The sequence below is a fragment of the Brevibacterium sp. SMBL_HHYL_HB1 genome, from assembly GCF_018208375.1.
Classification (GTDB): Bacteria; Actinomycetota; Actinomycetes; order Actinomycetales; family Brevibacteriaceae; genus Brevibacterium; species Brevibacterium intestinavium.
The window spans coordinates 1207994-1265664 of record NZ_CP062936.1; the positions used below are offsets into that span (position 1 = coordinate 1207994).

At 66.8% G+C, this 57671-nt stretch carries 48 protein-coding genes (2 of these 48 running past the window's edge); 30 read left to right on the forward strand and 18 right to left on the reverse strand.

Features of this window, described 5'->3' with window-relative positions; genetic code table 11:
* Window positions 1–510 carry the 3' portion of a protoporphyrinogen oxidase gene (gene hemG / locus IG171_RS05580; protein WP_212130470.1) on the forward strand. 975 nt of this gene lie to the left of the window's left edge, so 510 of the gene's 1485 nt are visible here — the last part of the coding sequence; the start codon falls outside the window, past its left edge; its stop codon occupies window positions 508–510.
* A gap of 72 nt (window positions 511–582) precedes the next feature.
* Window positions 583–1293 carry a hydrogen peroxide-dependent heme synthase gene (gene hemQ / locus IG171_RS05585; protein ID WP_212130472.1) on the forward strand — a complete coding sequence of 237 codons (711 nt, stop codon included), beginning with the start codon at window positions 583–585 and terminating at the stop codon, window positions 1291–1293.
* A gap of 145 nt (window positions 1294–1438) precedes the next feature.
* On the opposite strand, the gene IG171_RS05590 is transcribed toward hemQ, so the two are convergent.
* Window positions 1439–1690, reverse strand: a complete 252-nt coding sequence (locus IG171_RS05590) for a hypothetical protein (RefSeq protein ID WP_212130474.1) — start codon at window positions 1688–1690, stop codon at window positions 1439–1441.
* 158 nt (window positions 1691–1848) lie between these two features.
* On the opposite strand from IG171_RS05590, the gene IG171_RS05595 reads away from it, so the two are divergent.
* Window positions 1849–2352, forward strand: coding sequence for a MarR family transcriptional regulator (locus IG171_RS05595; protein WP_249204102.1), 504 nt, complete (start codon window positions 1849–1851; stop codon window positions 2350–2352).
* A 56-nt stretch (window positions 2353–2408) separates the two neighbouring features.
* Here IG171_RS05595 and IG171_RS05600 read toward each other — a convergent pair whose 3' ends face one another.
* Window positions 2409–2936 carry a GNAT family N-acetyltransferase gene (locus IG171_RS05600; RefSeq protein ID WP_212130476.1) on the reverse strand — a complete coding sequence of 176 codons (528 nt, stop codon included), beginning with the start codon at window positions 2934–2936 and terminating at the stop codon, window positions 2409–2411.
* Entirely contained in the window at window positions 2923–3375 is a 453-nt protein-coding gene (gene msrB, locus IG171_RS05605) for a peptide-methionine (R)-S-oxide reductase MsrB (RefSeq protein ID WP_212130478.1), read from the reverse strand. The genes IG171_RS05600 and msrB overlap by 14 nt, the downstream gene beginning before the upstream one ends.
* Before the next feature lie 197 nt (window positions 3376–3572).
* Between msrB and IG171_RS05610 the strand changes: the two genes are divergently transcribed.
* Window positions 3573–4772: an alpha/beta fold hydrolase gene (locus IG171_RS05610; protein WP_212130480.1), complete on the forward strand. Its 1200-nt coding sequence runs from the start codon at window positions 3573–3575 to the stop codon at window positions 4770–4772.
* A gap of 49 nt (window positions 4773–4821) precedes the next feature.
* Here the strand turns inward: IG171_RS05610 and IG171_RS05615 are convergent, their stop codons facing one another.
* Complete coding sequence (locus IG171_RS05615) at window positions 4822–7581, reverse strand: penicillin acylase family protein (RefSeq protein WP_212130482.1); 2760 nt, start codon at window positions 7579–7581, stop codon at window positions 4822–4824.
* A 183-nt stretch (window positions 7582–7764) separates the two neighbouring features.
* Here IG171_RS05615 and IG171_RS05620 point away from each other — a divergent pair, with 183 nt between their 5' ends.
* A complete protein-coding gene (locus IG171_RS05620; protein ID WP_212130484.1) occupies window positions 7765–8448 on the forward strand; it encodes an NAD(P)-dependent oxidoreductase in 684 nt (227 codons plus the stop codon).
* Between the two features lie 13 nt (window positions 8449–8461).
* Here the strand turns inward: IG171_RS05620 and IG171_RS05625 are convergent, their stop codons facing one another.
* Window positions 8462–9028: a hypothetical protein gene (locus IG171_RS05625; protein ID WP_212130486.1), complete on the reverse strand. Its 567-nt coding sequence runs from the start codon at window positions 9026–9028 to the stop codon at window positions 8462–8464.
* A 5-nt stretch (window positions 9029–9033) separates the two neighbouring features.
* Window positions 9034–9900, reverse strand: a complete 867-nt coding sequence (locus IG171_RS05630) for a L,D-transpeptidase family protein (protein ID WP_212130488.1) — start codon at window positions 9898–9900, stop codon at window positions 9034–9036.
* 60 nt (window positions 9901–9960) lie between these two features.
* Here IG171_RS05630 and IG171_RS05635 point away from each other — a divergent pair, with 60 nt between their 5' ends.
* The 4 genes from IG171_RS05635 (at window position 9961) to IG171_RS05650 (ending at window position 14815) form a co-directional block, all read left to right on the forward strand.
* Window positions 9961–11214, forward strand: coding sequence for a DUF6636 domain-containing protein (locus IG171_RS05635; protein WP_212130490.1), 1254 nt, complete (start codon window positions 9961–9963; stop codon window positions 11212–11214).
* A gap of 239 nt (window positions 11215–11453) precedes the next feature.
* On the forward strand, window positions 11454–13223 hold the full coding sequence (leuA, locus tag IG171_RS05640) for a 2-isopropylmalate synthase (RefSeq protein ID WP_212130492.1): 1770 nt from the start codon (window positions 11454–11456) through the stop codon (window positions 13221–13223).
* Between the two features lie 90 nt (window positions 13224–13313).
* Window positions 13314–14042, forward strand: coding sequence for a DNA repair protein RecO (gene recO, locus IG171_RS05645; protein WP_212130494.1), 729 nt, complete (start codon window positions 13314–13316; stop codon window positions 14040–14042).
* Window positions 14039–14815, forward strand: coding sequence for an isoprenyl transferase (locus tag IG171_RS05650; RefSeq protein ID WP_212130496.1), 777 nt, complete (start codon window positions 14039–14041; stop codon window positions 14813–14815). The genes recO and IG171_RS05650 overlap by 4 nt, the downstream gene beginning before the upstream one ends.
* 97 nt (window positions 14816–14912) lie before the next feature.
* On the opposite strand, the gene IG171_RS05655 is transcribed toward IG171_RS05650, so the two are convergent.
* Entirely contained in the window at window positions 14913–16700 is a 1788-nt protein-coding gene (locus tag IG171_RS05655) for a DEAD/DEAH box helicase (RefSeq protein ID WP_212130499.1), read from the reverse strand.
* A 359-nt stretch (window positions 16701–17059) separates the two neighbouring features.
* On the opposite strand from IG171_RS05655, the gene IG171_RS05660 reads away from it, so the two are divergent.
* Window positions 17060–18445: a glycine--tRNA ligase gene (locus IG171_RS05660; protein ID WP_212131550.1), complete on the forward strand. Its 1386-nt coding sequence runs from the start codon at window positions 17060–17062 to the stop codon at window positions 18443–18445.
* A gap of 86 nt (window positions 18446–18531) precedes the next feature.
* Window positions 18532–19836 carry a YibE/F family protein gene (locus IG171_RS05665; RefSeq protein WP_212130501.1) on the forward strand — a complete coding sequence of 435 codons (1305 nt, stop codon included), beginning with the start codon at window positions 18532–18534 and terminating at the stop codon, window positions 19834–19836.
* 62 nt (window positions 19837–19898) lie between these two features.
* Here IG171_RS05665 and IG171_RS05670 read toward each other — a convergent pair whose 3' ends face one another.
* Both IG171_RS05670 and IG171_RS05675 read right to left on the reverse strand, forming a co-directional pair.
* Complete coding sequence (locus IG171_RS05670) at window positions 19899–21290, reverse strand: aspartate aminotransferase family protein (protein WP_212130503.1); 1392 nt, start codon at window positions 21288–21290, stop codon at window positions 19899–19901.
* Entirely contained in the window at window positions 21287–21772 is a 486-nt protein-coding gene (locus tag IG171_RS05675) for an Lrp/AsnC family transcriptional regulator (RefSeq protein WP_212130505.1), read from the reverse strand. Before IG171_RS05675 ends, IG171_RS05670 begins: the two co-directional genes overlap by 4 nt.
* Window positions 21773–21965: 193 nt before the next feature.
* On the opposite strand from IG171_RS05675, the gene IG171_RS05680 reads away from it, so the two are divergent.
* Window positions 21966–23294, forward strand: coding sequence for a M24 family metallopeptidase (locus IG171_RS05680; protein ID WP_212130507.1), 1329 nt, complete (start codon window positions 21966–21968; stop codon window positions 23292–23294).
* Between the two features lie 6 nt (window positions 23295–23300).
* Here IG171_RS05680 and IG171_RS05685 read toward each other — a convergent pair whose 3' ends face one another.
* Complete coding sequence (locus tag IG171_RS05685) at window positions 23301–24689, reverse strand: L-lactate permease (RefSeq protein WP_212130508.1); 1389 nt, start codon at window positions 24687–24689, stop codon at window positions 23301–23303.
* 55 nt (window positions 24690–24744) lie between these two features.
* On the opposite strand from IG171_RS05685, the gene IG171_RS05690 reads away from it, so the two are divergent.
* The 9 genes from IG171_RS05690 to IG171_RS05730 all read left to right on the forward strand — a co-directional run bounded on the left by IG171_RS05690 (window position 24745) and on the right by IG171_RS05730 (window position 35758).
* Window positions 24745–25293, forward strand: coding sequence for an XRE family transcriptional regulator (locus IG171_RS05690; protein ID WP_212130510.1), 549 nt, complete (start codon window positions 24745–24747; stop codon window positions 25291–25293).
* Between the two features lie 169 nt (window positions 25294–25462).
* The gene (locus IG171_RS05695) at window positions 25463–27091 is read left to right on the forward strand and encodes an ATP-binding cassette domain-containing protein (RefSeq protein WP_212130512.1); all 1629 of its coding nucleotides are present in this window, start codon (window positions 25463–25465) and stop codon (window positions 27089–27091) included.
* A 79-nt stretch (window positions 27092–27170) separates the two neighbouring features.
* Entirely contained in the window at window positions 27171–28358 is a 1188-nt protein-coding gene (dusB, locus tag IG171_RS05700; RefSeq protein ID WP_212130514.1) for a tRNA dihydrouridine synthase DusB, read from the forward strand.
* 2 nt (window positions 28359–28360) lie between these two features.
* Window positions 28361–29668, forward strand: coding sequence for a deoxyguanosinetriphosphate triphosphohydrolase (locus IG171_RS05705; RefSeq protein ID WP_212130516.1), 1308 nt, complete (start codon window positions 28361–28363; stop codon window positions 29666–29668).
* Window positions 29669–29671: 3 nt separating this feature from the next.
* Window positions 29672–31630 (forward strand): DNA primase, encoded by a 1959-nt coding sequence (gene dnaG / locus IG171_RS05710; RefSeq protein WP_212130518.1) that lies wholly within the window; start codon window positions 29672–29674, stop codon window positions 31628–31630.
* 109 nt (window positions 31631–31739) lie between these two features.
* The gene (locus IG171_RS05715; RefSeq protein WP_212130520.1) at window positions 31740–32384 is read left to right on the forward strand and encodes a TetR/AcrR family transcriptional regulator; all 645 of its coding nucleotides are present in this window, start codon (window positions 31740–31742) and stop codon (window positions 32382–32384) included.
* Between the two features lie 110 nt (window positions 32385–32494).
* Complete coding sequence (locus tag IG171_RS05720) at window positions 32495–34264, forward strand: MDR family MFS transporter (protein ID WP_212130522.1); 1770 nt, start codon at window positions 32495–32497, stop codon at window positions 34262–34264.
* Window positions 34206–35171: a D-2-hydroxyacid dehydrogenase gene (locus IG171_RS05725; protein ID WP_212130524.1), complete on the forward strand. Its 966-nt coding sequence runs from the start codon at window positions 34206–34208 to the stop codon at window positions 35169–35171. Before IG171_RS05720 ends, IG171_RS05725 begins: the two co-directional genes overlap by 59 nt.
* A complete protein-coding gene (locus IG171_RS05730) occupies window positions 35168–35758 on the forward strand; it encodes a hypothetical protein (protein ID WP_212130525.1) in 591 nt (196 codons plus the stop codon). Before IG171_RS05725 ends, IG171_RS05730 begins: the two co-directional genes overlap by 4 nt.
* Before the next feature lie 188 nt (window positions 35759–35946).
* Here IG171_RS05730 and IG171_RS05735 read toward each other — a convergent pair whose 3' ends face one another.
* A complete protein-coding gene (locus tag IG171_RS05735) occupies window positions 35947–37374 on the reverse strand; it encodes a glyceraldehyde-3-phosphate dehydrogenase (RefSeq protein ID WP_249204105.1) in 1428 nt (475 codons plus the stop codon).
* Between the two features lie 44 nt (window positions 37375–37418).
* Window positions 37419–38465 carry a YhjD/YihY/BrkB family envelope integrity protein gene (locus tag IG171_RS05740; protein WP_212130527.1) on the reverse strand — a complete coding sequence of 349 codons (1047 nt, stop codon included), beginning with the start codon at window positions 38463–38465 and terminating at the stop codon, window positions 37419–37421.
* 125 nt (window positions 38466–38590) lie between these two features.
* Here IG171_RS05740 and IG171_RS05745 point away from each other — a divergent pair, with 125 nt between their 5' ends.
* Complete coding sequence (locus IG171_RS05745) at window positions 38591–39376, forward strand: DedA family protein (protein WP_349252142.1); 786 nt, start codon at window positions 38591–38593, stop codon at window positions 39374–39376.
* Here IG171_RS05745 and IG171_RS05750 read toward each other — a convergent pair.
* Together IG171_RS05750 and IG171_RS05755 are read right to left on the reverse strand one after the other, a co-directional pair.
* The gene (locus IG171_RS05750; RefSeq protein ID WP_212130528.1) at window positions 39321–40364 is read right to left on the reverse strand and encodes a glutathione S-transferase C-terminal domain-containing protein; all 1044 of its coding nucleotides are present in this window, start codon (window positions 40362–40364) and stop codon (window positions 39321–39323) included. The genes IG171_RS05745 and IG171_RS05750 overlap by 56 nt on opposite strands.
* Before the next feature lie 200 nt (window positions 40365–40564).
* On the reverse strand, window positions 40565–42373 hold the full coding sequence (locus tag IG171_RS05755; RefSeq protein ID WP_212130529.1) for an AMP-dependent synthetase/ligase: 1809 nt from the start codon (window positions 42371–42373) through the stop codon (window positions 40565–40567).
* A gap of 190 nt (window positions 42374–42563) precedes the next feature.
* Between IG171_RS05755 and leuS the strand changes: the two genes are divergently transcribed.
* Together leuS and nadE are read left to right on the forward strand one after the other, a co-directional pair.
* Window positions 42564–45479 carry a leucine--tRNA ligase gene (gene leuS / locus IG171_RS05760; protein ID WP_212130530.1) on the forward strand — a complete coding sequence of 972 codons (2916 nt, stop codon included), beginning with the start codon at window positions 42564–42566 and terminating at the stop codon, window positions 45477–45479.
* A 119-nt stretch (window positions 45480–45598) separates the two neighbouring features.
* A complete protein-coding gene (gene nadE / locus IG171_RS05765; protein WP_212130531.1) occupies window positions 45599–46432 on the forward strand; it encodes an ammonia-dependent NAD(+) synthetase in 834 nt (277 codons plus the stop codon).
* A gap of 89 nt (window positions 46433–46521) precedes the next feature.
* Here nadE and IG171_RS05770 read toward each other — a convergent pair whose 3' ends face one another.
* A complete protein-coding gene (locus IG171_RS05770; RefSeq protein WP_249204107.1) occupies window positions 46522–47238 on the reverse strand; it encodes a hypothetical protein in 717 nt (238 codons plus the stop codon).
* Window positions 47239–47335: 97 nt separating this feature from the next.
* On the opposite strand from IG171_RS05770, the gene IG171_RS05775 reads away from it, so the two are divergent.
* From IG171_RS05775 to holA, 5 genes are all read left to right on the forward strand, one after another.
* The gene (locus IG171_RS05775; protein WP_212130533.1) at window positions 47336–48643 is read left to right on the forward strand and encodes a UDP-glucose/GDP-mannose dehydrogenase family protein; all 1308 of its coding nucleotides are present in this window, start codon (window positions 47336–47338) and stop codon (window positions 48641–48643) included.
* On the forward strand, window positions 48640–49515 hold the full coding sequence (locus IG171_RS05780) for a DegV family protein (RefSeq protein WP_212130535.1): 876 nt from the start codon (window positions 48640–48642) through the stop codon (window positions 49513–49515). Before IG171_RS05775 ends, IG171_RS05780 begins: the two co-directional genes overlap by 4 nt.
* Window positions 49516–49648: 133 nt before the next feature.
* Window positions 49649–50533 (forward strand): ComEA family DNA-binding protein, encoded by an 885-nt coding sequence (locus IG171_RS05785; protein WP_212130536.1) that lies wholly within the window; start codon window positions 49649–49651, stop codon window positions 50531–50533.
* Window positions 50517–52823 (forward strand): ComEC/Rec2 family competence protein, encoded by a 2307-nt coding sequence (locus IG171_RS05790; RefSeq protein WP_249204109.1) that lies wholly within the window; start codon window positions 50517–50519, stop codon window positions 52821–52823. Before IG171_RS05785 ends, IG171_RS05790 begins: the two co-directional genes overlap by 17 nt.
* Window positions 52824–52879: 56 nt before the next feature.
* The gene (gene holA / locus IG171_RS05795) at window positions 52880–53863 is read left to right on the forward strand and encodes a DNA polymerase III subunit delta (protein WP_212130538.1); all 984 of its coding nucleotides are present in this window, start codon (window positions 52880–52882) and stop codon (window positions 53861–53863) included.
* A 101-nt stretch (window positions 53864–53964) separates the two neighbouring features.
* Here holA and rpsT read toward each other — a convergent pair whose 3' ends face one another.
* From rpsT to IG171_RS05810, 3 genes are all read right to left on the reverse strand, one after another.
* Window positions 53965–54225: a 30S ribosomal protein S20 gene (gene rpsT / locus IG171_RS05800; protein WP_212130540.1), complete on the reverse strand. Its 261-nt coding sequence runs from the start codon at window positions 54223–54225 to the stop codon at window positions 53965–53967.
* Window positions 54226–54438: 213 nt separating this feature from the next.
* Window positions 54439–54993: a type II toxin-antitoxin system PemK/MazF family toxin gene (locus tag IG171_RS05805; RefSeq protein ID WP_212130542.1), complete on the reverse strand. Its 555-nt coding sequence runs from the start codon at window positions 54991–54993 to the stop codon at window positions 54439–54441.
* 48 nt (window positions 54994–55041) lie between these two features.
* Complete coding sequence (locus IG171_RS05810; protein ID WP_212130543.1) at window positions 55042–55806, reverse strand: endonuclease/exonuclease/phosphatase family protein; 765 nt, start codon at window positions 55804–55806, stop codon at window positions 55042–55044.
* A gap of 130 nt (window positions 55807–55936) precedes the next feature.
* Between IG171_RS05810 and lepA the strand changes: the two genes are divergently transcribed.
* Window positions 55937–57671, forward strand: partial view of a translation elongation factor 4 gene (gene lepA / locus IG171_RS05815; RefSeq protein WP_249204111.1) — the 5' portion only. It continues 134 nt past the right edge of the window; 1735 of the gene's 1869 nt are visible here — the first part of the coding sequence; its start codon is at window positions 55937–55939; its stop codon lies beyond the right edge, outside the window.

A 57671-nucleotide genomic window follows, 5' to 3' on the forward strand; every position in this document is an offset into this window, starting at 1 on the left:
CTGGTCGCCGCTCTCGTCGACCAGGGCGGGACCGAGCTGCAGGGTTCGGGTTTCCTCGTCCCCGCGAGCGAGGGCACCTTCATCAAGGCCTCGACGTTCGTGTCGAACAAGTGGCCGTGGACGAGGGCGCACATCCGACCGGGCACCGCGCTGGTGAGGATGAGCATCGGACGCTTCGGCGACGATCCCGCCGGCTGGCCGGCCGCCTCGGACGAGGAGATCATCGACCGGGCCTTCGCCGACTGGCGCGCGATCACGTCCCGGCCGAGCGCACGGATCCTCGCCGCCGACGTCCAGCGCTGGGACTCCGCGCTGCCGCAGTACACGCCCGGCCACGGCTCACGGATCGCCGCGGTCGATGCGTCCATCGCCGCAGTCGACGGACTCGAACTGGCAGGATCGGCCTTCGACGGGGTCGGGATCCCGGCCTGCATCTCCCGTGCCGAAGCGGTCGCGACGAGGCTGCGAGCGCTTGGGGACGGGCCCTGCGCGTCCGGCGCAGGCGACTGACCCCTGACGGCCGAGACGAACGCAGTGCGCCAACAGACCGACACAGAAGAAGAGAACACAGAAGGAGTTCGAATGAGCGATCACACTCAGCCCACCGAAGCCCAGATCGAGGAAGCGAACAAACAGACGCGGTACATCGCCTATTCCGTCTATGCCACGGCCGGTGAACTCGGCGATGCCGACCGCACCGAACTCGCCGATGAGCTGCTGTCGGCCCTGGAGCCGTTGAAGGAACAGGGACTCGTCGTCCGCGGCATCTACGATGTCTCCGCCCTGCGCGCCGACGCCGATGTCCTGTTCTGGTACCACGCGCCCACGGTCGAGGTCGTGCAGGCGGCCTATTCGGTCATCCGCCGCAGCCTGCTCGGCGGACTCCTCGAGCCCGTCTGGTCCGTCGTTGGCATCCACCGGCCGGCCGAGTTCAACAAGGCCCATCTGCCGGCGCTGCTGGTCGACGACGTTCCCGGCGACTACATCTGCGTCTACCCGTTCGTGCGCTCCTACGATTGGTATCTGCTCGATTCGGCCGATCGTGCCAAGATGCTGCGTGACCACGGCATGGCCGCCGCCGACTACAAGGATGTCAAGGCGAACACGATCGCCTCCTTCGCCCTCGGCGACTACGAATGGCTGCTGGCCTTCGAAGCTCCGGCCCTGCACCGCATCGTCGACCTCATGCGCGATCTGCGCGCTGTCGAGGCACGGCTGCATGTGCGTGAGGAGATTCCGTTCTACACCGGTCCGCGCCGGGAGCTCGTCGATATCATCTCCGACTGGAGGTGACCGGCCGCGCCGGGAAGTGAACTTCCCGGCGCAGGGTCGTCCGCCGGCGGTGGCAGGACATCGCCTCCTGCCGCCGTCCGGGCGGAGACACAGATCAGCCGCCGCACCGGGCAGGTGCGGCGGCTGATCCGTGTGCAGAAGGAGCTCAGTCGGTCTTCTTCACCACATAGGAATGGCCGTTGGCGTCGGTGCGCATCTCCAGGCCCATGGCGGCCAGCTGCTCGTGGCGGAGGCTCTCGTCTTCGTAATAGCCTCCCGGGCGGGTGTTGTCGACCTGGGCGGGACCGACGATCTTGCGGAAGAAGTTGTTGAGCCAGCCGACTCCGCGCTGGGAGTCAGGCTGTCGGCGCGGCTGGTGCTCGGAGCCGTGGGAGGGCGTCTGCGAGGAGGAGGTCATCAGTGGAACCTATCGAACTGGCACCGCTTGTGCGGGCGGACGGACAAGGTGACAATGTATAAACAGTGTACCCTAATCATTAGGGCACGAATGAGTTGCCGACGAAGGTCCCGATCATGTGCCATCGCGAGCACAGGCCCAGTGACGAAGAGGGACGGATGACGAAGAGGGACGAAGGGGAGACGATGCCCGAGACCGATGGTTCGACGCAGCAGCTGAGCGATCCCTTGGCGCTGGAGAGCCAGATCTGCTTCGCTCTGGCCGTGGCCTCACGCGGGGTGATCGGCGCCTACCGGTCGGTGCTCGAACCGATCCACCTGACTCATCCGCAGTATCTGGTCATGCTCACACTCTGGCAGCACGAGAAGCTCACGGTGCGGGAGATCGCACGGCTGCTGCGGCTCGAACCCGCGACCGTCTCGCCGCTGGTCAAACGCCTCGAGACGCTGGACTATGTGACGAAGACGCGCAGTGAACGCGATGAGCGGATCGTCGAGGTCACGCTCACGAACACCGGGGTGCAGCTGCGCAGGGCCGCCGAAAAGATTCCCGGGCAGATGATAGACAAGCTCGGTATGGACGTGGACGGGGTCAGGCAGCTGCACGCGGTGATGCAGCAGATCATCGCCAACGTCGACGCCGCCGAGGCCGAGGCGAGCTGAGGGGAGCGCCCAGCCGGCGCCCGGGCGGAAGCTGCGGCGGGAGCCCATCCGGGCGCTCAGCTCCCGGCCGGGCGGTGCATCGGGGTGTGTTCGATCCCGTCCTCGAAGAAGCGCGGGCCGTTGGCAGCGAACCCGAACACGGTGTAGAGACCCTCGAGATGTGACTGCGCGTTGAGCGTCAGGGGCTGATCGGAGAAGCGCTCGACGATGTCCGCCAGCAGTCTGCGGCCCCACCCCTGGCCACGGGCCTCGGGGTGGGTGACGACTCGGCTGATGCTGCGGGCTCCCGGTCGTGCGGCCGGGCCGTCGGGGACGTCGGCGGGCAGGATGCGGGCGTAGGCCCAGGGGCCGAGATCGCGACCGAACTCGGCTCCGTGGGTGTCGGCTATCGCCTGCGGCGGCCGCGGATGGAACACATGCAGTGTCTCGGGCAGGGTGTCGATGCCGTCGGGATCGAGGAACAGGCAGTCCTGCTCGACGACGAAGACCTGCGAACGCAGCTGCATGATGCCGTAGAGCTCTTCCGGCCGAAGTGCGCAGAAGGTCCGCACGATCGGTTCGGCGGGCGCCTCAGCCCTGAGCATCTGCGGTGTTGAGCTTCAGCGAGATCGAGTTGATGCAGTAGCGCTGATCGGTGGGAGTGTCGTATCCCTCACCTTCGAAGACATGGCCCATATGGGAATCGCAGTTGGCGCACCGGACCTCGATGCGCTCCATGCCCATCGTCGTGTCACGGATGTAGCGGACGCGGTCCTCGGCCAGGGGCGCGTAGAACGACGGCCATCCGCAGTGCGAGGCGAACTTCGTGTCCGAGGGGAAGAGGTCGGCGCCGCAGGCTCGGCACTGGTACATCCCGGCCGCGGTCTCGGTGTTGTACTCACCGCTGAACGGCCGTTCGGTCGCGCCCTGCCGCAGCACCGCGTACTCCTCGGGGCTGAGCACGTCCTGCCAGCAGATCTCCTCACCGTCTGCCTTCGTGCGGCCCGCCTCGGCAGGGGCGGCTGCGTTCGTGTTCTGTGTCATCGTGACCTCCGGTGTGCGTCGATGTCTGTCAGGTCTCGGGTGCGAGCCCACGCGTGGAGTCCATCATCCCACTGATCTTCGAGCCGGCGGAAGCGCTTCCGCCGGCGACGTCGGGTCGCGTGTGCGCGCCTTCAGAGGAGACAACAGCGTTTGGTTCCTGCACATTCCTTAGGCAACAATGAACGCAGGAGGTTTTCATGGTCCGCGAGACGAAATTCCCCGCCCGCTTGCTGGTGGCCGCTGTGGGCATCGGTGCCGGGCTCGGTGCATTGATCTCTGTGGCGTCCTCGGGACTGGCCGCCTACTTCGCCCGTCGGATAGTGGTCCCGGAGAATGCGCCCGAAGAACTCGACATTCTGCACATCGACGGGTTCCCGCCGAATATGCGCATCCACCTGCCTGCCGATGAGGAAACGACGGTTCCCGGAACCTACGGCCTCTACTTCAACCAGGGTGCCGGTCATGCGGTGATCGGAGACATCGTCGAATACGATCCCCGGTCGCGCACGGTCTCTCGCGAGATCCGCTCCGTGACCCGCGGCGACATCCGTCGTGCCTGGCGCGGACGCTGGACCGGAATCGTCTTCCCCGACCCTCTGGCCGCCGGAGTGAATTGCGAGGAGATCGAGATCCGCTCCGACGCCGGCGCCCTGCCCGCCTGGCTGCTTCCCAGCGACCATCCCGAACCGCATGAGACGTGGGCGATCCTCATCCACGGTCGGGCGAGCACACGGGCCGAAGGCCTGCGTGCGGCTCCCGTCCTCAACACCCTCGGCGTGCCCGCCATCGCCATGTCCTATCGCAACGACGCCGAGGTCCGCGTCGAGCCCACCTCCCGCTACGGACTCGGCGACACCGAATGGATCGACGTCGACGCCGCCATCGACTACGCCGTGTCGAAGGGTGCGAAGAACGTCGTCCTCTTCGGCTGGTCCATGGGCGGAGCGATCGCCCTGCAGGCGGCCTCGCGGGGCCGCAACCGTCGCCGCGTCACCGCCCTGGTCCTCGACGGACCCGTCGTCGACTGGGTCAACGTGCTCGACGGGCAGGCGAAGAAGAACCTGCTGCCGACTCCGATCGCCAAGCTGACGCTGGAGATGATCACCCAGCCCTGGGCGCGGCCGATCACCGGTCTGCAGACCCCGCTCGACCTCGACCGCATGGACTGGGTGACACGGGCGGCCGAGCTCGACGTGCCCGTGCTGCTCATCCACTCCGATGACGACGAGTTCGTGCCCTCCGGGCCCTCGCACGCCCTGGCCTCGGTTCGGCGGGACCTCGTGACGATGCCCGACTACAGCAGGGCACACCACACGAAGGAGTGGAACATCGACCCGGTGCGCTGGGAAGACGATGTCGCGAACTTCCTCGAGGCGAAGATCCTGCCGAAGTCCTGAACCGGCTGAGGGCTCGACAAGCGCCTGGGACGGGGTTCGCGAAGCCCCCTCAGGGTTCGAGCGTGAGCGTGTCCTCGGCCGCCGCTTGCACCGCCTGCGGCGAGTACGGCCAGGGACGGTTGACGTTCGAGGCCCAATCATTCGTCTGATCGTCGTAGTGCTCATGGTAGGCGTGGCCCGAGGCGCCGGTGAGATTGATCCAGCTCGAGGCGTCGAAATTCGACAGGTCGACGATCTGACGCATCGACGGCACCCAGTTCGTCTCATAGCCGACCGAGGCGTCCCAGCCGGTGGCGTGGACGACTCCCGATCCTCCCGAGACCTCGTAGGGGCCGCGGTTGAACAGCTTCTCGACCGGGGTGATCCCGGACTCGCCGAAGCTGGCGTTGCGGATCGTCAGCCTGTGCAGGATTCCCCACCGCCACGTCACCGGTTCCGGACCCAGCAGGTCCTCGGTCGTCGTCCAGGCCGTCTTCATGGCCGTGCGCAGCGCTTCGTCGCGGTTGTCCGCACCCTGGCCGGACCACCACTGCGAGTCCTCGTCCTCGAGCAGGTTCGACAGCACGAGGTACCAGCGCGAACCGCCGGTCGGGGCCACGGCATCGGGCACCTTCGAAGCGATGGTCTGGTCGAGCAGCGTCTTCGTGAGCACATTGAAGTAGGCCGCGGCGGCGCTGCTGGCGGCGTCGTGGCCGTTCCATTCGGAGAGCATCTTCTGCGCCCTGGCGATATCGGGGTCGTCCCCGTCATCGATCTCGATCGCCGCGGGCACGAGCTTCGAAGCGAACGGGTTGAGGTCATCTCCCTGGATCGCCGACATGTCCGCGGCGGTGAGCTCTCTGCCCTCGCCGACGGCGTCCTTGATGCGTTTGGTGATGCGCCTGGCCCGGTCCCCGTAGTCGAAGTCCTTGCTCAGGGCCACCGATTCTCCGGGGGCGGCGACGGGATTGTTCGCCGTGACGATCCAACCGCGGTCGGGGTTGTACAGGCTCGGCAGGTCATCGAAGTCGATCCAGCCCTGCCAGTCCTCATCGGACTTCCAACCGCGGCGCGGCAGGGATCCGTCGGCGTCGCCCCGGCGGGGGATCATCCCCGGTGCCTGGTAGCCGATATTGCCCGCCACGTCGGCATAGATGAGGTTCTGGGAGGGAACGTCGAACCGGGAGGCCGCATCACGGAACTCCTCCCAGTTCGACGCGCGGTTGATCGCGAACACCGCCGAGGCGGTGCTGCCCGGTCGCAGTGCGGTCCAGTCGAGAGCGAGACCGTACTGCTCATCGGCCGGTCCGGACTTCGGGTCAGCCGTGTCCGCACCGGTGGAGGCGTCGAGGACTCGACGGTAGTCCTCGCCGAGTTTGGACACCAGCGGCCCGTGGCGGGTGGACCGGATGGTGATCTCCCGGGGTTCGCCGCCGGCGACCTCGACCGTCTCCTTGCGTTCCCGGACGGGTTCGTCGCCGTCGTCGTGGACGACCTGCCCGTCGCGGATCCTTTCGACCACGAGGTCGGTGACATCGGCACCGAGGTTCGTCAGCCCCCAGGCGATCGACTGGTTGTGGCCGATGACGATGCCCGGCAGCCCGGAGAAGGAGAAGCCGGTGACATCGAACGGGCACTCGTCGGTGACCTTCTTGCAGCGCAGCCCGACCTGGTACCAGACCGAGGGCATCGTCGGCGACAGATGCGGGTCGTTGGCCAGAAGCGGTGAACCCGTCTTCGTGTGCTCACCGGAGATGACCCACGAGTTCGAGCCGATATCATCGCTGCTCATCCCCAGCAGGTCCGGCAGCGAGGCCACCTTGGTCTTGAGATCGATGAGGTCATCGGCCTGGCTCGACGCTTCGGTGACCTCCACGCCGACCCGGGCCTCCCCGCCGGCCCGAGCCTCGTCGTCGGTCTGCTGACCGGTCCGGCCGGGCTGACCGGTCCGGCCGGGCTGACCGGTCCGGCCGGGCTGTCCGGGCTGTCCGCCCGGGCCTTCTCCTGCTCCGGGATCTTCGGCGGCATCGCCGCGGCTCTTCGCGGCCTCGTGTCCGGCGATTCCGCCGAGGATCGTCGGGCGGGTGTCATAGGGGTAGTCGGGGAAGAGATCGGCGACCTGCTCCTCGTCGAGTTCCGAGGTCAGGATGGCGCGGTCGATCTCGTCCTCGAGGTTCGATCGCAGGTCCCAGGCCATGGCCTTGAGCCAGGACACGCTGTCGACGGGAGTCCACTTCTCGATCTCGGTCTCCCCCGATTGGAGACCGAGCACGGCGTACTCGAGGGACACCTCGGTGGGGGACTTGTCGTCGAGGTAGGCGTTGACCCCGTCCGCATAGGCTCGGTAATAGCCGAGGGTCGTCTCGTCCAGCTGCTCGACCTCCTGCTCGGCGACCTTCCTCCACCCCAGTGTGCGGATGAAGGTGTCGGTGCCCAGCTGGGACTCGCCGAACAGTTCGGACAGGCGCCCGGAGGTCACATGGCGTCGGAAGTCCATCTCCCAGAACCGGTCCTGAGCGTGGACGAAACCCTGAGCGAGGAAGAGATCATGGGCGGTCTCGGCCTCGATGGTGGGAACACCGGACTCGTCGCGGTGGACGGTGACTGGGGCATCGAGGTCCGGCAGCGAGATCTCACCGTCGGTGGTGGGAAATGACCTGCGGACGAGGAAGACGCCGATGAGTGCGAGGACGAGGACGAGGGCGAGGACTCCGGCGAGGACTCGCAGGAGCACGCGTGCGCTCACGGACAGGTGAGAGCCGCTCGAAGGGCGGAACACCCTGAGCAATGCGCTCGATTCCTTCTCATCCTGCGCATCGGGTGCCGCCATGAGTCTCCTTCGGCCGTCCAAAATCCTTCAGCTCACAGTATCAGTGTCGGCCCATGTCATCGGGGGTCCGGTCCTGCGGGTCGGCCTCGGTGATGCGGGAGATTCGCTCGGAGACCGCAAGCGTGGGCTCGAGGGCCGGTGCTGTCGATGACTCCGATCTGCCATCGGACTTAGACTCGCATCATGCACATCCTCCTCTTCGGTGCCTCCGGTCATGTCGGGACCGGGCTGGCCGGACGGCTGAGCCCGAACCACCGCATCACCGGCGTCGTGCGCCGACGACCCGAATCAGCGACTCCTTTCACACCGCTGGTGGTCCCCGACTGGGTGGACGATCCGGACCAGGTGCTCGCGGCGCTCACCGGCCACGACGGATCCGCCGTCGATGCCGAGCCCGTCGACGCTGTCATCGCCGCGATCGGCGGATGGTTCATCGACCGGCGGCTGCTCGACCGCGGTCTGGACAAGTTCGACGAGGACTTCGACAGCTATCTGCGCGGACACTTCACCGCCTGCACGATCTCCCAACGACTGGCCGAGTCCCGCTCCCGGGCTGCGGCGGTCACCGGCAATGTGGCCCATCTGGCTCTCAACGGCGTCGCCAGCCGTCAGGCGCTGCCCGGGTCCGGAGCGATCAGCGTGTTCGGGGCGGGACAGTCGATGCTCATCCGCGTCGCGGCCGCCGAAGCGACGACGGTCGACTTCCGGGAGATGCGGATCATGGCGCCCGTCGCCGGCGATGGGCGAAATGATCTCACCGGGGGAGTGGAGACGATCGCCCTCGCCGAGGTGGCCGAAGCGGTGGAATCGATCCTGCTCTCGCCCGAACGCTTCGACGTGTGCACCGAGATCGGCCCGCAGGCCTGAGAGGGCGGGACCGTCAGGCCCTGCGGTAGCGGAGGAAGACCTGATCGTCCTCGGCCCGCGTCTCGATCAGGCGCAGCTCGATCTCGGTGCGCAGCTGACAGAAATGGCTCGTGGCCGTGTGGATGTAGCGCGGGCTGACGCTCAGCTGCAGTTCGGCACCCGGATAGGACTCGAGCAGCCGGAACCCGAGATGAGGCCCCGACTCGCAGACGATGAGCTCCTCACCGGCAGAGGTGTCCGCGCGCGTGTCCAGCGATGCGATCACCTCGGCGACGGATTCGGGGGTGAACCGCGTGGCCCGGTAGTCGACCCCGAGCTCGGACAGCTGCGCGGCCAGTGGGGCAGGATCCGATTCGGTGAGCACATGCACGGGTGTGTGCTCGAGCGCCTTGCCGGGGGCGTTGATGACGGGCAGCTGGCGGTTGAGGGCGGTGGGACGGTCGATGACGAGGGCGGAGGCGCGGCGGCGCAGGGCCAGGAAGTGGCGGAAGTCCGTGTCCGTCGAGACCCCGGTCGACCACCCGTCCTGGGCGAAGGAGCCGTTGATCGACTGGACGAGGGAGATGATGAGGGGACGCATCCTGCTCACTTCTTCAGTTCGTCTTCCGGACCCATGGCGATGCGCGGGTGGGCATCGGGGTCGATGGTGCGCAGGAGCCACTTGAGATCGGATTCCTCCAGGGTCACACAGCCGTTGGTGCCCGAATCGTGGTCGAGGTGGAGCCAGATGCCGCCGCCCTTGTCCCACCCCAATGGTCGGGTCGTGTCCGTGGGCGGATTCCCGGGGACGCGGTTGTAGTCGATGGCGATGATGTAGTCGAACACCGAGGCATAGTCCGGTCCGTAGGCCACCGTCGCCGAGGAGGGCAGATGGTCGTCCTGGGTGTAGGGCAGCTCGGTGCCGGGATCGGGTCTGTACCCGCCGGCGTCGCTGAGTGTGAACACCCCGATGGGGGTCGTCCTGTCGCCCTCGTGCCGGTCCTTGAGCCACCCGTTGCTGCCGTTGTGGGTCGAGAAGGTCTTGAGCTTCGTCCACTCCTCGTCCTCGAACCGGTAGAAGCTCAGCGTCGACTCCTCGGACTTCGCATCGGGGGAGGTGGCGACGAGGACCTGTGAGGTCTCCTGCGGGATCTGATCGGCATACTCCTGCTTCAGTCCCGGCACCGGGACCGAATGAGCCGGTCCGGCGGTCTCGGACTCGGAGGCGGTCGGCCCTGTGTCCGAGGCGGCATCGTCGTCGGGCCCGGCTGGTGACGACCCTGCCGGGGCGGACTGTGCCGGCGCGGCCAGATCGCCGATGCTCGTCTGCTGCGCGGGGGCGGCCAGGGTCGTGGAATCGGCCTGTGCGGAGTCAGCGTCGCCGCCGTCGGCATCGGCGCCGCAGGCGGTCAGCGTCAGAGCGAGGACGACGAGCACGGGCAGGCCGAGGCGCCGATGAACTCCACTGGACATGAGCCCATCCTCTCACGAAGCTTGAGAATCGCCGGGCAATGACTGTGCGAAAATGACTCCATGAGCATTCCACCCGTGCCGAACCATCCTCCGCGCCCAGGGCGTCGGAAACCGGCCGAGGAGTCTCCGGAGTCGATTACAACCCAGTTGTTCATCGGCCAGGACGGGTCCGCGGCCGCAGACGGCTCCACCCAAGCACTGACTCCCGAGGAGCTGCAGCGGCTGCAGTCGATGGTCGACTCCGACGGCACCCAGGCCACCGAGGTGCTCAGCCTCGAGGAACTGCGCCGGCTGGCGGCCGCCGATGGATACGAGACCGGCGGTCTGCCGGCGGCACCCCGGAAAGCGAACTCCGACGACATCGCCGCTGCCGAGGCCGCTTCGGCCCCCAAGCAGTGGAATCCGCAGGGAGCCTCCCCAGCGCGGCCGGACACGGATGAACCCGGGCCCGCCCACCCGAATCCGACCCCATGGGGGCCCGAGTTCGGAGCCGCGGGAGAAACGGAGGCCCACCCCGAGCCGATGCGCTCGGCCGGCGCGCCCGCACCCGCCGGCGCTCTCCACTCCCAGGGCGGCCATTCCCTGGGCCACCCCGGAGCCGGCCCGGTCCAGCCCGAGACCGGCTCGGGCGGTCAGCCGCCGGCCTTCGGACCCGCTTATGCGGCCGCCCCGGCCGCCGGGCCCGCCTACGGAGCGTCAGGCCCCGGCGGTCCGGGTGGGCCGGCCGGGCCCGGTGGGCCGACAGGACCGGGCGGCCCGTACGGTCGGCAGCCCGAGACGAAGAAGGTCCCCGCCTGGCTGTGGGTGCTCGCGTCCATCGCGCTCGTGCTGGCCCTCGGCATCGTCGGCTACATCGTCTGGGACTCGACCCAGGGCACCGATGAGGTGATCGCTCCGCCGAGCGATCAGCCCACGACCGGTCAGACCGATCCGCAGCCATCGGCGTCTGACAGCTCCTCACCGCCCGTGGCCGAGGAGGTCTTCACCTCTCCTTCGGGCAACATCTCGTGCACGATCGACTCCGAACGCGCCCGCTGCGTGATCAACGACTACGACTACTCGCCGCCGGAGAAGCCCGACGACTGCCGCCTCGACGACTGGGGCTCCATCGTCGTGGCCAATGACGAGGGAGCTGGATTCTCCTGCCTCGAGGCCCCCGAGTCCGAGGGGCCGGCCCGTGTGCTCGGCTACGGGGATTCGATCTCCGCGGCGGGAATGACCTGCACCTCGTCGGAAGAGGGCATGGAGTGCAAGTCCGATGAGTCCGGGATCGGCTTCAACGTCCGGCGGGCCTCGGTCGACTTCCTCAAGTGAGGCGGCGCCGCCGAGCGGGGCGGCGCCGCTGACACACGGGCGCACGGACGGGCCGCGGCCGCCTCGGCGGTCTTATGATGTGGACGGATGTGGGACGGGCGGAGGCAACCGGTCTACGGTGAAAGCGTGGCACACAGGTTCCTCCTCCTTCCTTGCCGCGACGAGTCCTGATCGGACAGCACACTCGTCGCGGAGTCTTCCTATGCTGGTCAAGCGTACGAACTCGAGATAGAGGAACAATGAAACTGCAGAAGCCCACCCCGATGCCGTTCAGCAAGTACAAGTCCTTCCAGGAGCGCATCGCCCTCGACATGCGCGACCGCACCTGGCCCGATCAGATCATCCGCCAGGCCCCTCGGTGGCTGAGCACCGATCTGCGAGACGGCAACCAGGCCCTGATCGATCCGATGACCCCCGACCGCAAGCGGAAGATGTTCGATCTGCTCGTGCGTCTCGGGTTCAAGGAGATCGAGGTCGGTTTCCCCGCCGCCAGCCAGGTCGACTTCGACTTCGTCCGCGAGATCATCGAACAGGACGCGATTCCCGACGATGTGCGCATCTCCGTGCTCACCCAGGCGCGTGAGGACCTCATCGAACGCACGGTCGAATCCCTCGTCGGTGCGAAGATGCCGACCGTCCACCTCTACAACGCGACCGCGCCCGTGTTCCGCAAGATCGTCTTCGGCTTCGACGGCGACGGCTTCGACCAGACCCGCGATATCGCTCTGCAGGGAACGCAGGCGGTGATGAAGCATGCGGAGACGCTGCTGTCCGACTCGGACTTCGGCTATCAGTACTCGCCGGAGATCTTCGTCGACACCGAGCCGGAGTTCGCCCTCGACATCGTCGGATCCGTCCTCGACATGTGGCAGCCGGCAGCCGGGCGCGAGACCGTGGTCAACCTGCCCGCCACCGTCGAACGCGGCACCCCGAACACGTATGCGGACCAGATCGAATGGTTCTGCCGCAATATGCCCTACCGCGACGAGGTGGCCGTATCCCTGCACCCGCACAATGACCGGGGCACCGGAGTCGCGGCCGCGGAGTTGGGCATGATGGCCGGCGCCGACCGGATCGAAGGGTGCCTGTTCGGCAACGGAGAGCGCACCGGCAACCTCGACCTGGTCACGGTCGCGCTCAACCTCTACACGCAGGGCGTCGACCCCGAACTCGACTTCTCCGATATCGACGACGTCATCCACACCGTGACCGAATGCAACCAGATCGGCGTCCACGAACGTCACCCCTACGGCGGCGACCTCGTGTTCACCTCGTTCTCCGGTTCGCACCAGGACGCGATCAACAAGGCCTTCGCCGACCGTGAGAAGAAGGCGAACGCGCAGGGCACGCCCGTGGATCTGATGGAATGGGACATGCCCTACCTGCCCGTGGATCCGAAGGACCTCGGACGCTCCTACGAGGCGATCATCCGCGTCAACTCCCAGTCCGGCAAGGGCGGTGTGACCTACCTGCTCAAGAGCGAGTACGGCCTCGAGCTGCCGCGCCGGATGCAGGTCGAGTTCTCCCGCGCCGTCCAGCAGCACACCGAGGGCGGCGGCGAGGTCAACGCCGAGGAGATCCGCCGCATCTTCAACCACGAGTACCTGCCCAGCGATGACCCCGACAAGGCCTGGGGCCGGTTCCAGATCGTGGGGCTGCGCACGGACTCCGGGTCGGCGGAGGGCCGTCCGTCCGAACGCGTCGAGGTCGACCTCATCGTCGACGGTCAGGAACGCAGCTACGAAGGCCACGGCAATGGTCCGATCGACGCACTCGTGAAGATCCTCATCGAGAACTTCGACGTCGACGTCCGCCTCCAGGACTACACCGAGCACGCCATCGGCTCGGGCGCCGACACGACGGCGGCCGCCTATGTCGAACTCGCCGTGGCCGACCGTGTCGTCTGGGGCGCCGGACTGCACCCGAACATCACGAAGGCCTCGCTCAAGGCCGTGGTCTCGGCCGTCAACCGCGCCGCCCGCGATCGCGAGGCGCAGCGGCAGGCCTGAGGCGCCGCCGGGCTCATCAGGGGCCGAGCTCACAGCAGTTTCAGGCGCGGCGGGGATGATTCCCCGCCGCGCGTGAGCGATAATGGGCGGGTGCACAACTATCGGGATGAAGGCATCGTGCTCTCAGGGCACAAGCTCGGCGAAGCCGACCGCATCGTCTCCGTGCTCACTCGCAGCCACGGGCTCATCCGTGCGGTCGCCAAGGGGGTGCGCCGAACGAAATCGCGTTTCGGCTCCCGTCTCGAACCGTTCATGCTCATCGACCTGCAGTGCCATGTCGGTCGCAGCCTCGACATCGTCACCCAGGTCGAGCTGATCGAACCCTTCGCCCGCGGGATCGCCAGCGACTACGATGTCTACTCGGCCGCCTCGGTGATGGCCGAGACCGCCTCGCGCATCACCGAGGCCGAACCGGTCTCGCGCACCCACTTCCTCCTCCTCGTCTCCGCCATCCGCTCCCTGTGCAACCGCGAACACCCGCCGAGGCTGGCCTTGGACGCCTACCTGCTGCGGGCGATGTCCGTGGCCGGGTGGGCACCGAGCCTGCTCGACTGCGCCCAGTGCGGTCGGCCCGGACCGCACCGGGCCTTCTCGGCCGGACTCGGCGGAGCCGTGTGCACGCAGTGCCGCACCTCGGGAGCGGCCCTGCCGGACACCGACGCGCTCGAACACATGGCCGCGCTGCTGACCGGAGACTGGGAGACCGCCGAGTCCGCGGATCTGCACGACCAGATGGATGCCTCGAAGCTCGTGACCGACTGGGTCTCCTGGCACCTCGAGCGCAATATCCGATCACTGAGAGTTCTGGAGAGCACATGAACTACCCCGCCCCACCCGTCCACCCCAGCGGAGCACGGCCTCCGCGCATCGATGCGAAGTTCGTGCCCCGGCACGTCGCCATCGTCATGGACGGCAACGGTCGGTGGGCCAATCAGCGGGGTCTGCCGCGCACCGAGGGGCACAGGGCCGGCGAGGCGTCCCTGCTCGACGTCATCCACGGGGCCATCGAGGCGGGCGTGGACTATCTGTCCGCGTACGCGTTCTCGACGGAGAACTGGAAGCGCTCACCCGACGAGGTGCGCTTCCTCATGGGGTTCAACCGCGATGTCATCCGCCGTCGCCGGGACGAGCTCAATGCGCTCGGCGTGCGCATCGTGTGGTCCGGCCGCCGGGGCCGTCTGTGGCGGTCGGTCATCGATGAGCTCGAGACCGCGGCCGAGATGACCAAGGGCAACACGGGCCTGACGCTTCAGTTCTGCGTCAACTACGGAGGCCGGTCCGAGATCATCGACGCGGTCAATGAGATCACCACCGAGGTCGCCGCGGGCAGGCTCAAACCCGGCAAGGTCACGGAGAAGACGCTGCGATCGCGCCTCTACGCCCCCGGTGTGCCCGACGTCGACCTGTTCATGCGCTCGTCCGGCGAGCAGCGGACCTCGAACTTCCTGCTCTGGCAGTCCGCCTATGCCGAGATGGTCTTCCAGGACGTGCTGTGGCCCGATGTCGACCGCCGCACCCTGTGGGCGGCCATCGAAGAGTACGCCCGCCGCGACCGGCGCTTCGGCGGTGCCGTCGACACGCCCTCGGCCTGAACCGCCGACGCCCCCCCCGCAGCAAGACGCTGCGGGGGGGGGGGCGTGTCCGTCCTGAATCGTTCGGTCGGAACAGCGGCTGAACCGACCGAACCGATCAGTAGCGGTCGCGGGAGCGGTTGCCGCCGAACTTCTTCCCACCTCGGCGATCGGACCGGAAGTTGCGGCCGTCGCCGGGCTGCTTGTCGAAGTTGCGCTTCTTGAACGGACGTCCCGGACGGCCCGAGTCCGGGCGGATGTCGATGGGCCGTCCCTGGATCTCGGTGTGGGCGAGCTTCTTGAGCACCGCCGGGTCGAGGTCCTTGGGCAGGTCGACGAGGGTGTGGTTCGAGCGGATGTCGATATGGCCGATCTGCTTGGAGGTGATTCCGCCCTCGTTCGCGATCGCACCGACGACGGCGCCGGGCTGCAGACGCTCATTGCGCCCCACGGCCAGACGGTAGGTCGTCATGTTCTCATCGCGGCGGCCGCCGCGTCCCGGACGGCCACCGTCGCGGCCGCCATCGCGGTCCCGACCGGGCCGGCGAGTGGGCTCGGGCATCGGTTCGGCCTTGAGCGTGTTCGATTCGAGCACGAGCGAGGCCAGGGCCGCGGCGATGGTCGTGGCCGGCACATCGCGGGAGAGCTCGTACTGTTCGATGACGGAGGTGAGTTCGGACAGCTCGGTGGTCGCGAGCACATCGTCGATGCGTGTGGTGAACTTCTCCACCCGTGTGTTCGTCAGCTCTTCGACGCTGGGCAGGGTCAGCGGTTCGACCTTCTGCTTCGTGGCGCGTTCGATGGAGCCGAGCATGCGCTGCTCGCGCGGGGTGACGAAGAGGATCGCCTCACCCGAGCGGCCGGCGCGGCCGGTCCGGCCGATGCGGTGGACATAGGACTCGGTGTCGTGCGGGATGTCGTAGTTGACCACGAGCGTGATGCGTTCGACATCGAGGCCGCGGGCGGCGACATCGGTGGCGACGAGGATGTCGACCTTGCCGTCGCGGAGCATGTCGATCGTGCGTTCACGCGCCTGCTGCGGGATGTCGCCGTTGATCGCTGCGGTCTTGAACCCGCGGGCCCGCAGCTTCTCCGCCAGTTCCTCGGTGGCCTGCTTCGTGCGCACGAACATGATGATGCCCTCGTATTCCTCGACCTCGAGGATGCGGGTCAGGGCGTCGAGCTTGTGCGAGTGCTGGACCATGAAGTAGCGCTGGCGGATGTTCGCCCCGGTCTGCGACTTCGCCGCGATCCGGACTTCCTTCGGATCGTCGAGGTACTTGCCGGTGATCCGGTGGATCGACGTCGGCATCGTGGCCGAGAACAGGGCCACCTGCCGGTTGTCGCCGACCTGGCTGAAGATCTCCTCGATGTCCTCGGCGAAGCCCATCTTGAGCATCTCGTCGGCCTCATCGAGGATGAGGTGCTGGAGGCTGCCGAGCTTGAGCGAACCCCGCTTGAGGTGGTCGATGACACGTCCGGGAGTGCCGACGACGACCTGGGCGCCGCGGCGCAGACCGGCCAGCTGCGGACCATAGGCCTGCCCGCCGTAGATCGGCAGCACGGAGAAGTCGGGCAGCTCGGTGGCATAGGAGGTGAAGGCCTCGGCGACCTGGATCGCGAGTTCGCGGGTCGGGGTCAGAACGAGGGCGAAGGGACCGTTCTCGGCACGACCGGCCTCGGCGAGGTCGGACAGGGCCGGCAGCGCGAACGCGGCGGTCTTGCCGGTTCCGGTCTGCGCCAGTCCGATGACATCGCGTCCCGACAGCAGGGTCGGGATCGTCTCGGCCTGGATCGGGGTCGGCGTCTCATAGCCCTGAGCCTGGACGGCCTTGAGCACGAGCGGATGGAGTCCCAGTTCGGAGAATTTCGGGGTCGTCTGTTCGGTTGCGGACACATCGGTCATGAGTGATCTCTCTCACGTCGGCACACACTTGATCGCAGATGACTGAAATGGCGATCTACCCTGCGGCCGCTTGTGCAATCATCTCGAGCAATCCGGGCCGAACCCGCAGAGGTCCAAGAACTCGCTTGGACGGACGCGAAAACGTCGGTGCGGAGAAAGGTTTGGGTGTGGAAACAAGTCTACACGCCGTGGGCCGCCTCCGGCGGTTGCGCAGAGGGTCAGAGGGTGTGAGATCAGTCGCCTCCGAATCCGCCCGCGTCCGTCGGGGCAGTCGTTGTCGGCCCGCCTCACCGACCCGTTAGGCTTGTACCTGGCAGCCACGGCAGCCGGCCGTGGGCGAACTGAATCAAGGAGAGAACATAGTGGCACAGTCGAAGTTGGATGCCGTCATCGCCCTGGCCAAGCGCAGAGGATTCGTCTTCCAAGCCGGAGAGATCTATGGCGGTTCCCGCTCGGCATGGGACTACGGGCCATTGGGCGTCGAGCTCAAGGACAACATCAAGTCCCAGTGGTGGCAGACCTTCGTGCGCGGTCGTGAGGACGTCGTCGGCCTCGACTCCTCGATCATCCTGCCCAAGCGCGTCTGGGAGGCCTCCGGCCACGTCGAGACCTTCGTCGACCCGCTCGTCGAATGCCTCAACTGCCACAAGCGCCACCGCGAGGACCACCTGCTCGAGGCCTATGAGACCAAGCACAAGAAGGCCCCGGACAACGGCATGGCCGATATCGCCTGCCCTGACTGCGGCACCCGCGGCCAGTGGACCGAGCCCCAGGAGTTCTCCGGCCTGGTCAAGACCTTCCTCGGCCCCGTCGACTCGGAGACCGGGCTGCACTACCTGCGTCCGGAGACCGCACAGGGCATCTTCGTCAACTTCAACAACGTGCTCACCGCGGCTCGGAAGAAGCCGCCGTTCGGCATCGGCCAGATCGGCAAGGCCTTCCGCAACGAGATCACCCCGGGCAACTTCATCTTCCGCACCCGTGAGTTCGAGCAGATGGAGATCGAGTACTTCGTCAGCCCCGACGAAGCCGATGACCACTACAAGCAGTGGGTCGAGGACTGCTGGGACTGGTTCCTCGATCTCGGCATCTCGGCCGACAACGTCCGCCGTCTCGACGTGCCCGCCGAGGAACGGGCCCACTACTCCTCGGGCACCATCGACATCGAATACCGCTTCGGCTTCCAAGGCTCCGAATGGGGCGAACTCATGGGCGTGGCCAACCGCACCGACTACGACCTGGGCACCCACACCGAGCTCTCCGGAGCGAAGCTGCAGTACTTCGACCAGGCCAGCGGAGAGCGCTACACCCCGTACGTCATCGAACCCTCCTTCGGGCTGACCCGTTCGATGATGGCCTTCCTCGTCGAGGCCTACACCGAGGACGAGGCCCCGAATACGAAGGGCGGCACGGACAAGCGCGTTCTGCTCAAGCTCGATCCGCGCCTGGCCCCGGTCAAGGCCGCCGTGCTGCCGCTGAGTCGCAACGAGAAGCTCTCGCCTGCCGCCAAGGACCTCGCTGCGCGTCTGCGCAAGCGCTGGAACATCGACTTCGACGACGCCGGTGCCATCGGCCGCCGCTACCGCCGTCAGGACGAGATCGGCACCCCGCTGTGCATCACGGTCGACTTCGACACCCTCGACGACCAAGCGGTCACGATCCGCAAGCGCGACGACATGAGCCAGGAGCGGGTGAGCATCGACCAGGTCGAGAACTACCTCGCCGAGCATCTCGCCGGAGCCTGAGCCGCCGGGCCCGGACAGCGGAGGCGGCTCCACTGTCCGGGCCCATCCCATCGGTCAGCCCAGCCGCACGAAGGTCCGCCATGCATATGACGCTCCACACCGAGCCGAAGGCCTCGCCGAGGGTTCGCCGGATCATGATCGCCTGCCTCATCCCGCTGGTGCTGGCAACGATCTCCGGACTGCTCCTGCTCTGGCCGGACGGGGCCGAGACCGAACTGCCCGGCGGCGGGCCGACGACCAACGCGGCCGCAGGGACCACGGACACCGAGGCCGAAATCACGGCCGTCGACGCCACGGAGTGCGAGGCGGGGGAGTCGGACCCGGTGGTCCGAGCCGACTGCATCTCCTTCACTGCCGAGGCCGATGGCGAAGAGGGCAGCCTGTATGTGACGCCCGATGCCATCAAGGCCGGCATCGGCGTCGGGGACACGGTCAAGGTCCTCGACTTCACCGACTCACCGGATCGGACCGAGATGGGCACCGACTTCGTCTTCATCGACTTCGATCGGGACGCGCCGATGCTGGCTCTGGCGATCATCTACGTGATCGTCGTCCTCCTCGTCGCCGGCTTCCGCGGTCTGCGGGCGCTTCTGGGCCTGGGCTTCGCCAGCGCCGTTCTCTTCGTCTTCATGCTTCCGGCCATGCTCGACGGCAAGCCGCCGCTGCTGGTGGCCATGGTCTCGGCGAGTCTGATCATGGTCGTCGCGCTCTATCTCGCCCATGGGGTGTCGACCCGGACATCGACGGCGCTGTTCGGCACCGTCCTCGGCATCGTCATCACAGGTGTCCTCGCGGCCTGGATGACCTCCTGGGCGAATCTGGGCATCGCCTATTCGGAGGACGGCTACCTCCTCGTCGACACGACCGATCTGGCGATGACCGACATCATCGTCTGTGCAATCCTCATCACCGGCCTCGGCGTGCTCAACGACGTCACCATCACGCAGGCCTCGGCCGTGTGGGAGCTGGCAGCGGCGGCGCCGCGGATGAAGCCGGGCCAGCTGTTCTCCCGGGCGATGCGCATCGGCCGCGACCACATCGCCTCGACCGTCTACACGATCACATTCGCGTATGTCGGTTCGGCGCTGATGACGCTGATCATCGTCTCCGCACACGATCAGTCCCTGTTCGACACGCTCACCCTCGGGGACATGTCCGTCGAGGTGGTCAGCATCCTCGTGTGCTCCATCGGCCTGGTCGTGGCGATCCCGCTGACGACCGGCCTCGGCGTGCTCGTGGTCAGGTCGGGACTGCGCCCGACGCGACAGAGCGGGAGCGGAAACGGCTCGGGCAGTGCTTCGGCACCGGACCCCGGTGGGGACGGTGTTCGGCGTGGGGAGGGTGGTCGGCCCTCGACCCGTCGGGAGGCGCTGCTGCGCGAACGAATGTGAGGCGGCCCGGACACCTCGTGTGGGGGTGTCCGGGCCGCCGTGTCCGTCGGTCGCGGAAGGGCTCAGAGCTTCGTCCAGGCCTCCGTGAGGACGCCGCGGATGATCTGCTCCATCTCGTCGAATTCGCTCTGGCCCACCGTCAGCGGCGGCGAGAGCTGGATGACCGGGTCTCCGCGATCATCGGCACGGCAGTACAGGCCGCCTTCGTACATCTTCGCGGACACGAAGTCCTTGAGGATCCGCTCGGACTCCTCCTCGGTGAACGACTCCTTGGTGTCCTTGTCCTTGACGAGTTCGATTCCGTAGAAGAAACCCTCACCACGGACGTCACCGACGATCGGCAGGTCCTTGAGCTTCTCGAGCGTGTACTTGAACGCCGCAGCGTTCTCATGCACGTGGTCGTTGAGCTTCTCGGCCTCGAAGACGTCGAAGTTCGCCATCGCCGCGGCACAGGAGACAGGGTGTCCGCCGAAGGTGTAGCCGTGGTAGAACGTCTCGTCGCCGCCGGGTCCGAACGGCTCGAAGAGGCGATCGGAGGCGATCATCGCACCCAGGGGCGCATACCCGGAGGTGATGCCCTTGGCGCTGGTGATGATGTCGGGCACATAGCCGAAGTCGTTGCACGCGAACATGTCGCCGACGCGGCCATAGGCGCAGATCGTCTCGTCGGAGACCAGCAGCACATCGTGCTCGTCGCAGATCTCGCGGACCCGATCGAAGTAGCCGGGAGGCGGCGGGAAGCAGCCGCCGGAGTTCTGCACGGGTTCGAGGAACACGGCCGCCACCGAATCGGCGCCCTCGAACTCGATGGCCTCGCCGATGCGGTCGGCGGCCCAGCGGCCGAAGGCCTTCTCATCATGGGCAAGGTGGTCCGGCGCCCGGTAGAAGTTCGTGTTCGGCACCTTGTGGGCACCGGGGACCAGGGGAGCGAACTGCTCGCGCAGCCCCGGCAGCGAGGTCACCGACAGCGCGCCGTGCGGCGTGCCGTGGTAAGCCGTGGCCCGCGAGATGATCTTGTGCTTGCCGGGCTTGCCGACGAGCTTGAAGTAGTTCTTCGCCAGCTTCATCGCCGATTCGACCGAGTCCCCGCCTCCGGAGGTGAGGAAGACCCTGTTGAGGTCGCCCGGCGCATAGTCGGCCAACCGCTCAGAGACCTCGATCGCCTGCGGGTGGGTGTAGGACCACAGCGGCATGAACGGAAGCTTGAGGGTCTGGTCGTACATCGCCTTCGCGATCTCCTCGCGACCGTGCCCGACCTGAACGGTGAACAGGCCGGCGAGGCCGTCGATGTACTTCCTGCCCTTGTCATCGAAGATGTGGTGGCCCTGGCCGCGTACGATGACCGGCGCCTCACCACCGTCGAACAGTGCCTGGTGTGGTGACATGTGCATCCACACGTTGTTGCGGATGGCCTCCTGATAAGGAGTGCCAGCCCTGGTGACATTTTCAGTCATCGCGTCCCCCAATTGTATTTCTGCTTTTCCAGTGAGAGGTACATGAAGAGCTCCGTGTCCACGACGGCGTCGATCGAGCGAAGCTCTTCATTGACGAACTCGATCAGATGCCGATCCGATTCGCAGACGATCTCGACGAGGAGGTCGAACGAGCCAGCGGTGACGACGAGGTAGTCGATCTCGTCGTAGTCGTGGAGTCGATCGGCGACGGCCGAGATGTCGCCTCGGACCTTCAGCCCCACCATCGCCTGCCGGGCGAAGCCCAGACTCAGGGGATCGGTCACGGCGACGATCTCCATCACGCCGGAATCGATGAGCCTCGAGACTCGCTGACGCACAGCGGCCTCGGACAGGCCCACGGACTTGCCGATGGCCGAATACGACTTCCGCCCGTCGTGCTGCAGCTCGACGATGATCGCCTTGGACTTCTCGTCGAGGTTGCCCAGGCGGGTGCCGCTGCCATTGGGCAGGAACTGGTCCATTCTTCACCTCCGTGGTGTGCGTCTCAGCCCAATCTACCATCGATTCTATCGATTTGCGTAGTCGTGCATGCGGAATCAGTCGAAAGTGGAAAAGGTTCATTCTGGATTCGTAAGTTTGGGCCGAATCGACGCCCGACAACACGCGTCTCATCAGTCGTTGACAGGCTGTGAGGGCGATCACCAGACTGTAGTCATGAATGAGGGTGAGCTTTTCTACACTGGCGAGGACAATCGGCCGGATGTGCACGGGATGCGGCCCGGGGCCGAACAGGGTCGTGCGAGCCAGGAGGTCAAAGCTCGCCCGCAGCCGATACCCGGTGAGGTCGACACGATCGGTGCGAGCGCGCTGTCGTTCAGCGCAGAGGAGTACCTGGGTCGCATCGCCTCGGTGCGCAATCGCATGGTCGACCAGGGCCTCGCCGCGCTCATCGTCACGGACCCGGCGAACATCTACTATCTGACCGGGTACAACGCCTGGTCCTTCTACACCCCGCAGCTGCTCTTCGTGCCCTCGTCGGGGCCGATGACGCTGTTCATGCGCGATATGGACGCGCGCGGGGCCTCCCATACCTCCTGGCTGCCGCCCGAGGACATCGTCGGCTATCCCGAGCGCTATGTGCAGCGTCCCCATATCCACCCCTTCGACTGGGTCGCCTTCGCCCTGCGCCAGCGCTGGGAGGTCGCCCGGGCCTCGATCTCGCCGGTCGGGGTCGAGATGGACTCGCACTTCTTCTCCCCGCGCGCCTTCCGCGCCCTCGTCAACGGTGTGCCCGAATGGCGGTTGGTCGACTCCTTCGAACTCGTCAACTGGATCCGGGCGGTCAAGTCCCCGGCCGAGATCTCACTCATGCGCAAGGCCGCCGAGGTGACGACCGCGGCCATGGACGCGGCCCTGGGAGCCATCGGGGTGGGCGTCGGTCAGCACGAGGTGGCGGCGGCGATCTCCGAGGCTCAGATCCGCGGAGGACAGGGAGTGTGGGGCGACTACCCGGCGATCGTGCCGATGATGCCCACCGGAGAGAGCGCGGACACTCCGCATCTGACCTGGACCGATCGGAAGTTCGTCGACGACGAGTCCGTGAGCATCGAACTCGCCGGTGTCCACAGTCGGTACCACGTGCCCTTGGCCCGAACCGCGGTGACGGGCAAGCCGAAGCAGGAGCTCGTCCGCCTCGAGGGGGTCGTCGCCGAGGCGCTGTCGGCGGTCCTCGACACCGCCGCCCCCGGTGTGCCCACGGCCGAACTCGCCCGGACCTGGAACCGGGTGCTGGCGCTGTCGGGACTGGAGAAGCCGAGCCGACTGGGCTACTCGATCGGAATCGGCTACCCGCCGGACTGGGGCGAGCGCACGATCTCGATCCGCACCGAGGACGATCAGATCCTCGAGGCCGGCATGACCTTCCACCTCATCGGCGGTATGTGGATGAACGGCTACGGAATCGAGCTGTCCGAACCGATCCTCATCACCGACACCGGGTGCGACACCTTCACGGACTTCCCGCGCGAGATCATCCGGGTCTGACCGGAGTCAGACGAAGAACTGGATCCACAGGCCCATGATCAGCGCGTTGATCCCGGACACGGCCAGCGCCTGACCCTGGACCCGGGCGATGTCCGTCTTCGAGGCGGGGGCACTGGCATCGGCCATCTGCACGGCCATGGCCACCCGCGGGGGAGCGGCCAGAGCCGCCAGCGATCCGGCCGCGTTCGCGGCCGCGACGACCGGCAGCGCGGCCACGTGGGACGAGGCGGCGACCGCGGTCAGCGTGCCGGTGAACATCGAGTTCGCGCCGGTGTTCGAGCCGGTCAGGACGGCGCCGACGGCATTGAGCCAGGGTGTCAGCAGCACGAGGCCTGCCGGCAGCATCGCTCCGATGGCCTCGCTCATGCCCGTCGTGGTCATGATCCAGCCCATGAGCATGAATGCGGACGTGCCCACGCCGATGGGAATCCAGGATCCGGCCGCCGAGGCCGATACGCGGCGCCGATCGTCGACGGTGACCGCGGCGATGAGGCAGGCGGCGGCCAGCCAGAACGGGGGAGAGGCGATGATCTCGGTCGCCGCCGACGGCAGGGCTGAGTGCAGGGCCCGTGCCAGCAGCAGGCCGACGGTCAGCACGCCATAGGGCAGAACGGCCGATCCCAGCCGCCGGGTGAATCCGGTGCGGCGCTTGCCGATGACGAAGCCGGTGCCTACGACGACGATGACGACGAGTGAGCCGATCACTCCCGCTGGAGCCATGCCGACGGTCAGGCTGGCGCCGAGGATGCCCAGCCACATCAGCCCGGCGGAGCCGAGGATGCCCAGCGCCGAGGTGGGACCGGGGCGCATGATCGCGATGACGAAGATCGTGACGATGACGACCGGGATCGCGTTGAGCCAGGCGGTGGACAGGCCGAGTTCGTCGACGTCGAGTCCGGCCAGCGCCGCCGCCACCGTGGTGCCCGGGCCCAGGGCGCCCCAGGGCACGGCGATGAGCCCGAGGAGCCCGAAGAGCGCCGACTGCCGCAGCGTGCAGCCGAGGTGCCGCAGGATCGGCACGCCGATGGTCACGCCGATGCCGAATCCCGTGACCGATTCGGCGAAGGGCACGATGCCGAAGACGACGAGGGCGACGCCGAGGGGACGGTTGGGTGAGAGCGATTCGACCCAGGCGGAGACCTGCGACATCGAGCCGGCGGCCTCGAGCAGTCGGGCGAGGACCATGCCGAAGAGCAGGATGAGTGCGACTTCGAGGATGAGGGGGAAGTACTCGACACCGGAGTCGACCAGCACCGAGGCGGGGGTGGGGAAGGCGAGGGCCACGATGACGGCCGCGGCGACCGCGCCGGCCAGGGCCGCGATCCACGAACTCTGCTTGAGCAGAAGCAATACAATGGCGACGAGGATCGGGGTGAGAGCCAGCACAGCCGCCATTGAGTTCCTTTGAGAGATTTTATTCTACTATTCAAGAATAGTCTATGATGCTCCAATGGCGAAGGAAGAAGATCTCGGGGCCCGCGTCTTCGGTGCCCGCATCCGTGCGCGCCGCAAGTCCAACGCCCTCACCCTCAACGAGCTCGCCGTCCGGGCGGGCCTGTCGCGTGCCGCGCTGTCGAAGATCGAACGCGGAGAGCAGGACACCTCGGTCTCCAATGCCATGGGCCTCTCCCGCGCTCTCGGAGTCGAGGTCGGTGAGCTGCTGGCCGCCCCTGAGGTGACCATCACCCGCTCCGAGGCGATCCCCACCTCCTCCGACTACGGTCACGGGGTGCGACGGCGCGACCTGCCCTCGGCGATCGAGAACATGGACGTCGTCCACTACCGCCTCGATCCGCACAGTGAGACCTCGGCCTTCGCCGCGCATCGCAGCGGTTCCCGAGAGAGCTTCTTCGTGCTGTCCGGCAGCATCGAGATCGTCACCATCGACCGTCGCACCACGCTGCACGCCGGTGACTGCGCGCAGGCGCCCGGCGATGTGCCGCACCAGCTGGCCAACCCCCACGACCGTCCGGCCGAACTCATGCTCATCATCGTCTGAGGCTCGAAGCCCTCGGCCCGGCACCATTGACTCTTCGCGCCGAATCGGCCATTCTGATCGGGTCCCATCTCCGACGAAGGGCCTGCCGACCGTGAAGTGAGTCCTCATGCCGTGACTTGCGGGTGCCACGGACCCGCAGCGCTTCTGCGTGCACGAAATGAGGACCCCCATGCCCACTGCCATCACTGTGTCGGGACTGGACTGCCGCCTCGGCGACGACACCGAGATCTTCTCCCAGCTGACCGCCACCATCCCCACCGGCCTCATCGGCCTGGTCGGAGACAACGGGATCGGCAAATCCACACTCGCGAAGATCCTCGCCGGACTCTTGCCCGCCGCTGCCGGAACCGCCACCGGCACCGACGGTGCCGTCTACATCGATCAGCTCCTGCCGCATTCGCCGCAGCGCGTCGATGCGGCCCTCGGCATCGCCGATGTCCGTCACGCCCTGCAGCGCGCGCTGCACGGTGACGCCGATGACACCGACTTCGACCGCATCGGCGATGACTGGGACATCGAAGAACGCGCACTGGCCGCCACCGCCGATCTCGGACTGCACCTCGAACTCGATGACCTCGACAGACGGCTGAGCAGCTTCTCCGGAGGACAGGCCACCCGGATCGGACTCGCCAGAGCGGCCCTGGCGGGCGAGGCCTGGCTCATCCTCGACGAACCGAGCAACAACCTCGACGAGGACGGACACGCACTGCTGACCTCCCTGCTGAGCTCGCGCCGCGGACCCACTCTGGTCATCTCCCACGACCGCACCCTGCTGTCCCACGTCGACGCGATCATCGAGATGACCGACCGCCTGCGGGTCTACGGCGGCGACTTCGACGACTATGAGGCCATGGTCGCCGCCGAGGAGGCGGCGAAGCGCCAACGGATCGTCGACGCGAAGAAGAGCCTCGAGATCGAGAGGCGTCAGCGCATCGACCTGGAGACGAAGCTCGCTCGAGCCGACCGGAAGGCGGCCAAGGACAAGGCGAACAATCGCCGACCAAAGATCGTGATGAATGGGCTGGCGAACTTCGCCGAGAAGTCCGCGGCGAAACGTCGCGGGGACAAGGCTGCCGACGAAGCCTCCGCCCTGGCCGATCTCGACGCGGCCAAGGACTCGCTGCGGTCGTCGTCGAGCGTGCGCCTGGATCTGCCCGAGACGACAGTCCACCTCAGCAAGCGCGTTCTCTCACTCGACTCCGACAGCCTGGACCGCCCGGTCGAGATCGTCGGTCCGGAGAGGATCCGGCTGACCGGACCGAACGGGGCGGGAAAATCCACACTGCTGGCGGCGATCATGGCCGCATCCGGCGTGCCGATGCGGCCGGGCCCGCCGATCGACGAGCTCTTCGGCCGACTGGCGATCAGGGTGTCCGTTCCGCTTGCCCACCTCGACCAGCAGTACCGTCTGCCGGAGGCGCTGACGGTCATGGAAGCGATCCGATCCGGCAACCCGCATCTGGGCCCGCACCGCGTCCACGAGGTGCTCGCGGCCATGGGGCTGCGTGCGGGACGGACCGAACAGCGCTGCGGGACGCTGTCCGGCGGCGAACGCTTCCGCGTGGCACTGGCCGCCGGACTGCTGTCCGAACCGGCCCCGCAGCTGCTCATCCTCGACGAACCGGGCAACAATCTCGACCTGTCCTCGCTCGAAGCGCTGGCGACCGGACTCGAGGGATTCGGCGGAGCGATGATCGTCATCACCCACGATGACCGCCTCGCCGCCGAGCTCGCCGCGGAAACGGAATGGGATGTGCGGGAATTTCTGCGCGCGAAAGCGGTTGGACTCAGTACTTGAGCGTTGAGGTCCCCGGCTGCGCACGGGGAGGGGAAGGGGTGCGGATGTGCGATTTTGACTGCTTTGGGATAATGAACCCGTGAGTGTCATCAGCCCCAGCCCAGAAACCGTGTCCCCGGCCGTCGGTGCGCCCCTGCGCATCGGCCCGATCGAGCTGTCCTCCCCGGTCGTGCTCGCCCCCATGGCCGGGATCACGAACACCGCGTTCCGTCGCCTGTGCCGCGAATACGGAGCCGGGCTCTACGTGACCGAGATGGTCACCACTCGCGCCCTGGTCGAACGCAGCCCGAAGACCATGCGCATCATCCACCACGAGCCCTATGAGACCCCGCGCTCCGTTCAGCTCTACGGCGTCGACCCGATCACCATGGGCCAGGCCGTGCGGATGCTCGTCGAGGAGGACCGGGCCGACCACATCGACCTCAACTTCGGCTGCCCCGTGCCCAAGGTCACCCGCAAGGGCGGCGGCTCGGCCCTGCCGTGGAAACAGGACCTGTTCGACGCCATCGTCACCACCGCCGTGACCGAGGCCTCCCGCGGTGGGATCCCGGTGACCGTGAAGATGCGCAAGGGCATCGACGCCGACCACACCACCTTCCTCGACGCCGCCGAGACGGCCCGCAACGCCGGTGTCTCCGCCGTCGCCCTGCACGGGCGCACGGCCGCGGACCTGTACTCGGGCAAGGCCGACTGGGACGCGATCGCCCGGCTCAAGGACCACCTCGGCGACACTGTGCCCGTACTGGGCAACGGCGATATCTTCGCCGCCGAGGACGCTCTGGAGATGATGGCCGTGACCGGCTGCGACGGAGTCGTCATCGGCCGCGGCTGCCAGGGACGGCCCTGGCTCTTCGGCGACCTCGCGAACGCCCTGAACGGCAGCGAGGAACGCCACCGTCCGGGACTGGCCGAGGTGGGCCGGGCCGTGTACAAGCACGGTCAGTACCTCGTCGACCACTTCGAGGACGAGTTCTACGGAGTGCGCGACCTGCGCAAGCACATCGCCTGGTACTTCAAGGGCTACCCGGTCGGGGGAGAGCTGCGCAGCCAGCTGGCCATGGTCTCCTCCCTCGACGAGCTCGCCGGGCTGCTGTCCCAGCTCGACCAGGACGCCCCCTATCCCGGTGCGGCCGCCGAAGGCTCCCGTGGACGCACGACCAGGCCGAAGCGGCCGCACCTGCCCGAGGGCTGGTTGGACTCCCGCGTCTTCGACCCCAGCGGGAAATCGCTGCTGTCGGAGGCCGAACTCGATATCTCTGGAGGATGAGAATGCCCTTCGACACTCACCCGCGCACCTCGGTGCGGACGGGGACCGTGGCGGTCTATTCGCCATGGGACGAAGAGCGGTGGGTGAGCGAACCGGCGAAGAATCCACGTCGCTCGGCCTTCCAGCGCGACCGTGCCCGCGTCCTCCATTCCTCCGGACTGCGCCGCCTCGGCGCGAAGACCCAGGTGGTGGCCCCGGGCACGGACGATTTCGTGCGGACCCGGCTCACCCACTCCCTCGAGGTCGCTCAAGTGGGCCGCGAACTGGCCCGCTACCTCGGCTGCGATCCGGACATCGTCGACACCGCCTGCCTGTCCCACGACCTCGGCCACCCGCCGTTCGGCCACCACGGGGAGACGATCCTCGACGCCCTGTGCAAGGACATCGGCGGTTTCGAAGGCAATGCACAGACGCTGCGCCTGGTCACCCGGATCGAACCGAAGGTCATCGCCGACGACGGGCGTCCGGCCGGACTCAACCTGACCCGGGCCAGCCTCGACGCCTTGACGAAGTACCCCTGGCCGCGCAGCGAGGCCACGATCGGCCGACGTGATTCCGGGGTGCGGAAATTCGGCGTCTACGATGACGACACCGCGGTCTTCGACTTCTACCGCGACGGCATCGACAACGGCAAGAGATGTATCGAAGCCCAGGTCATGGACTTAGCAGATGACATCTCCTATTCCGTCCACGACGTCGAGGACGCCATCGTCGCAGGCCACCTCGACCTCGCCGACTTCGCCTGTGACAACCGCCGGGCAGAGCTGTTCGACATCACCCGGCAGTGGTACCTGCCGGAGGTCACGGACACGGAGATGGACAAGGCGCTGAGCCGTTTGGAGGCCGCCGCCTACTGGCCCAGCGAATCCTTCGACGGGTCCCGCCGGGCCCAGGCGAGCCTCAAGCACATGACGAGTCAGCTGATCGGACGGTTCGTCGGGGCCGCGGAGGCCGCGACTCGCGAGGAGTTCGGCTGGGAACCGCTGGCCCGCTACTCGGCCTCGCTCGTCGTCCCCGAGAGCAGCGCGGTCGAGATCGCCGTGCTCAAGGGCATGGCGACGCTGACGGTGATGGTCGCCGAGGACCGTCTGCGGCTGCACGACATCCAGGCCGCGGTCATCGGCGAACTCGCCGAATGGTTCTCCGCAGCCCCGGACAGACTCGACCCGATGTTCCGCGCCGACCACGCCGAGGCAGCCGATGACGCCGCGCGCCTGCGGGTCGTCGTCGACCAGATCGCCTCCCTGACCGACCATTCGGCGTGGGCTCTGTACCACCGCCTCAACGCCGGGGCGGAGGATCGGCTCTAGACCATGGCCGGACTCATCAAGCGCGAGGACATCGACGAACTGCGCAGCCGCACCCGCATCGACGAGGTGATCGGGGAGTTCGTCACCCTCAAGACCGCGGGCATCGGCTCGCTCAAGGGGCTGTGCCCCTTCCACGACGAGAAGACCCCGTCGTTCACCGTGCGTCCCCAGGTGGGCATGTATCACTGCTTCGGCTGCGGAGAGTCCGGGGACGTGTTCACCTTCCTGCAGAAGATCGAACAGCTCAGCTTCGTCGAAGCCGTCGAGACCTTGGCGGGCAAGGCCGGGATGCATCTGCGCTATGAGGACGGCAAGGGACCGGACAGGGAACAGGCCAGCCGCCGACAGCGCCTGCTCGAGATGCACGAGGTCGCTCAGCGCTTCTTCACCCAGGCACTCGAATCACCGGCCGGGCAGATCGCTCGCGAGTTCCTCATCGGGCGCGGGTTCCCCGCGGAGTCGAGCCGGGAATTCGGCATCGGCTTCGCCCCGAAGTCCTGGGATGCGCTGACCTCTCACCTGGGCCGCGCCGGATTCACCGATGAGGAGATCCTCGCCGCAGGCCTGGCCAGTGAAGGCGGACGCGGCATCTACGACCGATTCCGCGGCCGTGTGATCTGGCCGATCAAGGACATGACCGCCCGGACCATCGGATTCGGGGCCCGGCGTCTGTACGACGACGACAAGGGCCCGAAGTACCTCAACACCCCGGAGACCGCGCTCTATCGCAAGAATCAGGTCCTCTACGGCCTCGACCTGGCGAAGAGGTCGATCGCGAAGTCCAAGCGCGTCGTCGTCGTCGAAGGCTACACCGATGTCATGGCCGCCCACCTCGCCGGGGTCGACCAGGCCGTGGCCACCTGCGGCACGGCCTTCGGCGCCGAACACGTCAAGATCATCCGCCGACTCCTCGGCGATGACCCCACCGGACAAGTGGTCTTCACCTTCGACGGCGACGCAGCCGGACAGAAGGCGGCGTTGAAGGCCTTCGAATTCGAGAGCCTCTTCACCGCCCAGACCTTCGTCGCCGTCGAACCCGAGGGCCTCGACCCCTGCGACCTGCGGATGCAGAAGGGCGATGCGGCCGTGCGCGAACTCATCGACGACTGCAAGCCCCTGTTCGAATTCGTCATCACCACCGCCATCGCCCGATTCGACCTGGACACCGTCGAAGGCCGGATCTCCGCGGTCAGGGCCGCCGCCGAGGTGCTCACCGACATCCGCGACCAGGGCAGTCTCAGCCACTACTATCGATTCGTCGCCGGCCGCATCGGCGTCGACATCGACGAGGTGGAATCCGCCGTTCGCACGGCACGCCGGGCACCGAAGCAGAACCGCCAGGCGGCGCCGGCCCGGCAGGGCGCCGAGCCGGCCCGGGCCGAGAGCTACCGTCAGGAGCAGCGGCTCGGGGCCGCCTCGGCGGGGGAGGCCGACAGTGACCGAATCGAATACGTCTACGACGAACGACCCGATGTCTCCAACCTCTCGGCCCCGATCAGCCCGGCCCGGCTGAAGACGGAGAAGGGTGCGCTCATGGTGGCCCTGCAGCACCCGGAGATGGTCAACGCCAAACTCTTCGACTCGCTGTCGGCCAAGGCCTTCGAACACCCCGGCTACCGCCGGATCCAGGAGGCCATCGGACAGGCCGGGGGGCTGGGAGCGGCCGGGCCCGAGCAGTCGAAATGGGCCGAACGGGTCCTCGCCGCCAGCGATGAGGACCTCAAGCCCTATATCGCACAGCTGCTCGTGACACCGCTGCCGGTCATCGAAGGCACTGACATCGAACGCTTCGCCCGCGGCATCGTCGCCCGTCTGTTCGACTACGACCTCGAACGCATCGCGAAGGAGCTGCACTCGCGGCTGCAGCGACAGGACACGAGCGACGGGGACGGACAGGCCGCTCTGCTCGGCCAGCTGCAGACCCTCGAACAGCATCGAGCCAGGCTGAAGATGCTCATGTGAGCTGTCAGGCAGCGGGATCTCGGCTGACCGGAATCCTGCACACAGTGAAATAGTGCACAATTGCATATTTGCAGTTGATGAAAACTTGCATCGAGTGCAGAATAGTCTCATGCCAGTTGACGAATCCCTGCGCTCGAAGAAGGCCCGGCACACCCGCAACGCCCTCCACGAGTCCGCGATCACCCGCGTGCTCGAAGACGGGCTGGACTGCACCACGGTGGCGGCCATCGCCGCCGACGCCGGGGTGTCCACGCGCACCTTCTTCAACTACTACGAGACGAAGGAGGACGCGATCGTCGGCCTCGGCGTCGGTGCCGTCGTCGACGAGACGCTCGCCGACGACTACGTCCATTCGGACGCCGGACTCGACACGCTGGCAGAGGACACCGCCCGCTTCATCCGAGAGACGCTGCTCATCGGCTCGGCCGACCCGGAGCTGCCGGCCCGTCGCCGACGCCTCTTCTCCCTCTACCCCGAGCTGGTCAGCAAGAGCTTCGACCGGGCTCAGGAGCTCGAGGAGGTCATCACCGGGCACGTGCTGGCCAGGCTGCGGCATCTCGGGCAGGAGTTCTCCTCCGAGGACTCGGCCCGGCGCAGCGCCCGCATGCTCACCCAGCTCTGCCGGGTCCCGCTCACCCATGCGGGACGCACGATCAAGGAGACACCGGTCGCGGCCGAGGACAAGGGCGGGACGAAGGCGATCTTCGAAGACTCGCTCGACCTCTTTCTCAAGGTCCTCGACCGGCTGCAGTGACCGGGCTGAGCAGACGAGGCAGCATCCACGATCGGCAGTCCGCCGCCGGCACCGACACCACCTATTCACCACTTCTCGACGACGAAGGCTGTATGCGAACGAATCACGAAATGACTGCCGAGGCGATGACGGCACGCACCGGTTCGGCTCCGGCCGGCGATGAGACCGGCCCCGCCCCGATGACCACCTCGGCGATCATCCTGCTCTTCGTGGGGCTGATGATCGCGATGTTCATGTTCTCGCTCAATCAGACGGTGCTCGCCACCGCCCTGCCGACCATCGTCGGCGAACTCGACGGCGTCGACCAGATGCTGTGGGTCTCGATGGCGTTCATGCTCGCCTCGACGATCATGATGCCCGTCTACGGCAAGATCGGCGACCTGTTCGGCCGCAAACCCCTGTTCATGTTCGCGATCTGCTGCTTCCTGGCCGGATCGGTCTTCGCGCTCATCGCCGATGAGATGTCCACGCTCATCCTCGGCCGCGTGCTCCAGGGCATCGGCGGCGGAGGGATGATGACCCTCTCCCAATCGATCATCGCCTCGGTCGTGCCGGCCCGCGAACGCGGCAAGTACATGGGCATCATGGGTTCGGCCTTCGCCGTGTCGTCCGTGGCCGGACCGCTCATCGGCGGCTGGCTGACCGAAGGACCCGGCTGGCGCTGGGCCTTCGCCATCAACTTCCCGCTGGGCATCATCGCCCTCATCGCCGCAGCGATCTTCCTCAAGGTCCCCAAGCGGGCCGAGGGGACGGGCCCGCGGCCGAAGATCGACGTCTTCGGCATGGCTCTGATCTCGGTCGTGACCTCCTGCATCGTGCTCGTCTCCGCGTGGGGCGGCCACGACTTCGAGTGGGGATCCTGGCAGATCAGCGGACTCATCATCGCCGGCATCATCGCCGCGGTCGCGTTCGTCTTCGTCGAACTCAAGGTCAGCGAGCCGGTGATCCCGATGAGTCTGTTCACCAACCGCGACTTCCTCCTGGCCACGACTGCCGGGCTCTTCATCGGCGTGGGCATGTTCGGAGTGCTGTCGTACATGCCCACCTACCTGCAGATGGTCCACGGCATCGACGCGACGGTGGCAGGGCTGATGATGGTCCCGATGATGGGCACCATGCTCGTGTCCTCGACCCTCGTGGGCTTCATCGTCTCCCGCACCGGCAAGTACAGGAAGTATCCCCTGACCGGCATCCTGCTTATGGCGGCGGCGCTGGTGCTGCTGTCGACGCTCAAGGCCGACGACTCGGCCTGGGGGACCATCGGCTGCCTGGCCCTGCTGGGGCTGGGGCTGGGACTGAGCATGCAGACCCTCGTCCTCGTCGTCCAGAACGCCTTCCCGGTGTCCATGGTCGGCACGGCGACAGCGGCGAACAACTACTTCCGCCAGGTCGGTGCCACCCTGGGCATGGCCTTCATCGGATCTGTGTTCACCCAGCGGCTGATGGACAACATCAAGGACGGGATCTCCGAAATCGCGAAGGAGGCTCCGCAGACTCCGCTGCCGAAGATCTCCTCGACGGGGCTGACTCCGGAGATCGTGGCCCAGCTGCCGCAGCCTCTGCATTCGCTGATCATCGATTCCTGCAATGACGCCCTCGTGCCGCTGTTCCTCTGGGTGGCCCCGCTGGCCGTGCTCGGATTCGTCTTCCTCGCGTTCCTGCCCAACACCCCGCTGGCCCAGACGCTGAAGGCCGAACCGGCCCGGCGTGAGAACCTCGTGCTCGGTCAGGCGCCGGTGAGCGACGGTTCGACGACTTCGGCCCCCGGCCCGTCGTCATCGGCTAGTCTGGCAGAAAGCCCACTGCTGGAGGAGACGAGGAATGACGGTACTGACCATACTCAACGCACCCGGGACCGAGATTCCCGACCTGCTCACTGACCTCGGTGACAGAGACGGCATCGAGCTGAGGATCGCCGAAGCCGAGACGCTGAGCCGGGCGCTGCCCGGAACCGATGTGCTGCTGATGTGGGACTTCTTCTCCACCGCCCTGCGGGACGCCTACGCCAGCGCTGACCGTCTCACGTGGGTGCACGCGGCGGCCGCCGGAGTCGACTCCCTGCTGTTCGACGAACTCGTCGACTCGCCGGTGACGGTGACGAATGCCCGAGGGACCTTCGACCGGCCGATCGCCGAGTTCGTGCTCAACTACATCCTCATGCACGCGAAGAGCTCGATCGGCTCGCTGGCCGATCAGCGTGAGCAGAAGTGGAATCGGCGCTCGACACGCGATGTGGCAGGGTCGAAGGCGATGATCGTGGGCACCGGGGCGATCGGGCGTGAGGTCGCACGACTGCTGAAAGCCGTCGACATCGAGGTCACCGGGGCCGGCTCCCATGCCCGCGGCGGAGACGCCGACTTCGGCGATGTCATCGATTCGTCGACGTTGGCCGACCACGTCGGCGGATACGACTGGGTCATCGACATCGCACCGCTGACCGAGCGGACGGACAGGCTCATCGGCTCCGAGGTGTTCGCGGCCATGGACGACACCGCCGTGTTCATCAACGTCGGACGCGGAGACACCGTCGACACCGATGCCCTCGTCGCGGCCCTGCGCGGAAAGGAGATCGCCGGCGCCGGTCTCGACGTGTTCGACGAGGAGCCGCTGCCGGCCGACCATCCGCTGTGGGGCTTCGACGATGTCATCATCACCCCGCATATGAGCGGTGACACCCAGGGGTGGCGAATGCGCCTGGCCGAACAGTTCCACCGCCTGTTCGAGCGGTACCTGGCCGGTGAGGAGTTCCCGCATACCGTCGACAAGAAGCTCGGGTACGTGCGGTGAGCGACGCGACCGACCAGCGGGCGCTTCTGGCCCGGGTCATTGCCGAGCTCATCGCGGTTCGCCGGGCCCGACTGCTCAGCATGCTGGTGCTGGCCGCGGCGATGCTGGTCGCCGGCCTCGGTGCGGCCATGCAGGCCCAGGGCGAGCACATCGATGCCGTGCTGCTGTTCTCCGCGTTCAGCCTGATCATGATCGGCATCGTCTGCGCACTGGGGGCGATCATCGCGTGGACGCGCCTCAACCGCGACGTCCTCGACTCGGTCGCCGCGGCCCAACCGGCCAGAGCCAGAGCACCGCGGACCCGCACCGCCGGAATGGTCGTGGCCATCGGCTTCGTCGTCCTCGGAGCACTGTTCGCAGTTCTGCTGTGGGACCGGACTCCGATCCTGGCCGCCGCTGTCATCATCGCCTGCGCCCTGCTGGCGTGCCTGGGTCCGATCTGGGCCGGCGAGCTCGCCTCAGCCGACGACCGTCTGGCCGTCATCCTCGACAGCGACGACGAGCTGTCCGAGCGACTGGCGACCTTCACCCCGATCTGGCTCCACGAGGCGACGGAGGCCGAGGACACTCGCCGCGACCGCTCCTGAACAGTCTGATCGGCCGGTGCGCCCGATCGCGAGGTTCGTTGCGCTCGGACGCAGGCGGGTGCAGACGACGAGGGCGCCCGGAGTCCGAAGACTCCGGGCGCCCTCCTCAGCTGCTGACCGAGCGCTCACGCCTCCGCAGCCTCCCGCGAGCCGTTGACGACCGGTCGGGATGAGCAGCCTCGGCGCGATCAGGGATAAGCGGGAACGTCCACATCCGCCATCTCCGCCACGCAGCGGATGACCTGGCAGCTGTAGCCGAACTCGTTGTCGTACCAGACGTAGACGACGACACGATCCTCATCGACGATCGTGGCCAGGCCGTCGACGACGCCGGCACGCTTGGATCCGACGAGGTCGGTGGACACGAGCTCGGGGGAGGTGACGTAGTCGACCTGGTTGCGCAGCGAAGAATTCATCGACACCTCCCGCAGGAAGGTGTTGAGCTCGTCGACGCTGGTGGACTGCTCGAGGTTGAGGTTGAGGATCGCCATCGACACGTTCGGGGTGGGAACGCGGATCGCATTGCCCGAGAGCTTCCCGGACAGCTCCGGCAGGGCCTTGGCCACGGCCTTGGCGGCACCGGTCTCGGTGAGCACCATGTTCAGCCCGGCCGCACGACCGCGACGCGAACCCTTGTGGAAGTTGTCGATGAGGTTCTGGTCGTTGGTGAACGAGTGCACCGTCTCGACATGACCGTTGCGGACGCCGAAGCGGTCGTTGATCGCCTTGAGCACGGGAGTGATCGCGTTCGTCGTGCACGAAGCGGCCGAGAGGACCTGGTCCGAGTCATCGATCGCGTCATCGTTGACTCCGAAGACGATGTTCTTCACACCGCCCTTGCCCGGAGCCGTGAGCAGGACCTTCGAGGCGCCGGGGCAGGCGAGGTGCTTGGACAGCCCCTCCTCGTCGCGCCATTTGCCGGTGTTGTCGACGATGATCGCATCGTCGATGCCGTAGGAGGTGTAGTCGACCTGCGACGGGTCATCGGAGTAGATGACCTGGATCAGCGTGCCGTTGGCCTGAATGGTGTTGGCTTCCTCATCGACGACGATGCTGCCGTCGAAGGGGCCGTGGACCGAGTCGCGGCGCAGCAGGGAAGCGCGCTTGACGATGTCGTTCTCCCCGTTGCGGCGGACGACGATCGCGCGCAGACGCATTCCGGTCCCGCCGGCACGATCGATGAGGATGCGTGCCAGGAGACGGCCGATGCGGCCGAATCCGTAGAGGACGATGTCGCGGACTTCGCCCTTGCCGGCCTGGGAATCGACGACCTCGGCGAGTTCCTCAGCGAGGAATGCCTCGATGTCGGCATTCGGGCCCTCGAGCTTCTCGACGAGGCGGCCCAGGTCGATCCGTGCCGGCGCCAGGTCGAGTTCGGCCAGTGCCTTCACGATGCGGTGGGTGATCTCGATGTCGAGGTCCTCGCCGAGGAAGTGGCGAGCATAGCGGTGGGCCTTGATCATGCCGGTCACCGACTTGTTCAGCAACGACCGACCGAACAGGGTTAGCAGCACATCGTTCTCGCGGTACAGGCGTCCCACTAGCGGAATCAGTTCTTCGGCGGCGGTCTGCTTCTTCGCCCACTCGTCCAGACGAGCCGTCGTTGCGTCAGTCAAAGGTCGTATCCCCTCGGTCAGTTGAAACGGATGCGCCATCCAGTCTAGCGGTTCGTCTGCCCGCGATCGGACTGGCGTTCGTCGAAGCGTTTGAAGCCGAGGAGGGTGAGTGCGACGATCCCGGCTCCGGCGAGCAGAGCACCGAGGCTCTGGGCCTGCACCTTGGGCTCGACGAAGCGGTACTCCGGTGTCTCCTCCCTCAGCCTCGGAGGGTTCGCGGTGCCGATCCACGCCGCGATGAACAGAATGATGCGAGCGAAGACGTTGAGCGTGAGCATGATCGCGATGATCGATCCGAACACGCCTGCGGCCTTGTTCCCGGAGAACAGATTGACGAGCACGGTGGCGAAGTTGATGAGGATGAGGAATGCCACCGCGCCGATGAATGAGCCGCGGATCTTCGCGCGTCTGTCCACGGGCCGCTCCGGCAGCATCGTGAAAAGGAACATGAAGATCAGCCATGCGGCGGCCAGCGTGATGATGATCGGGACGATGAAGAGCAGACTCTGCGCGAACCCCGACAGGCCGAGCCAGTCGGCGATCACCGACCGCAGTCCGGTGCCGACGACCGTGAGCGCGACGGTGAGCAGGAGTCCGACGATGAGACCGATGAGGGTGACGATATTGCCGAGGATCTTCTTGACGAAGGACTTCTCGACGACATCGTCGAAGTCCTCGTGCAGCTGGGCACGGACAGCGGCGCCGAGGTTGCCGATGAATCCCTGCCCCGTGTAGAGACCGGTGAGGATACCGATGATGCCGACTGCCTGCCAATCGAGGAGGTAGCTCTCGAGCTGCGTCGTCAGTGAGGAGTTGCCGGCCGTGAATGCCTTGATCTGCTCGGTGGCCATCGGCAGCAGGTCCGGGCGGGCGACATCGAGGACGAAGCCGAGGCAGGCGAGGCTGACCATGGCGATGGGCATGACCGCCAACACGAGGAAGTAGGTGATCGCAGCGCCGAACTGATTGCCCAGCCGCTGACCGAAGCGCGTAACGGCGCGCATGAGATGGGCAGGGCCAGGCCTGTTGACGGCGTTGTGGCCGACCTCCGCGACCGTGTTGCGCGAGGCCAGTACTTTGGCTGGTGCCACGTGTTTGCTCCTTCGATGTCGACCCGGAGGTGCCTTCGTTTCCCACCCGGAGGTGTCCGTTTCCAGACTAGCCGCTGTGAGTGCACTGTGAGTGGCCAGCCGCGCCCTTATCTACACTTTTGACCATGCCGACAACTCCGCTGACCGGTCCCGGACCCGATTTCATGCTGGCCGCCGGCGACGGCGCAGCGGAGCATCTCAGCGGCTCCTCCGCTTGGACGGTGACCATCATGGACGCACTCGGGCCGCTCGGCGTCGGGTTGATGGTCTTCCTCGACAGCGTCTTTCCGCCCATCCCCAGCGAACTCGTCCTGCCCTTGGCCGGCTTCACCTCGAGCCAGGGGCAGATGAGCATCGCCGCGGCGATCGTCCTCGCCACGGTGGGCTCCCTCGTCGGTGCCGTCCTGCTGTGGGCCCTGGGCAAATGGATCGGCATCGAGCGCATCGCCCGCATCGCGGTGAAGATGCCGCTGGTCGACGTCGACGACGTGCACACGACCGTGGCCTGGTTCGACCGGCACGGCGAGAAGGCCGTGTTCTTCGGCCGGATGATTCCGAACTTCCGATCGCTGATCTCCATCCCGGCCGGGATGCGGGACATGCGTCTGCCCACGTTCGTGCTCCTGACGACCGCGGGCAGCGCGATCTGGAACACGATCCTCATCGTCGCCGGCTTCGTCCTCGGCGAGAACTGGTCGATCGTCGAGATCTATGCCGGGTACTTCCAGATGCTCGTCATCATCGCCGTCATCGCCTTCGTCCTGGTCTGGATCGTGCTCAAGGTGCGCAAGCACCGGCGCAAGCGCGCTGCAGGCATCGATGATCCGGGCGCCGAGGTCATCACGCCCGGCGAGTTCACTGCACCCACGCGGCCGCGGTATGCGCGGTCGGAACCTCCTCCCCGGGCCTGATCGGTCCCGGGGCGGTCCCGTCACCGAAGGGGGAGCCGCCGAACCTCGTGTCCCGGCCGTGATCGCTCAGCCATCCGGACAGATCCGGTCCCTTCGGCACGATCTGCGTCGGATTCACATCGCGGTGGACGATGTAGTAGTGCTGTTTGATCTGTGCGAAGTCGACGGTGTCGCCGAACCCGGGGGTCTGGTACAGATCTCGGGCGTAGCCCCAGAGGTTCTCGAACGCCGTCAGCGGCTGGCGATTGCACTTGAAGTGGCCGAAGTACACGGGGTCGAAGCGCACCAAGGTGGTGAACAGACGCACATCCGCCTCGGTGATGGTCTCGCCCATGAGGAACCGCGAGCGGCCGAGTCGGTCCTCGATCGTGTCGAGAGCGGTGAACAGTCGGTCGAAGGCGGCTTCGTAGGCTTCCTGGGACCCGGCGAATCCGCAGCGGTAGACGCCGTTGTTGATCTCCGTGTAGATCAGTCGCATCACCTTCTCCATCTCCTGACGCGACTCGGCGGGCCAGAGATTCGGGGCACCCTCACGATGGTAGGCGGTCCACTGCGTGGAGAAGTCCTCGGTGATCTGAGGGAAGTCGTTGGTCACGACGGCGCCGGTGGGGACGTCGACGACGGCGGGAACGGTGATGCCGCGCGGGTAGTCGGGGAAGCGGGCGAAGAACGCCTGCTGGAGGCGTTCGATCCCGAGGACGGGATCGACCCCGCCGGGATCGAGGTCGAAGGTCCACGATCTCGCATCGTGGGTGGGACCGGGCATGCCCAGCGAGATCACGTCCTCGAGCCCGAGCAGGCGGCGGACGATGATCGTGCGATTCGCCCACGGGCAGGCCCGCGCGGCGATGAGACGGTACCGGCCCGGTTCGACGGGCCACTGAGCGTCGGCATCGTTGAGGATGCGGTCGTCGATGTAGTTCGTGTCGCGCTTGAATTCCTGGCCCGTGGCCACGTAGCTCGGAGTGTGATCGGTGTCTTCGGCCATTGCGGCTGCCTCCATCGAGGGTCGGTGGGAAACGACTTCGCCCACAGCTTACGTCGATCCCGAGCCGCGGCGACAGGGTGCGATGGCGCCCCGCCGCATCCCCGCCGGCGAGGTGGGGCCGACTCCGACGGTGAGACGGAACCGGCCCGGGCGTGGACTCATCGCGAGTGCGCGCTCGGGCCGGTTCCTGCGGCGATGACTCAGTCCGCGTAGAGGGCCTCGATCTCGGAGGCGAAGTCCTTGTTGATGAGGTGGCGCTTGACCGACTGCTTGGCCGAGAGATAGCCGTTGGCCTCGGTGAGTTCGACGGGCAGGATCGTGAACTTCTTGATCCCCTCGGCGCGGGAGACCGTCCTGTTCACGCGCTGGACGGCCTTGTCGATCTCGACCCGGACCGCCTCGTCGTCGGCGGCCTCGCGCAGATCCATCGCCGGCAGGTCGTGGTTCTTCAGCCAGGTCGGCAGCATCTCCGAGTCGAGGAAGATGAGCGCGGAGACGAACTTCCGGTTCTCCCCGACGACGACGGGCTGGCCGATGATCGGGTGACGGCGCAGGGCGTCCTCGAGCGGGGCCGGTGCGATGTTCTTGCCGCTGGAGGTCACGATGATCTCCTTCTTGCGACCGTTGATCTTCAGGTACCCGTCTTCGTCGAGAGAGCCGAGATCGCCGGTGCCGAACCATCCGTCGTGGAACTCCTTGGCCGTGGCCTCGGCGTTGTTCCAGTACTCCCGGAAGATCGGCACGCCCTTGGCCAGGATCTCCCCGTCGGGTGCGATGGCCACCGAGACGCCCGGCAGCGGCACGCCGACGGTGCCGATCTTCGACTTCGCGGGCACATTGACGGTGATCGGGGCGGTCGTCTCGGTCAGCCCGTAGCCTTCGATGACGATGATGCCCAGGCCGCGGAAGAAGTGTCCGAGATGCTCACCGAGCGGTCCGCCGCCGGAGACGGCATGGGAGACGTTGTTGCCCATCACCGCGCGCAGCTTCGAATAGACGAGCCGGTCGAACACGGCGTGCTGGAGTTTCAGGACCATCGGCACCTTGCCGGCGTCCAGCGCCCTCGAATAGGCGACGGCGACCCGTTCGGCGCGGCGGAAGATCTTCTCCTTGCCGCCGGCCTGGGCGTTGGCCAGGGCGGAGTTGAAGACCTTCTCGAACACACGGGGCACGCCGAGGATGAACGACGGGCGGAAGCTGCTCATCGCATCGGTGAGCTTGCTCAGATCCGACTGATGGGCGAGCACGGCTCCGGAGCTGATGGCCAGGACCTCGATGAAGCGAGCGAACACATGGGCCTGGGGCAGGAACAGCAGGCACCGCATGCCCTCGGTGAAGACCTCGGGGACCTGCATCTGCGCCGACTGCACCGTCTGCACGAAATTGCCGTGGGTGAGCACGCAGCCTTTGGACTTGCCGGTCGTGCCCGAGGTGTAGATGATCGTGGCCACCGAATCGCCGGTGGCCTGGGACCTCGCACTCTCGAGCTGCTCGTCGGTGATGTCGCGTCCGGCCTCGGCGAGATCGGCGAACGCCCCTTCCTCCCAGACCCGCAGCTTCGGCTCGGGCAGTCCGGCGGCAGCGGCGGCGGCGATGAAGCTGTCGGCGTGCTCGCGGGAGGAGACGAGGCCGCGCTCGACTGCGGCATCCTCGATCATCCAGGCCAGCTGGGCCTCGGAGGAGGTGTCGTAGAAGGGGACGGAGATGCCGCCGGCGAACCACACGGCGTAGTCGCTGAGGGTCCATTCATAGGACGTCGGGCCGAAGATCGCGATCCTGTCACCGGGTTCGACTCCCATGCTGATGAGACCCTTGGCCGCAGCGCGCACTTCGTCGAGGAATTGTCCGGCCGTGACCTCTGACCAGCCGTCTCCGGCCGGCTTGGCGACCAGGGGGCGGTTCGGATCCGCGGCCACCATGGCGCGGAAGACATCGGTCGTCGACGAGACGGTATCGACTTCGTATCCGACGACGGGGGTCGTCGACTGCGGCATTGTCGTTGGGCTCATGGCTCTCCTTCGAGGACGTAAGTTACTGCCCGGTTATCTTATCGTTCGGCGCGGCCGCAGTGAAATCGATCACGTTTGTAGAGATAACCCGGCCGTGGGGCTTCTGTGAGCAGTCTAACCAAGTCGAATCAGGGGCTGTTCAGAGTACGATGGTCAGAACCCGCTCACGTCTGTTCAGCGAAGGAAGGTAATGACGACGAACCCTGAGGAGACCGGTTTCCGCTATGACGCGGCGCTGGCCGAGAAGATCGAGAAGTCGTGGCAGCGCATATGGGAGGAGTCGGGAACGTTCCACACCCCGAACCCCACCGGAGACCTCGGCGAGCTCGCCCTCCAGGAAGAACCGTCGCCCTACGGCCCTCCCGCCGACCTCAGTGAGCGCGAGTCCCTCTACATCATGGACATGTTCCCGTACCCATCGGGCGCCGGGCTGCACGTCGGCCATCCGCTGGGATACCTCGGCACCGATGTCTACGGCCGCTACCAGCGGATGCGTGGGCACAACGTCATGCACGCCCTGTCCTACGACGCCTTCGGTCTGCCGGCCGATCTCTACGCGGTCCAGACCGGGCAGCACCCGCGCATCACCACCGATGCGAACATCGCGAACATGACCGAGCAGCTGCGTCGCCTCGGCCTGGCCCACGATGAGCGGCGGAGATTCGCGACCACGGATGACGATTTCGTCAAGTGGACGCAGTGGATCTTCCTGCAGATCTTCAACTCCTGGTACGACCCCGAGGCGAAGACGCCCGACGGTGAGTCCACGGGCGCGGCCCGGCCGATCGAGACCCTGATCGAGCAGTTCTCCACCGGCCAGCGCCCCACCCCTGACGGACGTGCCTGGTCGGAACTGAGCCCGGCCGAACGCGAAGACGTTCTGCAGGAACACCGCCTGGCCTACGTCTCCGAATCTCCGGTCAACTGGTGCCCGGGCCTGGGCACCGTGCTGGCCAATGAGGAGGTCACGGCCGAAGGACTGTCCGAACGCGGCAACTACCCGGTCTACACCCGCCGCCTGCGCCAGTGGAACATGCGCATCACCGCCTATGCCGACCGGCTCATCGACGACCTCGACGTCCTCGACTGGCCGAATGCGATCCACGCGATGCAGGTCAACTGGATCGGTCGGTCGAAGGGAGCGCTGCTGCGTCTGCCCGTGGTCGGCGAGGACGGCGGCGAGATCGAGGTCTACACGACCCGACCGGACACGCTCTTCGGAGCCACCTACCTCGTGCTCAGTCCCGAGCACCCCCAGGTCGCGGCCCTGACGGCGAAGGCCTGGGACCCTTCCACACCCGAATCCTGGCGCGGGGCGGGTGCGACCCCTGCCGAGGCGATCGCCGCCTACCAGCGCGCCGCCGCGTCCAAGACCGACGCCGACCGGCAGCAGGGCCGGGAGAAGTCCGGCATCTTCACCGGCTCCTATGCGCGCAACCCGGCCACCGGGGCCGAAGTGCCGATCTTCATCGCCGACTACGTCCTCATGGGCTACGGCACCGGAGCGATCATGGCCGTGCCCGCCGAGGACGCCCGCGACTGGGACTTCGCGAAGGCGTTCGGACTGCCCTACATCCGCACGGTCCAGCCCCCGGCCGACCACGACGAGGACTCTGCCTACACGGGCGACGGGGTGATGATCAATTCGGCGAACGCCGAGATCGACCTCAACGGACTCGAGATCGAGGAGGCGAAGGCCGAGATCACGCGGTGGCTGTCGGACAAGGGCCTGGCCACCGAATCGACGCAGTACCGACTGCGCGACTGGCTGTTCTCCCGCCAGCGCTACTGGGGCGAACCGTTCCCGATCGTCTATGACGACAAGGGCACGCCCATCGCACTGCCCGATGAGATGCTGCCGGTGCAGCTGCCCGAGGTCGACGACTTCGCTCCGCGCACCTATGCGCCCGACGACGCCGACAGCCGACCCGAACCGGCGCTGAGTCGCAATCGGGAGTGGGCCAGCGTCGAACTCGACCTCGGAGATGGGCCGAAGACCTATTATCGCGAGACGAACACGATGCCCAACTGGGCCGGGTCGTCCTGGTACCAGCTGCGCTACGCCGATCCGCACAATGACGAAGCTCTCGTCGACCCGAGCAATGAGAAGTACTGGCTGGGCCCGCGGAAGTCGAAGCCGCGCGGCGGGGCCGATCTCTACGTCGGCGGGCAGGAGCATGCCGTGCTCCACCTGCTCTACGCCCGGTTCTGGCACAAGGTGCTCTTCGACCTCGGCCATGTCTCGTCTTCGGAGCCGTTCCACCGGCTGGTCAACCAGGGCTACATCCAGGCCTATGCCTTCACCGACGCCCGCGGGGTCTACGTCCCCGCCGCCGAGGTGGAGGAGCGGACCGGCAGCAACGGTGAGCTGACGTTCTGGTACGAGGGCGAACAGGTCAACCGCGAGTACGGCAAGATCGGCAAATCGCTGAAGAATTCGGTCATGCCCGATGAGATGTACGACGCCTACGGCGCCGACACCTTCCGGGTCTACGAGATGTCGATGGGCCCGCTGGAACAGGACCGGCCGTGGGAGACCCGCGCCGTGGTCGGTGCCCACCGGTTCCTGCAGCGCGTCTGGCGCCTGTTCGTCGACGAGACCAGCGGCCGGTCCGTGGTTCGTCAGGGGCAGACCGATGACGAATCGCTCAAGGTCCTCCACCAGGTCATCGACGGTGTGCGCGAGGACATGGACCATCTGCGCTTCAACACCGCGATCTCGAAGCTCATCGTGCTCACCAACCATGCGACCAAGCAGGGCGGGGCGACCGCGGAGCTGCTCGAACCGCTGACGATCATGCTCGCCCCCTTCGCCCCGCACCTGGCCGAGGAGCTGTGGCAGCGTCTCGGGCACGAATCGACGGTGACCTATGCGAAGTTCCCCGAGGCCGATCCTGACTACCTCGTCGCCGACACGGTCACCTGCGTGGTCCAGGTCAAGGGGAAGGTGCGTGCCCGCCTCGAGGTCGCCCCGGACATCTCCGAGGAGGCCCTGGAGGAGCTCGCCCTTCAGTCGCCGAACGCGGTCAAGGCCCTCGGCGGCGCAGGTGTGCGCAAGACCATCGTGCGCGCTCCGAAGCTGGTCAACATCGTCCCCGACGCTTGAGGTCCGGCCGCGGACACGTCACCGAAACACGGCATCTGGAAGACTGCACGAGTACCTGCGGCGAAGATCGGCGATTCGCCCCCCCCGACTACGACTGGTGAGAACAGACTGGTGAGAGCATGACCAAAGACAGAGCTCAGGATGAGATCCGGCACGCACTCGGTGTGCGAGCGCAGATCGACCCGGCCACCGAGACCGAGCGGAGGGTCGAGTTCCTCGTCGACTACGTCCTGACCACGGGCGTCAGAGGCCTGGTCCTCGGCATCAGCGGGGGCCAGGACTCGACGCTGACCGGCAAGCTGTGCCAGCTGGCCGTGGAGACCCTGCGCGATCGGGGGGCGGCTGCCGAATTCTGGGCCGTGAGGCTGCCGCACCATGTGCAGACCGATGAGTCCGATGCTCAGGACGCTCTGTCCTTCATCGGTGCCGATCATGAGGTCGTCATCAACATCGGAGCCGCCACCGATGCCGCCGCCGACGAGTACGAGAAGGCCACCGGCGAAGTGATCACCGACTTCGGCAAGGGCAATGTTAAGGCCCGGATGCGGATGATCGCTCAGTTCGAGCTGGCAGGGGAGAAGCGGCTCCTCGTCGTCGGCACGGATCACGCCGCCGAGGCGGTCACCGGGTTCTTCACGAAGTTCGGCGACGGTGCCGCCGATGTCGTCCCCCTGGCGGGGCTGAACAAGCGGCAGGGGCGGGCGCTGCTGAGCCACCTCGGCGCCCCCGATCATCTCATCGCCAAGGCGCCGACGGCCGATCTGCTCGACGACGAACCCGGGCAGACGGACGAGTCGTCATTGGGTCTCAGCTATGACCAGATCGACGATTTCCTCGAGGGACGGGAGATCGAGGCCGCGGCCGCCTCGGCGCTGATCGAGAAGTACCGCAGGTCCGAGCACAAGCGCCGGACCCCGGTGGCTCCGACCGACAGCTGGTGGATCCGGCACTGACCCGGCGAGCGACTCCGCCGAGAGCTCGGTGACTCAGCCGGGCCCTCGGTGGCTGAGTCGATCATTCGACCCGTGCGTAGGACGGCGGCTCAGTCCGTGAACGGGGGAGTGCCGGAGACGAGCCCGAGTTCGAGGGCCGTGTGGTTGAACTCCCAGCGGGAGCAGACGAACTCGTCGCTGAGGCGCTCACCGCGGCTGCGCGCTTCCGTGTACTCCCTCCACCCGTCCTCGCGGGCGTCACCGGGACGGATCTCACGTGTCGCGGAATCGTCCGCGGCGACCTGCGTCTCCTCATTCACCCAGATCGACAGCGCTTCGGCGGCTCGGTAGAGGTTCATGAACGCGGTGTGGGACCGCGGATTGTCGAAGCTGGTCTTCTTGAACTCCTCGCAGAACGTGTGCAGGGGATCGAGTTCATCGACCGCGAGCGTGCCGAAGGTCGCGTCCAGACGCAGCGACTGGACGAGTCCGCCCGAATCGGGCAGCAGCTCGAGGACGCGACGCGCCCGACGCTCATCGGCGAGGAGTTCGACCGAGTCCTCGACCGGGGTCAGCCCCGGCGTGTCCATCCGGCCGCGTTCGACGCTGAGCTGCTGGCGCAGCGCATCGATCTGACGCTGGCCGCGACGCCATTCGCCGTGGAACATCAGCAGCGCCACGATCACGCCCAGGCACAGCACGAGACCGATGATCCAGGCCGCCGAATGCAGTCCGGGGATGACGAAGGCCACGATGCCGAGCACGGTGAGCACCGCGAACGTCACCGCCGCCGGTGAGTTGGTGAGGAAATCCAGGAAACGCTTCACAACTCCAAGCCTACTGTTTCAACCTCCAGATATCGTGGAACCCAGTGGCATATAGTTGGGGTGCGAAAACGCATGACTATACGCAGGAGAGCTCAGTTTGAGGATTTCAGTCATCGGTTGCGGATATCTGGGCGCGGTGCATGCGGCGGCCATGGCATCTCTGGGCCACGAGGTCATCGGAGTCGACATCGACGAGGCCAAGGTCGAAGCGCTGACCTCCGGGCACCCGCCGTTCTTCGAACCGGGACTGAGCGAACTGCTCGTGAAGGCGCAGGAGAAGGGCCGCCTCGAATTCACCACCGACGTCTCCCGGGCCGCCGAGGCTCAGGTGCACTTCGTGTGTGTGGGCACCCCACAGAAGCCCGGCGAATTCGCCGCTGACGTGACCTATGTCGATGCGGCCGTGGATTCGCTGCGAGAGCATCTGACTTCGACATCGGTGGTTGTGGGCAAGTCCACGGTGCCCGTGGGCACCGCCGAGCGTCTGGCCGGAGTCATCGCTCCATCCGGTGCGACGATCATGTGGAATCCCGAGTTCCTGCGTGAGGGCCACGCCGTCGAGGACACCCTGCATCCGAACCGTCTGGTCTACGGAGTCGCCTCCGGTCAGGCCGGACAGCGAGCGGTCGAGGCCCTCGATGAGGTCTATGCGACGATCCTGTCCGAGGACACGCCGCGGATGATCACGGACTTCGCCACCGCCGAACTGGTCAAGACCGCGGCGAACTCGTTCCTGGCCACGAAGATCTCCTTCATCAACGCCATGGCCGAACTCTGCGAGGCCTCCGGTGCCGATGTCACCCAGCTGGCCGATGCGATCGGCATGGACGAGCGGATCGGGCGGAAGTTCCTCAACGCCGGCCTCGGATTCGGAGGAGGCTGCCTGCCCAAGGACATCCGCGCATTCATGGCCCGCGCCGGTGAACTCGGCGCCGACCAGGCGGTGGCATTCCTCAAGGAGATCGACTCGATCAATATGCGCCGGCGCGTGCGCATGGTCGACATCGCCCGCGATGCCTTGGACGGGTCGTTCATCGGCAAGCGGATCACCGTCTTGGGCGCGGCCTTCAAACCCGACAGCGATGATGTCCGCGACTCCCCGGCACTGGCGGTGGCTCGGCTGATCGCCACTCAGGGCGGAGTCGTCACCGTCACCGACCCGCAGGCCATCGGCAACGCGCAGAAGTCCTTCCCCGAACTGAGGTACGAAGCCGACACCGGCCGGGCCCTGTCGGGTGCCGACGCCGTGCTGCTGCTGACCGAATGGCGCGAATACCGTGACCTCGACCCGGCCGCGACCGCTGAACTCGTCACGGGGAAGGTCCTCGTCGACGGTCGCAATGTGCTCACCCCCGAACTGTGGCGTGAGGCCGGATGGACGTATCGAGCCCTGGGGCGCCCATGAGGGTCGGGCTGGTCACCGACTCCACGGCTCAGCTGTCGACCGCTGAGCAGGAGGAGCTGAGCCGAGCCGCCGACGGACTCTTCGCCGTGGTGCCGCTGACCGTGCTCATCGGCGGCGTCGCTTTCGCCGACGGTGAGGTCGGGGCCGCGGATCTGTGCACGAAGATGGCCGAGGGCGCCGAGGTCTCGACGTCCATGGCCACTCCGGCCCAGTTCGCCGAGGCCTTCGCCGAGCTGCGCGATCGCGGTGCCGAGGCGATCATCGTCGTGACCATGTCCGCGGAGCTGTCCGGGACCCGCGACTCGGCCGTAAAAGCCGCCGAGTCCGAGGACATCCTCATCTCCGTCGTCGACTCCCGGACCACCTCGGCGGGGCAGGCCGGAGCGCTGGCCGTGGCCGTGGCCGGCATCCGACAGGGCCTCGACGTCGAATCGATCGCCGGGACCGTCGCCGACTGGTGTGCGGGGGAGACCCGGACGGTCTTCGCTCCCTCAAGTCTCGAACACCTGCGCCGAGGCGGACGGATCGGCGCCGCCTCCTCGCTGCTGGGCAGGGCCCTGCAGATCGTGCCCGTGCTGGGCCTCAGCGCCGGCGTCGTCGTGCCCCTGGCCCGGGTGCGCACTCGGACGAAGGCCCTGGAGAAGATCGTCGCCCTCACTGCGAACGCGGCCGACGAGATCTCCGAGACCCGCGACACCGTACGCGTCGAGGTCCAACAGGCCGAGGGCGATATCGACGATGCCGATGCCACCATGCTGATCACGCGATTGACCGAACTCGGTTTCGCCACCTCGTTCCGGACCCTGTCGACGATCATCACCGCGCATGTGGGACCCGGAACCATCGGTGTCACCGTCCAGACGGTGCCCTGAGCCCGACTCGACCGTCGCAGCCTGGGGACGGAGCCGTGACTTGAGCGTCTGAGACCTGTGGACGCAGACAGGCTGTCCACAGGCGCTGCGAAGAACCTGGCCGTGCGGTGACCGCTGTTCCTAGCCTCGGGACATGGCTGTGTCTCCGGATGATCGCTTCGCGGGCCTGATCAACTCCAGCGCCGAACGCGGCGGCTGGGTGCCGGGAGACGTCTTCACCGCCGACACCGCCGGTGAGGAGGAGCCCGTCGAACCACGGCGGGTGCGTCTGCCCGTGCTCGTGGCCGTGGCGATCGCCACGCTCGGCGTGCTCGTTCTCGCCTTCTTCCTCCTCCGTCCCGCACCGCAGCATTCGGCCACCGGCGCCGAAGAGGAGGCAGGGCAGCAGGCCGGATCCGCCGACGATGCCGCCGCGGGCGGCGAGGGCACCGCCGGGACGGGACCGGGCGGGACCGCCTCGGCGCCTCCTTCGGGAGAGGTGATCGTCCACGTCACCGGCGCGGTGGGGCATCCCTCGGTGGTGACACTCGCCGCCGGTGCGCGGGTCCAGGACGCCGTCGAGGCCGCAGGCGGGCTGAAGGGCGACGCCGCCGCGGATTCGGTGAATCTGGCCCGGGTGCTCACCGACGGTGAGCAGATCCACATTCCCGAGGAAGGTGAGGACACCGGCACCGACGCTCAGAATCCCGGCACCGACGCTCAGAATCCCGGCGGGACAGGAGAGGCCGGAACGAACGGCACCGGCGGCTCCGCCGGCTCGGACGGCGGAGACCCGGGAACCGCCGCCGAGAGCAGCGGGGCGGGGCCGGGGGCCGCCGGACAGTCGGGCAAGGTCGATCTCAACACCGCCGACGCCACCGCCCTGCAGACACTGCCGGGCGTGGGACCGGTCACCGCCGAGGCGATCATCAGCCACCGACAGACCCAGCCCTTCGCCGCCGTCGACGATCTGCTGCTGGTCAAAGGCATCGGACCGAAGACCTTCGAAAGCCTCAAAGACCTTGTCAGCGTCGGATGAGGCCGGGACCGGGCGGCGGCAGCCATCGTCTCGAGAGAACCCGCGGATCCCCGCCCGGTGCACGGCAGCGCGCGACTGGGCCGCGGCGAAGGCACGGATGTGGCCGGGATCGGTGCGTCTGCTCGTCTGCGCCGCAGGCCTGTGGACGACCGCGCTCCTCGCACCGGGAGCCTGGGCTCTGGCCTGTGCCCCCGTGCTCGTCGCCCTCGGCTTCCTGCTGCTGACCCGTCGCCACCACCTCGGCGTGGGCCTCATCGTCTTCGCCTGCCTGTTCACGATCCAGATCACCGCTCTGACCGTCTCACGCGGCCCGGAATCCGCGGAGGAGACCATCGGCACCGTCGTCGGGCACAGCGAACCCGGTCCCACGGGCTGGACCCGTCTGACCCTGCTCACGCCCACCGGATTCGCCGAGGTGCTCAGCCCCCGCGCCGCGGACGCCGGAACGACGGTGAGCATGCACACGGAGCGCCTCGACGATATCCGCATCAGCAGCGATGACCCTGAAGCGGTGAGGCGGCCGAACGGCCTCTGGCAGTGGCGGGAGAGTCTGCGCACCCGGCTGCGGGCCGACTCCCTGAGCGCCGGGAACGACGGCGGAGACCTCCTGCCCGGACTCGTCGTCGGCGACACCGAACCCCAGGACGCGCGCATGATCGACGATATGCGCGTGGTCTCGCTCACCCACATCTCGGCGGTGTCGGGCAGCAATGTCACGATCGTCAGCCTCGGCGCGGGACTGGTGGCGGGCGCGTGCCGGGCCGGGCCCCGCCTGCGGGTGAGCATCGGGGTGCTGACCTGCATCGGCTACGTCTTCGTCGTCGGTTTCGAACCCAGCGCGATCCGAGCCGCCGGGATGGCGATCGCAGCGGCGGTGGTCTTCCTGCGCGGGGGCGGCATCTCACCGGTGGCGGTGATGTGTGCGACGGCGAGCCTGCTGCTGGCCTTCGTCCCGGTCCTGGCCACCTCGGTGGGCTTCGTCCTGTCCGTGGTCTCGACGGCCGCGATCATGTTCGTCGTCCCGATCCTGCTGCGCCGACTCGCCGTGCACCTGCCGCTGGTGCCGTCCGTGCTGGTCGCCGCCCTCGTCGTCCCCTTCGTCGCGCAGCTGGCCTGCACCCCTGTGCTCGTGGCCATCGACCCTCGCATCGGTCTGTGGTCGGTGGCCGCCAACGCCCTGGCCGCGCCGGCCGTTCTGCCTGCCACCGTGGCCGGTTTCCTCAGCCTCGTGGGCCAGGCGATCGCGACCACGGGCCTGCCCGGACCCGACATCGTCGCCGGCGGTCTCGCCTGGCTCGGGTCCCTGCCGGCGTGGTGGATCGTCGAAGTCGCCCGAGTCTGCGCCTCCCTGCCGGGAGCCGCACTCGACTGGCCGACACCGCCGGTGGGCACTGTGCTGGCTGCGGCCCTGCTCGCGGTGGCCGTCGTCGGCACGTGGATGCTCGTGCGCCGTCGCCTGTGGGGACTGCCGGTCATCGTCGTGTGCCTCGTCCTCACCGCCTCGGTGATCATCGCGGTCCGCGCCAGACCGCCGGGCGCGGACTGGCTCGTGCTCGTCTGCGACGTCGGACAGGGATCGGGCGCGGTGATCAACCTCGGTCAGGGCAGGGGACTGGTCGTCGACACCGGCAAAGAGACGAAGCCGATCGACACCTGTCTCGATGACTCCGGGATCGAGGAGTTCGATCTGCTCATCTCCCACTTCGATGCCGATCACTTCGCCGGGTATGCGGGCACGACCTGGGGCCGGCGCATCGACCGGATGTTCGTCTCGGTCAATGTCGCGGCCTCGCCCCAGACCCGGCGCGTGGCCGCCGACACCGGCGCCGAGGTGGTTCCGGCCCAACGTGGGCGGCGACTGGCCGTCGACGGGGCCGCGGTCGACGTGCTGTGGCCGCCGCCGCGACCTCAGTCGGGACATGGGGACGAGGAGCTGCGGAACGAGGATTCCCTGGTGGTCCGCATCGAACAGGAGGGATTGAGCACACTGGTGCCCGGTGATGTCGGAGCCGAGGAGCAGCATGTGCTGGCACAGGGGATGCGCCCGATCGATGTGCTCATCGCTCCGCACCACGGATCGTCCGACCTCGCTGCGGAGTTCTTCTCCGCGGCGGCCGCGGATCTCGGGGTGGTGTCCGTCGGCGAGAACAGCTACGGACATCCGAGCCCGAAGTCGCTGCGTGCCTTCGGACCGGTTCCGGTGCTGCGCACCGACCACTGCGGTTCGGTGGCCATCTACGCCGAAGCGCGGTTCAGCACCGGGAAGGACTGTCCTGAGGACCGCGGGTGAGGCGATGCCGGCGGGGTGTGCCCGTCGTGTCGGCTCGCCGCGATAGGCTGGGGCCCATGGCAGCGAAGAAGACACTGGTCCCGTGGAATTCGGCGAAACCGGCACCTGTCGTCATGATCTCCGGTGGCGAATCGGTGCTCGTGCGCATGGCCAAGGACCGGATCGTGTCGACCGTGCGGAAGCAGGACCCCGAAGAGATCGAATTCGACGCTGCCGGCTACCAAGCCGGTGAACTGGCCATGGCGACCTCACCGTCCCTGTTCTCCACCGCGAAGCTCATCGTCGTCGATGCGGTGGAGAAATGTTCGGAGGACTTCCTCAACGATGCCCTGGCCTACCTCGATGACCCCAATGACGATGCCGTGGTCCTGCTCATGCACGCCGGTGGCAATCGCGGTGCGAAACTCATCAGGAAACTGGACTCCGCCGGCTTCCCCCGCGTCGATGCGGCAGTGCTGAAGAACGAGAGCGACCGAGCGAAATTCGCCCAGAACCGATTCAAGGCCGCGAAGCGGCGGATCGACGAGTCCGGGATGGCCGCGCTCATGTCGGCGCTGGGTTCGGATTTGGCCGAACTCAATGCCGGAGTGGACCAGCTTATCGAGGACACCGAGGGCACCATCACCGCTCAGGTCGTCGACCAGTACTACGGCGGACGCGTCGAAGCCACCGGATTCAAGGTCGCCGATGCGGCAGTGGCCGGTGATGCGAAGAACGCACTCAGCCTGCTGCGCCATGCCCTGTCGACCGGTTCCGACCCGGTCCCGCTCGTGGCCGCAGTGGCGATTAAGCTGCGTGGGATGGCCAAGGTGCAGGGGTTCTCCGGCACCAGCGGCGAGCTCGCCTCAGAGCTGAAGATGGCTCCCTGGCAGGTCGACCGTGCCCGGCGGGAGGTGCGGCGCTGGAACGAGGTCGCTCTCGGCCAGTCGCTCATCGCGGCCGCCGAAGCCGATGAAGCCGTCAAGGGAGGTGGCCGCGACCCGGTCTACGCCATCGAATGGTTCGTCTCCGAAGTCAGCCGCCTCGCCCGCGTGCGCTGAGCCGGAGAGCACCCGATGACCCACCGGTGCCGGGGTCGAATGCACACAGGGCCCGATCCGTGCGGATCGGGCCCTGTGCGGCTATAGCCTCAGTCGTCTGCTCAGAGAGCGTTGATCTGCGTGGCCAGGCGCGACTTGCGGTTCGCAGCGTTGTTCTTGTGCAGAACACCCTTCGAAACGGCCTTGTCGAGCTTGCGGGCGGCCACAGCATATGCCTGCTGCGCTTCGTCCTTCTTGCCGGCAGCAATGTTCTCGCGAACGACGCGGATGTAGGACCGAACCTCGGTCCGGACAGCCTTGTTGCGCTGACGGGCCTTCTCGTTGGTCTTGTTCCGCTTGATCTGGGACTTGATATTAGCCAATTTCAACACTCTTTCGTGTTAGTGGTACACGGTCGTGAGGGCGCATCGGCCCGACCTGATCATCTCCGCGGGGAATCACATCGATGACATCGGATCCGACGGCGTCTTCACCCGACCTCGGCGAGACACACGCCTTGATGAAGACACAGAAGACAATGATACAGCCTCGGTGCCTGCGCCTGAAATCCGCAAAGCGGTTCCGTGTGAGGGGGCTCAGCCGGCGATGTTCTTCGCCACGTGTTCGAAGGTCTCACGAGGCATGATCGCACCCTCCCGGCGGATCGAACTCGGGTCGAGGCGGATGACGCGGTCGAGGCGGATCTCCGAAGGTCGGCCCTGAGCATCCCATTTGCCGGACCCGATGTTCATCCACCGGGCATGCCGGTCCTCACGCACCTCACCGACGCTGCCGGGAACGTGATCCTTGCTGGTGAGCATGAGTGCGAGAACCCATCCGCCGTCGCGACCGACGACGAGTGAGGGCCGATCCTTGCCCTGCGTGTGGTCCTCTTCGAACGGGATCCACCCCCAGACGATCTCACCGGGGTCGGCATCTCCGTCGAGGTCGGGGGAGTAGCTGACCGAGACCGGACCCGCATAGTCGCCGGGATAGGATGCACCCGACCCGCCCGGCTGTGGGGCGGTCCTCGACTGCTCCCTCGGCTGCCGGCCTCCGGATCTCCTCTTCGACTGCGACTGACGCAGATAGCGCAGGCCTTCGCGGACTCCGATTCTGGCTGCCCGATTGACGAGTGATTTCCAGTTCATGGTCTCAGCCTAATCGAGGCGGCTGGGATCGCCCGCGTGCGGAAGGAGTCAGACGAAGGAGAGCACAGCCTCGACGGGGAAATGATCGGACGGATACCTCCCGCCGACGTCGAACGTGTTGATCCTCGTCGACACAGTGGCCAGACCGGCGGTGGTCAGGATCCAGTCGATGCGAGGCGCGCCGGCCTTCGGCCCCCTGTAGCGATGGAAGGTGCCGATATCGGCCGACGGGACCTCGGCGGCGGTGTCGGTGAGGCCGATTTCGGTGCAGAAGAAGTCGTAGACCGGTGAGCCGGTGGCGACATTGAAGTCTCCGGTGATCACGCAGGGGCAGTCCACCTCGGCGATGGTCTCGGCCATGATCCTGCCCGACTCGAGGCGGGCGCGTTCGGACTTGTGATCGAGATGGGTGTTGAGCAGCCGCAGGCGTCGACCGGTGAGCAGGTCACGGACGTCGACGGTCGTGAGCGTGCGGGCATGGGACACGCCCCAGGACTCCGAGGCGACCGTCTCCGGCCGTTCGGACAGCCAGCTGATGTCGACGGCATCGACGTCGAAGCGCGCGGAGTCGACGATCACGGCCGTGAACTCTCCGGAATTGCCCCCGGAATGGCCTTCACCCAGCCAGATGTACTGCTCGGGAAGCATGTCGATCAGCGCCTCCAGCTGATCGAGCTCTCCCTCCTGCGTGCCGATGATGTGCGGGTGGGCCGCCCGGATGAGTTCGGCGGCGATCGGCAGGCGTTCGGCCACCGGATGGCCGTCCCTGGCCGGATAGCGCAGATTGAAGCTCATGATCGAGAAATCGCTCATGCCACCATCCTCTCCTGAGCGCCGCCGGGCCGCGAACACCTGTGCGCGGATTCCGAGTCCGCAGGCAAGTCATGGAAGAATGGGAGTTCTGGTCTGTCTGGAGATCTGATCTGTCGAAGAAAGGGCGTTCATGTCACCTCAGGTGAACAAGGAAGCATTCGCGCGGATTTCACCGTCCGCCACCTCACCCGAGCTGATCCGCAATTTCTGCATCATCGCTCACATCGACCACGGCAAGTCGACCCTGGCCGACCGCATGCTCCAGATGACCGGGGCCGTCCAGAAGCGCGACATGCGCGCCCAGTACCTCGACCGCATGGACATCGAGCGCGAACGCGGCATCACCATCAAATCCCAAGCGGTGCGCATGCCGTGGGAGTACGCGGACGATCCGTATGCGCTGAACATGATCGACACCCCCGGACACGTCGACTTCAGCTACGAGGTGTCGAGGTCCCTGGCCGCCTGCGAGGGCGCGCTGCTGCTCGTCGACTCCGCGCAGGGCATCGAGGCCCAGACGCTGGCCAACCTGTATCTGGCCATGGAGAACGATCTCGCGATCATTCCCGTGCTCAACAAGATCGATCTGCCGGCCGCGCAGCCGGAGAAGTACGCCGAGGAGCTCGCGAACCTCATCGGCTGCGAACCCGAGGAGTGCCTGCTCGTGTCGGGCAAGACCGGTGAGGGCGTCGAGGAGGTCCTCGATCGGATCATCACCGATATCCCCGCTCCGGTCGGCGATGCCGAAGCACCGGCGCGGGCGATGATCTTCGACTCCGTCTACGACACCTACCGCGGGGTCGTCACCTACGTCCGCCTCGTCGACGGTGCCCTGAGACCGCGCGAGAAGATCGAGATGATGTCGACCGGCAGCACCCACGAGCTGCTCGAGATCGGTGTCTCGTCCCCCGAACCGAGGGCGACGCAGGGATTGGGCGTCGGCGAGGTCGGGTACCTCATCACCGGTGTCAAGGATGTGCGACTGTCCAAGGTCGGTGACACCGTCACACTCGCGGCCTCACCGGCACCCGAACCGCTCGAGGGCTACCAGGAGCCCCAGCCGATGGTGTACTCGGGGCTGTTCCCGATCGACGGCTCGGACTACCCGGTGCTGCGCGACGCCCTCGACAAGATCAAACTCAACGACGCCTCCCTGGCCTACGAACCCGAGACGTCGACGGCCCTGGGCTTCGGCTTCCGCTGCGGTTTCCTCGGCCTGCTCCACCTCGAGGTCCTGCGCGACCGGCTCGAGCGCGAATACGACCTCGACCTCATCTCCACGGCACCGAGCGTGATCTACGAGGTGACCATGGAGGACGGGACCGAGACGACGGTGACGAACCCGAGCGAGTACCCGACCGGAAAGATCAAGGAGGTCAGGGAGCCCATGGTCCGGGCGACGATCCTGACCCCGAGCGACTACATCGGTGCGGTGATGGAACTGTGCCAGACCCGTCGCGGCAGCCTGCAGGGCATGGACTACCTGTCCTCGGACCGGGTCGAGATCCGCTACCGGCTGCCGTTGGCCGAGATCGTCTTCGACTTCTTCGATCAGCTCAAGTCCCGGACCAAAGGGTATGCGACCCTCGACTACTCCGATGACGGTCAGGACGCGTCCGACCTGGTCAAGGTCGATATCCTGCTCCACGGCGATCAGGTCGACGCGTTCTCCGCGATCGTCCACCGCGACAACGCCTACTCCTACGGCGTCGCCATGGCCGGCAAGCTGCGCAAGCTCATCCCGCGCCAGCAGTTCGAGGTGCCCGTCCAGGCGGCCATCGGCTCACGCATCATCGCCCGCGAGACGATCCGCGCCATCCGCAAGGACGTGCTGAGCAAATGCTACGGCGGCGACATCAGCCGCA

What these genes read in the sequence shown, in the direction of transcription:
- IG171_RS05600 (WP_212130476.1), bottom strand. Translation starts at nt 2,936, where the DNA reads ATGCTCAGGGCTGAGGCGCCCGCCGAACCGATCGTGCGGACCTTCTGC.
- IG171_RS05690 (WP_212130510.1), top strand. Translation starts at nt 24,745, where the DNA reads ATGGCGAAGGAAGAAGATCTCGGGGCCCGCGTCTTCGGTGCCCGCATC.
- IG171_RS05625 (WP_212130486.1), bottom strand. Translation starts at nt 9,028, where the DNA reads ATGCGTCCCCTCATCATCTCCCTCGTCCAGTCGATCAACGGCTCCTTC.
- IG171_RS05670 (WP_212130503.1), bottom strand. Translation starts at nt 21,290, where the DNA reads ATGACTGAAAATGTCACCAGGGCTGGCACTCCTTATCAGGAGGCCATC.
- IG171_RS05715 (WP_212130520.1), top strand. Translation starts at nt 31,740, where the DNA reads ATGCCAGTTGACGAATCCCTGCGCTCGAAGAAGGCCCGGCACACCCGC.
- IG171_RS05750 (WP_212130528.1), bottom strand. Translation starts at nt 40,364, where the DNA reads ATGGCCGAAGACACCGATCACACTCCGAGCTACGTGGCCACGGGCCAG.
- IG171_RS05675 (WP_212130505.1), bottom strand. Translation starts at nt 21,772, where the DNA reads ATGGACCAGTTCCTGCCCAATGGCAGCGGCACCCGCCTGGGCAACCTC.
- IG171_RS05685 (WP_212130508.1), bottom strand. Translation starts at nt 24,689, where the DNA reads ATGGCGGCTGTGCTGGCTCTCACCCCGATCCTCGTCGCCATTGTATTG.
- IG171_RS05755 (WP_212130529.1), bottom strand. Translation starts at nt 42,373, where the DNA reads ATGAGCCCAACGACAATGCCGCAGTCGACGACCCCCGTCGTCGGATAC.
- IG171_RS05665 (WP_212130501.1), top strand. Translation starts at nt 18,532, where the DNA reads ATGACGCTCCACACCGAGCCGAAGGCCTCGCCGAGGGTTCGCCGGATC.
- IG171_RS05615 (WP_212130482.1), bottom strand. Translation starts at nt 7,581, where the DNA reads ATGGCGGCACCCGATGCGCAGGATGAGAAGGAATCGAGCGCATTGCTC.
- IG171_RS05705 (WP_212130516.1), top strand. Translation starts at nt 28,361, where the DNA reads ATGCCCTTCGACACTCACCCGCGCACCTCGGTGCGGACGGGGACCGTG.
- IG171_RS05590 (WP_212130474.1), bottom strand. Translation starts at nt 1,690, where the DNA reads ATGACCTCCTCCTCGCAGACGCCCTCCCACGGCTCCGAGCACCAGCCG.
- IG171_RS05595 (WP_249204102.1), top strand. Translation starts at nt 1,849, where the DNA reads ATGACGAAGAGGGACGAAGGGGAGACGATGCCCGAGACCGATGGTTCG.
- leuA (WP_212130492.1), top strand. Translation starts at nt 11,454, where the DNA reads ATGAAACTGCAGAAGCCCACCCCGATGCCGTTCAGCAAGTACAAGTCC.
- IG171_RS05635 (WP_212130490.1), top strand. Translation starts at nt 9,961, where the DNA reads ATGAGCATTCCACCCGTGCCGAACCATCCTCCGCGCCCAGGGCGTCGG.
- IG171_RS05655 (WP_212130499.1), bottom strand. Translation starts at nt 16,700, where the DNA reads ATGACCGATGTGTCCGCAACCGAACAGACGACCCCGAAATTCTCCGAA.
- IG171_RS05630 (WP_212130488.1), bottom strand. Translation starts at nt 9,900, where the DNA reads ATGTCCAGTGGAGTTCATCGGCGCCTCGGCCTGCCCGTGCTCGTCGTC.
- IG171_RS05725 (WP_212130524.1), top strand. Translation starts at nt 34,206, where the DNA reads ATGACGGTACTGACCATACTCAACGCACCCGGGACCGAGATTCCCGAC.
- IG171_RS05620 (WP_212130484.1), top strand. Translation starts at nt 7,765, where the DNA reads ATGCACATCCTCCTCTTCGGTGCCTCCGGTCATGTCGGGACCGGGCTG.
- IG171_RS05780 (WP_212130535.1), top strand. Translation starts at nt 48,640, where the DNA reads ATGAGGGTCGGGCTGGTCACCGACTCCACGGCTCAGCTGTCGACCGCT.
- IG171_RS05805 (WP_212130542.1), bottom strand. Translation starts at nt 54,993, where the DNA reads ATGAACTGGAAATCACTCGTCAATCGGGCAGCCAGAATCGGAGTCCGC.
- holA (WP_212130538.1), top strand. Translation starts at nt 52,880, where the DNA reads ATGGCAGCGAAGAAGACACTGGTCCCGTGGAATTCGGCGAAACCGGCA.
- IG171_RS05745 (WP_349252142.1), top strand. Translation starts at nt 38,591, where the DNA reads ATGCCGACAACTCCGCTGACCGGTCCCGGACCCGATTTCATGCTGGCC.
- IG171_RS05680 (WP_212130507.1), top strand. Translation starts at nt 21,966, where the DNA reads ATGAATGAGGGTGAGCTTTTCTACACTGGCGAGGACAATCGGCCGGAT.
- IG171_RS05785 (WP_212130536.1), top strand. Translation starts at nt 49,649, where the DNA reads ATGGCTGTGTCTCCGGATGATCGCTTCGCGGGCCTGATCAACTCCAGC.
- leuS (WP_212130530.1), top strand. Translation starts at nt 42,564, where the DNA reads ATGACGACGAACCCTGAGGAGACCGGTTTCCGCTATGACGCGGCGCTG.
- IG171_RS05720 (WP_212130522.1), top strand. Translation starts at nt 32,495, where the DNA reads ATGACTGCCGAGGCGATGACGGCACGCACCGGTTCGGCTCCGGCCGGC.
- hemQ (WP_212130472.1), top strand. Translation starts at nt 583, where the DNA reads ATGAGCGATCACACTCAGCCCACCGAAGCCCAGATCGAGGAAGCGAAC.
- nadE (WP_212130531.1), top strand. Translation starts at nt 45,599, where the DNA reads ATGACCAAAGACAGAGCTCAGGATGAGATCCGGCACGCACTCGGTGTG.
- IG171_RS05610 (WP_212130480.1), top strand. Translation starts at nt 3,573, where the DNA reads ATGGTCCGCGAGACGAAATTCCCCGCCCGCTTGCTGGTGGCCGCTGTG.
- dnaG (WP_212130518.1), top strand. Translation starts at nt 29,672, where the DNA reads ATGGCCGGACTCATCAAGCGCGAGGACATCGACGAACTGCGCAGCCGC.
- IG171_RS05695 (WP_212130512.1), top strand. Translation starts at nt 25,463, where the DNA reads ATGCCCACTGCCATCACTGTGTCGGGACTGGACTGCCGCCTCGGCGAC.
- msrB (WP_212130478.1), bottom strand. Translation starts at nt 3,375, where the DNA reads ATGACACAGAACACGAACGCAGCCGCCCCTGCCGAGGCGGGCCGCACG.
- IG171_RS05810 (WP_212130543.1), bottom strand. Translation starts at nt 55,806, where the DNA reads ATGAGCGATTTCTCGATCATGAGCTTCAATCTGCGCTATCCGGCCAGG.
- IG171_RS05650 (WP_212130496.1), top strand. Translation starts at nt 14,039, where the DNA reads ATGAACTACCCCGCCCCACCCGTCCACCCCAGCGGAGCACGGCCTCCG.